Annotated in this window: 50 protein-coding genes and 1 pseudogene (1 of these 51 running past the window's edge); 8 read left to right on the top strand and 43 right to left on the bottom strand. The window is 63.7% G+C overall.

All coding sequences use genetic code 11. From position 1 onward, the window contains the following. The 5 genes from nosP to ACM6I6_RS01465 form a co-directional block, all read right to left on the bottom strand. Positions 1–842 carry the 5' portion of a nitric oxide-sensing protein NosP gene (nosP, locus tag ACM6I6_RS01485; RefSeq protein ID WP_408597549.1) on the bottom strand. 322 nt of this gene lie to the left of the window's left edge, so the window shows 842 of its 1,164 coding nt (coding positions 1–842); the start codon lies at positions 840–842; its stop codon lies beyond the left edge, outside the window. Between the two features lie 218 nt (positions 843–1,060). Then, entirely contained in the window at positions 1,061–2,245 is a 1,185-nt protein-coding gene (locus tag ACM6I6_RS01480) for a porin (RefSeq protein ID WP_323607352.1), read from the bottom strand. 237 nt (positions 2,246–2,482) lie between these two features. Further along, positions 2,483–4,963, bottom strand: coding sequence for a TonB-dependent siderophore receptor (locus ACM6I6_RS01475; RefSeq protein ID WP_323607351.1), 2,481 nt, complete (start codon positions 4,961–4,963; stop codon positions 2,483–2,485). A 96-nt stretch (positions 4,964–5,059) separates the two neighbouring features. Then, positions 5,060–6,019, bottom strand: coding sequence for a FecR domain-containing protein (locus ACM6I6_RS01470; RefSeq protein ID WP_414919265.1), 960 nt, complete (start codon positions 6,017–6,019; stop codon positions 5,060–5,062). Then, positions 6,016–6,537, bottom strand: coding sequence for a sigma-70 family RNA polymerase sigma factor (locus ACM6I6_RS01465; protein WP_046817094.1), 522 nt, complete (start codon positions 6,535–6,537; stop codon positions 6,016–6,018). Before ACM6I6_RS01465 ends, ACM6I6_RS01470 begins: the two co-directional genes overlap by 4 nt. A gap of 161 nt (positions 6,538–6,698) precedes the next feature. Between ACM6I6_RS01465 and ACM6I6_RS01460 the strand changes: the two genes are divergently transcribed. Further along, positions 6,699–6,860: a DUF2986 domain-containing protein gene (locus tag ACM6I6_RS01460; RefSeq protein ID WP_274074703.1), complete on the top strand. Its 162-nt coding sequence runs from the start codon at positions 6,699–6,701 to the stop codon at positions 6,858–6,860. Here ACM6I6_RS01460 and ACM6I6_RS01455 read toward each other — a convergent pair. The 21 genes and pseudogenes from ACM6I6_RS01455 to ACM6I6_RS01355 all read right to left on the bottom strand — a co-directional run bounded on the left by ACM6I6_RS01455 (position 6,847) and on the right by ACM6I6_RS01355 (position 26,113). Continuing rightward, positions 6,847–7,020: a hypothetical protein gene (locus tag ACM6I6_RS01455; RefSeq protein WP_274074702.1), complete on the bottom strand. Its 174-nt coding sequence runs from the start codon at positions 7,018–7,020 to the stop codon at positions 6,847–6,849. The genes ACM6I6_RS01460 and ACM6I6_RS01455 overlap by 14 nt on opposite strands. 93 nt (positions 7,021–7,113) lie before the next feature. Further along, positions 7,114–8,154 carry a Rieske 2Fe-2S domain-containing protein gene (locus tag ACM6I6_RS01450; protein ID WP_274074701.1) on the bottom strand — a complete coding sequence of 347 codons (1,041 nt, stop codon included), beginning with the start codon at positions 8,152–8,154 and terminating at the stop codon, positions 7,114–7,116. A 176-nt stretch (positions 8,155–8,330) separates the two neighbouring features. Then, positions 8,331–9,704: a DUF1329 domain-containing protein gene (locus ACM6I6_RS01445; RefSeq protein ID WP_274074700.1), complete on the bottom strand. Its 1,374-nt coding sequence runs from the start codon at positions 9,702–9,704 to the stop codon at positions 8,331–8,333. Positions 9,705–9,805: 101 nt separating this feature from the next. Further along, a complete protein-coding gene (locus ACM6I6_RS01440; protein WP_274074699.1) occupies positions 9,806–11,008 on the bottom strand; it encodes a helix-turn-helix transcriptional regulator in 1,203 nt (400 codons plus the stop codon). Between the two features lie 75 nt (positions 11,009–11,083). Then, on the bottom strand, positions 11,084–12,292 hold the full coding sequence (locus tag ACM6I6_RS01435; protein WP_323607349.1) for an acetyl-CoA C-acyltransferase: 1,209 nt from the start codon (positions 12,290–12,292) through the stop codon (positions 11,084–11,086). A 7-nt stretch (positions 12,293–12,299) separates the two neighbouring features. Next, entirely contained in the window at positions 12,300–12,770 is a 471-nt protein-coding gene (locus ACM6I6_RS01430) for a MaoC family dehydratase (RefSeq protein ID WP_274074697.1), read from the bottom strand. A 10-nt stretch (positions 12,771–12,780) separates the two neighbouring features. Next, entirely contained in the window at positions 12,781–13,566 is a 786-nt protein-coding gene (locus ACM6I6_RS01425; protein ID WP_274074799.1) for an SDR family oxidoreductase, read from the bottom strand. A gap of 258 nt (positions 13,567–13,824) precedes the next feature. Beyond that, positions 13,825–13,902, bottom strand: a pseudogene (locus ACM6I6_RS01420) (outer membrane lipoprotein carrier protein LolA); the annotation flags it as partial. Between the two features lie 117 nt (positions 13,903–14,019). Continuing rightward, a complete protein-coding gene (locus ACM6I6_RS01415; protein WP_274074696.1) occupies positions 14,020–14,898 on the bottom strand; it encodes an SDR family oxidoreductase in 879 nt (292 codons plus the stop codon). A gap of 61 nt (positions 14,899–14,959) precedes the next feature. After that, positions 14,960–16,111 (bottom strand): acetyl-CoA C-acetyltransferase, encoded by a 1,152-nt coding sequence (locus ACM6I6_RS01410; protein WP_274074695.1) that lies wholly within the window; start codon positions 16,109–16,111, stop codon positions 14,960–14,962. A gap of 3 nt (positions 16,112–16,114) precedes the next feature. After that, a complete protein-coding gene (locus ACM6I6_RS01405) occupies positions 16,115–17,173 on the bottom strand; it encodes an acyl-CoA dehydrogenase family protein (RefSeq protein WP_274074694.1) in 1,059 nt (352 codons plus the stop codon). A gap of 9 nt (positions 17,174–17,182) precedes the next feature. Beyond that, a complete protein-coding gene (locus ACM6I6_RS01400; RefSeq protein WP_274074693.1) occupies positions 17,183–18,346 on the bottom strand; it encodes an acyl-CoA dehydrogenase family protein in 1,164 nt (387 codons plus the stop codon). Between the two features lie 9 nt (positions 18,347–18,355). Next, entirely contained in the window at positions 18,356–19,108 is a 753-nt protein-coding gene (locus ACM6I6_RS01395) for an enoyl-CoA hydratase family protein (protein ID WP_274074692.1), read from the bottom strand. Continuing rightward, positions 19,105–20,217 (bottom strand): nitronate monooxygenase, encoded by a 1,113-nt coding sequence (locus ACM6I6_RS01390; protein WP_323607348.1) that lies wholly within the window; start codon positions 20,215–20,217, stop codon positions 19,105–19,107. The genes ACM6I6_RS01395 and ACM6I6_RS01390 overlap by 4 nt, the downstream gene beginning before the upstream one ends. Further along, entirely contained in the window at positions 20,214–21,122 is a 909-nt protein-coding gene (locus ACM6I6_RS01385; RefSeq protein WP_274074690.1) for an enoyl-CoA hydratase, read from the bottom strand. The genes ACM6I6_RS01390 and ACM6I6_RS01385 overlap by 4 nt, the downstream gene beginning before the upstream one ends. Before the next feature lie 16 nt (positions 21,123–21,138). Next, positions 21,139–21,936 carry a CoA-transferase subunit beta gene (locus tag ACM6I6_RS01380; RefSeq protein ID WP_274074689.1) on the bottom strand — a complete coding sequence of 266 codons (798 nt, stop codon included), beginning with the start codon at positions 21,934–21,936 and terminating at the stop codon, positions 21,139–21,141. A gap of 12 nt (positions 21,937–21,948) precedes the next feature. Beyond that, on the bottom strand, positions 21,949–22,824 hold the full coding sequence (locus tag ACM6I6_RS01375) for a CoA transferase subunit A (RefSeq protein WP_274074798.1): 876 nt from the start codon (positions 22,822–22,824) through the stop codon (positions 21,949–21,951). A gap of 12 nt (positions 22,825–22,836) precedes the next feature. Next, the gene (locus ACM6I6_RS01370; protein ID WP_274074688.1) at positions 22,837–23,727 is read right to left on the bottom strand and encodes a VOC family protein; all 891 of its coding nucleotides are present in this window, start codon (positions 23,725–23,727) and stop codon (positions 22,837–22,839) included. A gap of 228 nt (positions 23,728–23,955) precedes the next feature. Then, a complete protein-coding gene (locus ACM6I6_RS01365; protein WP_274074687.1) occupies positions 23,956–24,591 on the bottom strand; it encodes a nuclear transport factor 2 family protein in 636 nt (211 codons plus the stop codon). Then, the gene (locus ACM6I6_RS01360) at positions 24,591–25,364 is read right to left on the bottom strand and encodes an SDR family NAD(P)-dependent oxidoreductase (RefSeq protein WP_274074686.1); all 774 of its coding nucleotides are present in this window, start codon (positions 25,362–25,364) and stop codon (positions 24,591–24,593) included. The genes ACM6I6_RS01365 and ACM6I6_RS01360 overlap by 1 nt, the downstream gene beginning before the upstream one ends. Before the next feature lie 14 nt (positions 25,365–25,378). Next, positions 25,379–26,113, bottom strand: coding sequence for an SDR family NAD(P)-dependent oxidoreductase (locus ACM6I6_RS01355; RefSeq protein ID WP_274074685.1), 735 nt, complete (start codon positions 26,111–26,113; stop codon positions 25,379–25,381). 266 nt (positions 26,114–26,379) lie between these two features. On the opposite strand from ACM6I6_RS01355, the gene ACM6I6_RS01350 reads away from it, so the two are divergent. Further along, positions 26,380–27,213 (top strand): alpha/beta fold hydrolase, encoded by an 834-nt coding sequence (locus ACM6I6_RS01350; protein WP_274074684.1) that lies wholly within the window; start codon positions 26,380–26,382, stop codon positions 27,211–27,213. A 557-nt stretch (positions 27,214–27,770) separates the two neighbouring features. On the opposite strand, the gene ACM6I6_RS01345 is transcribed toward ACM6I6_RS01350, so the two are convergent. The 5 genes from ACM6I6_RS01345 to ACM6I6_RS01325 all read right to left on the bottom strand — a co-directional run bounded on the left by ACM6I6_RS01345 (position 27,771) and on the right by ACM6I6_RS01325 (position 34,709). Further along, positions 27,771–29,000 carry an NADH:flavin oxidoreductase gene (locus ACM6I6_RS01345; RefSeq protein WP_274074683.1) on the bottom strand — a complete coding sequence of 410 codons (1,230 nt, stop codon included), beginning with the start codon at positions 28,998–29,000 and terminating at the stop codon, positions 27,771–27,773. Between the two features lie 74 nt (positions 29,001–29,074). After that, the gene (locus ACM6I6_RS01340; protein WP_274074682.1) at positions 29,075–30,721 is read right to left on the bottom strand and encodes a DUF1302 domain-containing protein; all 1,647 of its coding nucleotides are present in this window, start codon (positions 30,719–30,721) and stop codon (positions 29,075–29,077) included. A 51-nt stretch (positions 30,722–30,772) separates the two neighbouring features. Then, positions 30,773–32,389, bottom strand: a complete 1,617-nt coding sequence (locus tag ACM6I6_RS01335; protein ID WP_274074681.1) for a FadD3 family acyl-CoA ligase — start codon at positions 32,387–32,389, stop codon at positions 30,773–30,775. 31 nt (positions 32,390–32,420) lie between these two features. Beyond that, positions 32,421–33,443 (bottom strand): ferredoxin--NADP reductase, encoded by a 1,023-nt coding sequence (locus ACM6I6_RS01330; protein ID WP_274074680.1) that lies wholly within the window; start codon positions 33,441–33,443, stop codon positions 32,421–32,423. A 78-nt stretch (positions 33,444–33,521) separates the two neighbouring features. Then, entirely contained in the window at positions 33,522–34,709 is a 1,188-nt protein-coding gene (locus tag ACM6I6_RS01325) for an acyl-CoA dehydrogenase family protein (protein ID WP_274074679.1), read from the bottom strand. 416 nt (positions 34,710–35,125) lie between these two features. Here ACM6I6_RS01325 and ACM6I6_RS01320 point away from each other — a divergent pair, with 416 nt between their 5' ends. The 4 genes from ACM6I6_RS01320 to dmpG all read left to right on the top strand — a co-directional run bounded on the left by ACM6I6_RS01320 (position 35,126) and on the right by dmpG (position 38,763). Next, the gene (locus tag ACM6I6_RS01320) at positions 35,126–35,899 is read left to right on the top strand and encodes a glucose 1-dehydrogenase (protein WP_274074678.1); all 774 of its coding nucleotides are present in this window, start codon (positions 35,126–35,128) and stop codon (positions 35,897–35,899) included. Between the two features lie 75 nt (positions 35,900–35,974). Further along, positions 35,975–36,766: a fumarylacetoacetate hydrolase family protein gene (locus ACM6I6_RS01315; protein ID WP_274074677.1), complete on the top strand. Its 792-nt coding sequence runs from the start codon at positions 35,975–35,977 to the stop codon at positions 36,764–36,766. Between the two features lie 31 nt (positions 36,767–36,797). Next, on the top strand, positions 36,798–37,724 hold the full coding sequence (locus ACM6I6_RS01310; RefSeq protein WP_274074676.1) for an acetaldehyde dehydrogenase (acetylating): 927 nt from the start codon (positions 36,798–36,800) through the stop codon (positions 37,722–37,724). A gap of 10 nt (positions 37,725–37,734) precedes the next feature. Beyond that, the gene (gene dmpG / locus ACM6I6_RS01305; RefSeq protein WP_274074675.1) at positions 37,735–38,763 is read left to right on the top strand and encodes a 4-hydroxy-2-oxovalerate aldolase; all 1,029 of its coding nucleotides are present in this window, start codon (positions 37,735–37,737) and stop codon (positions 38,761–38,763) included. Between the two features lie 148 nt (positions 38,764–38,911). Here dmpG and ACM6I6_RS01300 read toward each other — a convergent pair whose 3' ends face one another. The 11 genes from ACM6I6_RS01300 to ACM6I6_RS01250 form a co-directional block, all read right to left on the bottom strand. Continuing rightward, positions 38,912–39,745 (bottom strand): SDR family NAD(P)-dependent oxidoreductase, encoded by an 834-nt coding sequence (locus ACM6I6_RS01300; RefSeq protein WP_274074674.1) that lies wholly within the window; start codon positions 39,743–39,745, stop codon positions 38,912–38,914. A gap of 12 nt (positions 39,746–39,757) precedes the next feature. Next, a complete protein-coding gene (locus ACM6I6_RS01295) occupies positions 39,758–40,525 on the bottom strand; it encodes an SDR family oxidoreductase (protein ID WP_274074673.1) in 768 nt (255 codons plus the stop codon). A 133-nt stretch (positions 40,526–40,658) separates the two neighbouring features. Next, on the bottom strand, positions 40,659–41,894 hold the full coding sequence (locus ACM6I6_RS01290; protein WP_274074672.1) for a helix-turn-helix transcriptional regulator: 1,236 nt from the start codon (positions 41,892–41,894) through the stop codon (positions 40,659–40,661). Between the two features lie 148 nt (positions 41,895–42,042). Then, positions 42,043–44,475 (bottom strand): efflux RND transporter permease subunit, encoded by a 2,433-nt coding sequence (locus ACM6I6_RS01285; RefSeq protein ID WP_274074671.1) that lies wholly within the window; start codon positions 44,473–44,475, stop codon positions 42,043–42,045. Positions 44,476–44,490: 15 nt separating this feature from the next. After that, a complete protein-coding gene (locus ACM6I6_RS01280; RefSeq protein WP_274074670.1) occupies positions 44,491–45,477 on the bottom strand; it encodes a WD40/YVTN/BNR-like repeat-containing protein in 987 nt (328 codons plus the stop codon). 324 nt (positions 45,478–45,801) lie between these two features. Further along, entirely contained in the window at positions 45,802–46,752 is a 951-nt protein-coding gene (locus tag ACM6I6_RS01275; protein WP_274074669.1) for an OB-fold domain-containing protein, read from the bottom strand. Between the two features lie 4 nt (positions 46,753–46,756). Continuing rightward, positions 46,757–47,968, bottom strand: coding sequence for a thiolase family protein (locus ACM6I6_RS01270; protein WP_274074668.1), 1,212 nt, complete (start codon positions 47,966–47,968; stop codon positions 46,757–46,759). Positions 47,969–48,061: 93 nt separating this feature from the next. Further along, positions 48,062–49,729 carry a DUF1302 domain-containing protein gene (locus ACM6I6_RS01265; protein ID WP_274074667.1) on the bottom strand — a complete coding sequence of 556 codons (1,668 nt, stop codon included), beginning with the start codon at positions 49,727–49,729 and terminating at the stop codon, positions 48,062–48,064. A 67-nt stretch (positions 49,730–49,796) separates the two neighbouring features. Beyond that, a complete protein-coding gene (locus ACM6I6_RS01260) occupies positions 49,797–50,882 on the bottom strand; it encodes an MBL fold metallo-hydrolase (RefSeq protein ID WP_274074666.1) in 1,086 nt (361 codons plus the stop codon). Beyond that, the gene (locus ACM6I6_RS01255; protein ID WP_414919264.1) at positions 50,875–52,722 is read right to left on the bottom strand and encodes a long-chain-acyl-CoA synthetase; all 1,848 of its coding nucleotides are present in this window, start codon (positions 52,720–52,722) and stop codon (positions 50,875–50,877) included. The genes ACM6I6_RS01260 and ACM6I6_RS01255 overlap by 8 nt, the downstream gene beginning before the upstream one ends. Then, positions 52,719–53,804, bottom strand: coding sequence for an alkene reductase (locus ACM6I6_RS01250; RefSeq protein WP_274074664.1), 1,086 nt, complete (start codon positions 53,802–53,804; stop codon positions 52,719–52,721). The genes ACM6I6_RS01255 and ACM6I6_RS01250 overlap by 4 nt, the downstream gene beginning before the upstream one ends. A gap of 254 nt (positions 53,805–54,058) precedes the next feature. Here ACM6I6_RS01250 and ACM6I6_RS01245 point away from each other — a divergent pair, with 254 nt between their 5' ends. Beyond that, positions 54,059–55,387: a spinster family MFS transporter gene (locus ACM6I6_RS01245; RefSeq protein ID WP_274074663.1), complete on the top strand. Its 1,329-nt coding sequence runs from the start codon at positions 54,059–54,061 to the stop codon at positions 55,385–55,387. A 489-nt stretch (positions 55,388–55,876) separates the two neighbouring features. Continuing rightward, positions 55,877–56,311: a nuclear transport factor 2 family protein gene (locus tag ACM6I6_RS01240; RefSeq protein WP_274074662.1), complete on the top strand. Its 435-nt coding sequence runs from the start codon at positions 55,877–55,879 to the stop codon at positions 56,309–56,311. Positions 56,312–56,382: 71 nt separating this feature from the next. On the opposite strand, the gene cysQ is transcribed toward ACM6I6_RS01240, so the two are convergent. Further along, on the bottom strand, positions 56,383–57,147 hold the full coding sequence (gene cysQ, locus ACM6I6_RS01235; protein WP_323607345.1) for a 3'(2'),5'-bisphosphate nucleotidase CysQ: 765 nt from the start codon (positions 57,145–57,147) through the stop codon (positions 56,383–56,385). Positions 57,148–57,446 lie beyond the last annotated feature (299 nt).

Genomic DNA, 57,446 nt, shown 5'->3' with positions numbered 1-57,446 from the left:
AGGTCCGGATGCACCTGCTGGATGGCGCGAACGTAGTATTGATCGTTGATGCGCACCGCCAGAGGGTGTGCGGCGAAGATCCGGTGGTCGAGCTCGGCCACCGGCACGCCGATGTGCCGGGCGTACTCGGCGGCGGCCGGCTCGGCGTTGAGTTCGAAGACTCGCCGCGAGGTGCTGTCGGCGCCGGTGACCACCAGCTTCTCCGCGCGCGGCAGGATGTGATGGGTGGTGAACACTTCGAAGTCCAGCCAGGTATTGACCAGCACCACCACCGCCGCACCGCTGCGAAAGCCGCCGTCGAAGTAGACATGGGTGTGGGTCAGGTAGTTGTCGTCACCGGCCGAGCCGCCGAAATGCGGAATATCGCCCAACGCCGCACTCAAGGCGGCGAGGACCATTTCCTCGCGGCTGGACAGGCCATCGAGCAAGGTCAGGGCAAAGCTGTTGCCCTTGATCGGGGCCAGGGTATTGCTGCGACAGCCGTTGACCAGGCGCTCGACCATCTGCTGCGCGTCGATCAGGCTGAAGTGCTCCATTTCGTCGATCAGTTCCAGGGCGATGGAAAAGTAACGATGATCGAAGCCCACCGCCGTCACGCAATTGCGCCCATAACCCTGCGGGGTGATTTCCCCGGCGCTGGTGCACCCCGCCAGGCGTATCCCGCCGAACCCTTGTTGCAAGGCGCCGCCCAGGGCCTGCAAGTCGTATTCGGCGGAGCAGAAGAACAACACGAACCCCAGGTGCGGGTGCAGCAACTGCCGCGCCAGCTCCTGCGCCACCTGTTGGGGATCGGTGGCCTGGGACATCGCACTGACGATCCCTTCGTTCTGGACCTGCTGCATGGTCGCCCCTCGCAGGTGCGTGTGTATGAGGCACGAGTGTACGAAGCCTGCGAAGGGCCACGAATGCTACTTGGGTAGCAGGTAGCCGCTTCAATGGGATGAGAGCTGTGTCGCAGATCCCGCGAACACCACCCCCCTGTAGGAGCCCGGCTTGCCGGCGAAGGCGTCATAGAAATCGCCTTCGCCGGCAAGCCGGGCTCCTACAAGGGGTTCGTGGTTTACCAGGTCAATACCGCCCCCAGCGCAACGGTATCGGTGTCTTCGTTCTGCGCACTGTTGTCATGGCCGTTGATTTCGAACTGGTTGTACTCGGCCACCAGCTTGAGGTTGTCGTTCACGTCATGGAACAGCGCAACGCCGCGGGTCTCGTAGTCGGCGCCGCTGCCGACCACGCCGTTGCCATCGTCATTGGTCTTGCCGTAGGACAACGCCAGGCGGTTCTTGCCCAGCTTGTAGGAGCCCTGCAACAGGTAGCCGTCGCTGTCGACGTTGCGCAGGGTCGGCTCGCCGGCGTTGTTGGTGAAAAACGGATTGATGCCCTTGGCCTGGAAACCGGAGCCGGTCAGGGACAAGCCGCCCATCTTTGCCTGCACGCCGTAACCGACGCCTTTGGACGTGACGGTGTCGACGGTGGAATCGGTATTGTCCGAGGTCTGGTAGCTGCCGTTGACCCAGCTGTAGATCTTCGCCCCGGCGAGGTCGAACTGGTAGGTGATCTCGCTCTCGGTGCGCGGGTTTTCCTGGTAGGCCTTGCCGGTGGGGCTGCTGTCGTTGGTGTCCACCGGGTCCATGATGCCCACCGCCACGCGCAAGCCGTCCATCACCGGCGTGCGGTAGGTGATCTGCGAAGTGGGGAACGGATAGGGGTAACCGGTGCCGATGTTGCCGAACGACACCCCGCCACCGTCCACCAGGCCCAGGGTATCGCTGACCTGACCGTAACCGGCGAGCAACTCGTCGAGCAGGATGTTGGAGCGGGCGAACAGGCCGAAGTCCTTGCCGATCAGCACTTCGCCCCACTCAGGGTTGGCCACGGTGCCGTAGAACTGCCGCACATCGATGGCGGTGTCGGTGCCATTGGTTTCACTGTCGTTGATGGTGACCCAGAACGAGGCGCGAGCCCCGAGCTTGAGGTCATCGACCTGCTTGCCCATGTTGAAGCCCAGGTAGTTGGGCAGAAACCCCATCTTCACCCGCGATTGACGGCGGTCGTACTGTTCGCCGGCGCGGTCGACATCGCTGTTGACGTAGAAGGCATTGATGTAGCCGTCGGTGGAGAACGTGGTCTGGTCTTTGTCGTACAGCATGATCTCCGCCTCGGCCATGGCGATCAGGCCGAAGGTAGACAGGCTGGCAATCAAGGCAGGCAAAAAACGCTGGGTGAAGTTCTTGTTGTTGTGCATGGCGCGCTCCGCGACTGGGACGAGTTGTCGGGGGCGATTATCGAAAGCGCGAGGGCAGCGCCATACGCTGCCTTGGGGGTGGAATCGAGGTGCTTTGGCATGGCCGCATGCGCGCGATAACTGTGGCCTAAGACCGTCTGTCGGCAAGGCTCACCACTTAGGGTGTAGGCCTGTAGCACCATGAAAAATGCCCGGATCTCACGACCCGGGCATCATTCCTCGACTGTGCTGCCAGCGTCAGAAGCTCGCCTTGACCGACAACATGAAGTTGCGTGGATCGCCGTAGTAGTTACCGAAGGACTCGGTACCGATGGTGGTGTAGTAGCGCTTGTCGAACAGGTTGTTGCCATTGAGCGCCACCGACCAGGTGTCGTCGATGCGGTAGCCGATGCGGCCGTTCCAGATCGCATAACCCGACTGGGTGATTTTCTCGCCGCTAGAGGGCGAAACCCGGAAGTTATCGCTTTGCGCGTTGACGCCAGCACCAATAGTGAATCGCTCGAGTGACCCGCCCAGGGCGTAATCGCCCCACATGCGCAACAAATGCCGAGGCACATAACTGTTGAACGCCGCGCCATTGAGGCTGCTGTCGATGTCGTCGAGGGTCTTGGTCTGGGTGTAGGTATAACCGGCCAGCAGCTGCAGGCGTTCGATGACTTCACCGCTGATCTCGGCCTCGAAACCCTGGGCGCGTACCTTGCCGGCGTTGACGTAGCAGTAGCCATCGGAGGACGGGCAGGACGAGTTGAAGTCGGTCTGCGCCTGGTCTTTCTGGATCGTACGGAACAGATTGAAGGAACTGTTCAGTCGACCGTCGAACCAGGCGCCCTTGATCCCCAGCTCGTAGCTCTGGCCCACCAGCGGCTTGAGCGCCGACCCGTCTTCGGAGCGGTAGTTGCCTTGCGGGGTGAAGATTTCCGCGTAGCTGGCGTAGGCCGTCAGGTTCTCGTTCAGGTCCAGCAGTACGCCGGCAAACGGCGTCACCTGCCCGGTCTCGGTGGTGCTGGAGTGCTCCGAGGTGCCGGTGTTGATGAAGTCGGAATCGGTATCGGAGTTGTACCAGCTCACCCGACTGCCGACGACGAATGTCAGCGGGTCAGCCAGTTTCAAGCGCAGGGTCGAGTACACGCCCTTCTGTTTGGTCACCGAATTGACCGGCCCGCCGCGGGACGAGTTGTCGATGAAGTAGCTGTCATCCGGCTCGGGGATATGCTTGTCGGGATTGAACACATTCTGGCGTTGCGGCAGAAACGCCACCGAGTAGAAGTCGTCCTTTTTCGAACGGCTGGCGTTGACGCCCACCACCAGTTCATGGCGCTGACCGAAGGCGTCGAACTTGCCATCCACGTAGGCGTCCAGGCCGTAATCGACCTGATCGTAGTCGTACATGCTGCCCAGCATGCCGGTGGTATTGATACCCGGCGTCACGGCGCCGGAAGCGAAGGCGTACTTGATGTCCTGGGTGTTTTTTGTATAGACGCTGGCGACCTTCAAGGCCCAGTCGTCGTTGAGCTGGTGAGTCAGGTCGCTGAACACGGTGGTGCGCTGGCTGCGCCAGGTGTTCCACGAAGGATCGAGGCAGGTCGAGCGGCTGAGCTTCAGGTCGCTGCCGTCCCGGTAACGCGGCAGGCCGCCCCAGCAAGGGTTGGCATCCACGTCTTCATAGGCGACGCCCAGGCCAAGGGTGGTGTCGGGGCTCAGGTCAAGGTCGAGCGCGCCGTAATACACCTGGTCCTTGCGACTGGCATCGTCGACGAAGTAATGCCGGCTCTGTTCGGCGACCACGGCCCGCCCGCGCAAGGTGCCGGATTCGTTCAATGGGCCACCGGTGTCGACCTGGCCGCGATAGTTGTCCCAGCTGCCACCGGACAGGGTGATGTCGGTGTGCGCCGAGGTCTGGCCGCGCTTGCGCACGAAGTTCACCCCGCCTGCGGTACCGCCCGCGCCTTTCATCATGCCCGCGGCGCCGCGCAGGATTTCCACACGGTCGTAATACGCCATGTCCTGGCTGAAACTGTCGGCCTGGACATAGAGGTTGCCCATGTCCAGGGGCACACCGTCGTACTGGTACTGGCCCGACATGCGGAAGCCACGGGAATAGAAGTACTTGCCGCCCATGGTCGAGTCGTAGACGGTGATGCCCGGGGTCTTTTCCATGACCTGGTCGATGGTGTTGAGGTTCTGGTCATCGAGCATCTTGCGTGTCATCACCGTGACCGATTGCGGCGTCTCCCTGAGCGAGTGCTCGCCCTTGCCGAGGGTGACTGCACCTGTGGTGTAGGAGCCGCTGTATTCGGTGGTCGCGCCCAGCACTTGGCCATTGATGTTGGTCGCGCCCAGTTCCAGCGCCGAGCCGACAGTGGGAACCGGTCGCAGCACATAAGTCCCGTTGGCCTGGGGCTCGGCCTGCAGGCCGCTGCCACCCAGGATCCGCGCAAAGCCTTCGCTGACGCCAAACGCACCCTTGAGCCCGGGGGATTTCAGCCCGTCGGTTTGGCGCGCATCGAACGACAGCGCAGCCCCCGCCGCGCTGGCGAAATGACTGAGGACTTCGGTCAGGCTGCCGCCGGCAATGTCAAAGGACTTGATTGAGCTGTGCTGTTGCTCCAGCGGCTGTGCCGCCATGGTTACCGTTGACCAGACGCCCGCCGTCGTTGCCGCCAAGAACCCGACCTTTACTGCGGTCGTCAAACGACCCGGTTTGTACACCCGAAACATGCTTGCCCTCCCCCAAAAACAATCGGTAAACACTCATTGAGGGATGAGCCGAACGTTGCGTATGAAAAGTGCAAAGGCAGACAAACTTTTTTCAACTCAGTGTGAAAGCGCACTGGCAGGCGCCGACACATCGACCCAATATCGGCTGTAGCGGGTGATCCGTAGCGAGAAGCCACTCTCCAGCGCAGCCAGCGCCAGGTCGGTGTCATCAATGGGGAAAGCGCCGGACACCTTCAGCTGCGCGATACTTGGATCGCAGCGCAGCACGCCGGTGCGATATCGCGAAAGGTCGGCCAGCAACTCGCTCAAGGGACGATTGATGGCAATGACGCTGCCCTGTTGCCAGGCTCCCACCGACGCATCGTTGCGCCGTACCGCCCCCAATGAGTGGCCATCGAAGTCCAGGGACTGGCCGGCTTCCAGACGTACCATGGAGCCTGCGGAACGGACCTCCACGGCCTTCTCGAGTACCGCCACCCCACCGCCCTGCCCATTGGAGCGGACGAGAAAACGCGTGCCGAGCGCGAGCACCTCGGCATGATGGGTGAGCACCTTGAACGGCCGTTTCAAGGGATCGACCGCAGTCGTCACCTGGATCTCGCCGCGCAACAGTTCGAGCACACGTTGACGACCGTCGAAACGCAGGTTGACCGAGGTGTCGGTGTTGAGCAGCAACGTGCTGCCGTCGGCCAGGCGAAACTCACGGCGCTCACCCACGGCGGTGCGGAAATCGGCAAACAGGTTGCTGGAAGTTTCACTGCGCAAGCCCAACCAGCCCAGGGAACCGGCTGACGCGAGCACCAACACACTGCGCAACACCTGGCGCCGGGAGCGATCAGCGCCACGCAACGCTGGCGACGCCAGGGAACCCGGCACACTCGCCATCTGCTCGCTGACGTCGACCATGCGTTGCCAGGCCTGGCGATGGGCCGGATCGCCGGCCAGCCAGTCGTTCCAGGCGGCCAGGTCGGAATCGCTGGCGATACCCGAACGAAGTCGGGCATACCAGCGGGCAGCGGCGCCAATCGCCTGTAACTCGGCGGGCGATAGGCTCATGCCAGTTGCAACTGAATCTGCATCAGGCAGCAATGCTCCATGGCCTTGGCCATGTAGTTGTTGACCGTGCGGGTGCTGATATTCAAGCGCTCGGCAATCTGCGGGTAGGTCAGGCCGTCGAACTGGGAGAGGATAAACGCCTGCTTGACCTTGGTCCCCAATCCTTGCAGCAGGCGGTCGATTTCCACCAGGGCCTGCAGCAGGATCGCCTGTTCCTCCAGCGAAGGCTGCTGCCACTCAGGCATGGCGGCCAAGGCTTCCAGGTAGGACTGTTCCAGCGAGCGACGGCGAAACAGATCGATCAGCAAGCCCTTGGCGATCATCGACAGGTAAGGTCGCGGCTCGCGAATCTCCAGCGCGTTTCGCGCCTTGATCACCCGCACAAAGGTGTCCTGCGCCAGGTCCGCCGCATCGAACGCATTGCCCAGGCGCTGGCGCAGCCAGCCATTGAGCCAACCGTGGTGCTCGCAATACAGATCATTGACGGCGCTGCGCAGGGATAAATCGTTGGCGGACATGAGGTGGAATAGTTCGCGAGTGATAATGACTCGCATTGTCAGTCGTGCGCAGGGTAATTTGCAATAGCCACAACGGCCAACCCGCCTCGCCGCACTGGAAGGTGGGGCCAGGCAACGGCTACGCTGATATCATTCAAGTACTTACAAGCCGGGTAGAAAACATGAACCGTCAAAAAAAGCTGCAGCAGTTGTTCAAGGCCAAGGCCAAGAAGGCCAGCGCCAAACTGGCACCGAAAAAACCGAAATACATCAGCAAGGCTGACCGATTGAAACTGGCGGCTGAAGCCGGTGACGCCTCGATCAATTCCCCTAGCGAAAATTGATCCAGTTCGGCGCGCTCGAACTCATCGCCACACAGCTCGCGTAACGCTTGCAGGCCTTGACGCTGGCAGGCTCCGGCGGCACCGACACCAGCACGGTCAACACCAGGAAAAACAGGATCAAGAACGGTACGTAATAGGCGAGATGACTTTTTATTTTCATTGTCAGTGCGCTCGTGGCCCTTGAATCGAAACTGCGTGGGCAGTCCCCTTTGTAGAGGCGCCTTCGAGTGAGCGAAGGCGCCCTGTCACGCTGTCAGCGCTCGTCCACCGTGATGAACTCGCGACGTTCTGCCATGAATGCCGGCACGTCGTCCTCATTGGTGAAGAACTGCTCGTACCACTCGCGCAACTGATAGACCGGGCCATCGGTTTCGGCCAGTACCGGCTTGTCGATGCGGATCTTGTGCTTCCAGATCACCACGTCCTGGTAGAACGAGTCGCGGTTGCCCTGGACATAGGCCCTGGCCACTTCCTGGTTCTGTTCTTCGGTCCAGCCCGGCACCCGCTTGACCATGCAACCAAAGCGCAGGTCGAAGCTGTTCGGTGTCACCGGCACGTGGCTGTTGAGCAGGATGGCGTGGATGCGCACGTCGCCGAACATCGAGCTGATGTGGGTGAAGTGGGTCGCCGGCCCGTAGTAGGCCGACGGCGCGATCAAGTCGCCGCCCAGGCGCTCGGAGTCGCCATGGAAAATCTGATGGCCGATGTGGCCTTCGAAGACGTTGGCGAAATACTTGGTCGGCGTGCCGTGCACCGGCCCGAAGTGCTGGGCGTCCACCAGGTTATCGACCAGCTCCCGTGGGTTGGTCTCGATGTGCATGGTGTCGATGTTCCAGTCGTGCACCCAGTCCGGATCGTCCATCTCGGGCAGGTGCGGAATGACCACGCCCTCCTTCGGCGCGCGGCCTTCGGGGTTGTTCCAGACGAACAGCAGGTTGTTTTCCTCGCAGGTCAACCAGCTGCGGGTCTTGGCCTTGGGTGGGATGCGCTTGCAGTAGGGAATCTCCACGCATTTACCGCCGGTGTCGTACTTCCAGTGGTGGAACGGGCATACCAGCCGGTCATTCTCGATGGTGCCCTGGGACAGGTCGGCGCCCATGTGCGGGCAATAGGCATCGAGGATGCTGATGTTGCCCTGGCTGTCGGCGAAGGCCACCAGGCGGGTGCCAAAGACTTCCAGGGTGTGGGGCTTGCCATCACGGTAATCGCTGGCATTGCCCAGGCAGTGCCAGCCGCGGGCGTAACGGTGGGTACGCTGGGCGTTCTCGATGTTGATTTCAGCGAGTTTGGTCATTGTTGTTGTTCCTCGGTTGCAGACTTGGGCAGGCAATGCCCCCAAGAAATACAGGGTGATCCCATGGCCGACATCATTGGGTAGCCGCGCCGGCAGGTCATCCTTCAGTTGGACTAGATCAAACGCGATCCACTCTCAATGGGCGCCCCAGTCACCAGGGGCGCCGCACTGGACGGTTACTGGCCGAAGCGCCGGGCAGCCTCCGGGCCGAAGTCCCGGGGACTGAAGCCGGTTTTGTTCAGCAGGTAGCCATTGCGCTGTTCGTTGATCAGGTTGAACGCCAGGTAGCTGCCGGCGTTGAGGTCGTAGTACAGGCCGACGCCCGCTTGAGGCCGCTGGCTTTCGTAGGCGTAGAAGTAATTCAGCATCGAGGTCCGCCACAGCTCGCCACGGTTGTCATAGTTGTCGGCGAGCATCGGGAACCAGGTGTCCTCGTCGATATACAACTTGCGCTTGCCATACAGGTGGCGATAACCCGGCTTGAGGGTGCCTTCGAGCTCCCACACCCGATGGCGCTCATAACGCATCGCATCGGGATTGATGTGGCCCGGCGTCAGCAGATCGGCGTACTTGAGGTTGGCCGCGTGCAGGCGGTAGGTGTTGTAGGGGATGAACATCTCGCGCTTGCCGACGATCTTCCAGTCGTAACGCTGCCCGGAACCGTTGAACAGGCGCACCTCGTCGACGGTGATCGAGCCGCCGCTGCCAGGGAACGACATGTCGAAGCCATAGCCGGGCGACTGGCGCACCCGCCGCGTACCCGGATCGTAACGCCAGGCCTGGCGCGGTTCGGTCTTGTCATTCCAGAACTCGGTGCCGGTATTGATCTCGCCCTTGTCCCGTTGCGGCAGCAGGGTTTCGTTGAGATAGAACGACGAGTTGCCGGTGGTCTCGCCAATCCTGCCCGGCTCCAGCGCCGGTGCCAGGTTGCGCGAATGCACGCGTCCCCAGTTGATGTTGCCATCCTTGAGCACGTAGGCGTTGTCGGAGGTGTATTCCTCGGTCCAGGCACGCAGGGTAAAAGCCGAGGCGTTCTTCAACAGTTCCAGGCCGCTGCGCGGTACCGGAAAGGCTGTGCCGCCGGTTTTGCCCACTACCCCTTCACCCTCATCCACCAGGCGAGCAATGCTGGCGTTCTCGCGGGTGGCTTTGCAAACCGCGTCGTCGAAGCGGAAATCCCGGTGCGAGGGGTAGATCGGCATCTTGTAGGTGCCCGGGAACAGCTTGAACAGGGCTTTCTGGCCGTCGGACAGGTAGTCGTTGTACTGCGCGATGTTCTGCGCGGTAATCACGAACAGCGGTTTTTCGTCCGGGTACGGGTCTACCGGGTGGTTACCAGTGCCCTTGAAATCAACGTGGGGCGGTGCGCCCAGCCATTTGCCGCTGAACGCTGGAATGCTGCCGTCGGCGTTGCCGGCTTTTTCCGCGCCCACGCACGTCAGGTCTGTGCCCAGGCGGGAGGCATCTTCGGGTGCGGCATTCACCGTGCCGATGGCACAGCCCAATATCAACGCCAACGCCCAGCCAGGGGACTGATTACTGCCGGTCATTTTTATTCTCCTTAGGTTCGACAACGGTGGCCCAGTATCGACAGCCCGGTAACCCGGCAGCATCGTCCGCACGGACTAACGCATTTTGGTACGCCCCCTCGTCATAGCCGCGCCGCCGCCGGCTGCGGCGCGCCCAGGGCGACCACACTGTTGAGCATGATCCGCACCAGCTCCGTCTGGCGCCGCACGCCGGTCTTGGAAAAAATCGAGCGCAGGTGCGCACGCGCGGTATTGCGGCGGATATTCAGGAATTCCGAGGCCTCCTCCAGCGACAGGCCGTTGGCCAGTTCCAGGGCCAGCGTGGTTTCCGCCGGGGTCAGGTTGTACAGTTGCGACGTCAGCACCGTGCTCACCAGCGACTTGCTCACGGCATCGCGCACATACACCACGACCGTGGGTTTGCCATTGCCTTCGAGCAGGTCCCCCGAGGGAATCAACTCCACCACCACGCCCAGGCTGACCTGCCCGGATGGACGGGAAATCGAGGTCGCCTCGGCCACCTGCACCCCTCTGCTGGCGCCCTGCCTGGCGCGCTGGAAGGCATTGCGCACCAGCCGCGCCAACTCCCGATTGTCGCTGGGGTAAGTCGCTTCCAGCCGCCCACCGACAACCTTGAGGCCGTCCTGGCTGTCGAGGATTTCCCGGGCCACGGGATTGAGTTGCACCACAGTGCCGTGCTCATCGAGCACGATGGTCGCCACCGCCAGGCGGCTGATCGTCTGTGAATAAAGGCTGCCCAGCGACTCGCTGCGGTCGAGCAGCGAATACATGTGCAAGGCCCGGCGCAGGTGGGGCAACAACATGGCACACATGGCCCGCTCGGCGTCACTGAACCGTGGCTGGGCCCGTGGTCGATTGATTCGGAAACGCACCGTGCCGCCATCCGGCATGCGGATATCGGCTCCGAGCATGTGGTAGCAATCGTAGGGTTGACAGTACAACAGGTAAAACGCCGAGCTGGCCCATTCGCTGTCGCTGATCAGTTCGTCGACGGTGAACACCGTGTCGGTGGGCAAGCCGTCGAACAGGGTGGATTTGGCGTAGTAGGCGTAGTGGTTGATACCGCCCTTGCCCAGTTCGACATCTCCGGCGACCACCATCGGCGACAACAGCGGCTCGTCCTGGACCCGCAGGATCAAAGTGACGAAATTGGCCTTGAACAACGCTCGTACCTCGCGCAACGCGTCGCTCAAGCTGCGGGTATCCATCGCCGAATCGTAGATGTTGCCGATGATCCGTTCGTACTCGGCCAACTCCAGGCCCATGAGCGCCAGGACCTGTGCATTGGGCATACAACTTTGCATAACCATTCCCCAGCAGGGGGCCCGAGTCTCGGGCCCCATGGATTTAATCGAGCGGACGGCGCTGCCCCGCTCGCTTCATGGCAACTCGAACAGGCCGGCGGCGCCCATGCCGCCACCGATGCACATGGCAATCACCACATACCGCACGCCGCGACGTCGCCCTTCGAGCAAGGCATGGCCGACCATGCGCGCGCCGGACATGCCGAACGGGTGACCGATGGCAATCGCCCCGCCATTGACGTTCAGGCGATCTGTCGGGATCTGCAGCGCATCGCGGCAATGCAGCACCTGGCTGGCGAAGGCCTCGTTGATCTCCCACAGGCCGATGTCCTTGACGCCCAGGCCAAAGCGCTTGAGCAGCTTGGGAATGGCGATCACCGGGCCGATGCCCATTTCCTCAGGCGCGCAGCCACCCACGGCAATGCCGCGGTAGATGCCCAGTGGCGTCAGCCCGCGGCGCTTGGCCTCGGCGCGACTCATCAGCAGGCTGGCCGCGGCGCCGTCGGAGAATTGCGAAGCGTTGCCGGCGGTGACGTACTCGCCCTGCTCGATCCAGGCGCCGTCCTTCCACACCGTTTTCAAGCCCGCCAGGTCTTCCAGGCGCGTATTGGGCCGGTTGCACTCGTCTTTCACCACTTGCACGCGTTCATGGCCATTGGGCTGGCCATCGGCGGCGAACAGCAGTTTATCCACGGTCAGGCCGACGATTTCATCGTCGAACAGGCCGTCTCGCTGAGCGGCGGCGGTGCGCAGCTGGCTAAGCAGCGAATATTCATCCTGGGCGGCGCGGCTGATGCCATAACGACGCGAGACGATCTCGGCCGTCTCGATCATCGGGATATAGGCGCTGGGCATCACCTGCAGTACGGCTTCGGAACGGGCGCGATAGGCGTTCTTGTGTTTGGTCTGGGTCAGCGACAGCGACTCCACACCGCCGCCAATGGCGATGTTCATCTCGCCGGTCATGATGCCCTTGGCGGCCATGCCGATGCTCATCAGGCCCGAAGCGCACATGCGATCCACGGCCATGCCCGGCACGCTGTCCGGCAAACCGCCGGTGTAGGCGCAGAGCCGACCGATGTTGAAACCCTGGGTGCCCTGCTGCACCGACGCGCCCATGATCACATCCTCGACCTCGGCAGGCTCGATGCCGGCGCGCTCGACTACCGCGTGCACCACATGGCCGCCCAGCACCGGGGCCTCAGTATCGTTGAACGATCCGCGAAACGACTTGGCCAACGCGGTACGGGCGGTGGCGACGATGACGACTTCATTCTGGTCCATGGCTAACTCACTCGGAAATGGCATTGAAGGTGTAGCGGCTGATGGTGTCGATCACGCAGCCGGGGCGAGCCTGGCCTTCCACTTCCATGGTCATGCGCACCACCAGTTGCACGGCGTCGCCCAGTTGTTCGGCACGCAGGATCTGGCCGCTGCCGCGCACCCGCGAGTCGACCTTGACCGGCGCCGGGAAACGCACCCGGTCGCTGCCGTAATTCACGCCCATCGCCATGTTTTCAAGGATCAGCAACTGCGGCATGAACAGATTGGCCAGGGACTGGGTCAGGTAGCCGTGAGCGATACAGGAGCCGAACGGGCCGCTGGCGGCGCGCACCGGGTCGACATGAATCCACTGGTGATCGCTGGTGGCTTCGGCGAACAGGTCGATGCGTTGCTGGCTGATGGTCAGCCATTCGGTGTGGCCCAGGTCCAGGCCCTCGGCCGCAAGCAGCGCCTGGGCGCTGTTGAATACGTGACTCATGTGCCCATCCTCACGCTTGTTGTGAACTGACGGACAGCACTTCGCCGACCATGTAGGAGGCATAGTCGCTGGCCAGGAACATCATGACGTTGGCCACCTCCCAGACTTCGGCGGCGCGGCCAAACGCCTCGCGCCCGGCCAGGCTGGCGAGCAACTCTTCGCTGGAGGCTTTTTTGAGAAAATCGTGCAGGGCAATCGATGGCGACACCGCGTTGATGCGCACGCCGAACTCGGCGGCTTCCAGGGCGCTGCAGCGGGTCAGCGCCATCACCCCGGCCTTGGCGGCGGCGTAATGGGCCTGTTCCTTCTGCGCCCGCCAACCGAGCACCGAAGCGTTATTGACGATGGCCCCGACGCCACGGCGCTGCATGTGCGGCAACATCGCCCGGGTCATGCGGAAGGTGCCGGTCAGAGTCACATCGAGCACCCGCAACCACTCTTCGTCGCTCATTTCCATCACGCGTTTCTGGCCACCCAGGCCGGCGTTGTTGATCAGCACATCAACCCCGCCCAACGCCTCTTCGGCCGCGGCCACCAGGGCCTGGACTTCGTCTTCGACGGTGACATTGCACAGCTGGCCATAAATCGCCTGCAACCCGGTCTCGGCCTTGAGACGCTCCACAGCCTCCTCCAGCCGCCGTGCATGCACATCGGAAATCATCAGCGCCCGACATCCTTCCTCAGCACTGCGCCGTGCCGCCGAATAACCGATACCGGCACCTGCCGCCGCGGTAATCAACACCGACTTGCCGGCCAGCAATTGATGACCGGGAACATAAGGGGGGGCTTGTTTCACAGCGTCTACCTCCGAAGAAATCAATACGCTGCAGTTGTACGGAGGGAGCGATGCGGACGCATCGTCAAAATGGGGTATGAAGATCAAAAGATCGCAGCCTGCGGCAGCTCCAGGTGACCGGGTTCCCCCTGTAGGAGCGAGCTTACTGGCGAAAAACCTGAGAGCAGCGCGGGGTGTCAGGATCCTCGCGTCATCGTTGACCTCCATCGCCAGCAATCGAGCGTCGACCGGCTGCTCCTACAGGTGACCGGGTTCCCTTGTAGGAGCGAGCTTGCTCGCGAAAAACCTGAGAGCAGCGCGGGGTGTCAGGATCCTCGCGTCATCGTTGACCTCCATCGCGAGCAATCGAGCGTCGACCGGCTGCTCCTACAGTGGATCGGGTACGGCCGTGGGAGATGGGTCGGCTGTCAGGACGCCATCGCCGGCAGGCCGGCTCCCCCAGTGGTCGGGGTTTCAGCCTCCCCAGACTTTCTGTGGCTTCGGCGCTTCGGCAAGGATGGCGTCCACCGCCGCGCCGATCTCTTCGACTTTCCACAACGCGCCCTTGTCGCAGGTGACGCCCGTGCGCCAGCCCTCGCCCAGGGAGATACGTCCACCCTGGCTTTCGAAGACCTGCCCGCTGACGTGGGCCGAGGCCGAGCTGCCCAACCAGACCACCAACGGCGCGACGTTTTCCGCGGCCCAGGCGTCGAAGCTGCCGTCCTCGGGTTTTTTCACTACGTCGGGCATCGCACCCTCGGTCATCGAAGTGCGGGCGGCCGGTGCCAGCGCGTTGGCGGTGACGCCGTAGCGCGCCAGTTCCGCCGCTTGCACCAGGGTCAGCGAGGCAATGCCACCCTTGGCCGCCGAATAATTGGACTGCCCCACCGAGCCTTGCAACCCGGCGCCGGAGCTGGTGTTGATGATTCGCGCGTCCACCGGCGTGCCGGCCTTGGCCAGGTCGCGCCAGCGCCGACCAAGGATGTTGGCCAGGCAGTAATGACCCTTGAGGTGCACGCGCATGACCATGTCCCAGTCCTCTTCACTGAGGCTGATGAACATGCGGTCGCGCAACACGCCGGCGTTATTGATCAGCACATGCACTTCGCCGAACGCCGCCAGTGCCGCATCGACGATGCGCTGCGCCGTGGCCAGGGTGGTTATGTCGTCGTTGTTGGCGATGGCCTGGCCACCGTTGGCGCGAATCTCCCCCGCCACATCCTCCGCGGCCTCGGCGCGAATATCGTTGACCACGACATTGGCCCCTTGCGCGGCGAATGCCAGGGCGTAGGCGCGACCGAGTCCGCCGCCGGCCCCGGTGATGATCACGGTGCGGTCTGCACAGATAGCCATGTTTGACTCCTCAAAATAGTGGGTAGCTGCTCGCCCGAAGTGGCGGCCCCCGCATGGAAAATTACAAGCGTTCGATGATGGTCACGTTGGCCTGGCCGCCGCCCTCACACATGGTTTGCAAGCCGTAGCGACCACCACTGCATTCCAGTTCGTTGAGCAGCGTGGTCATCAATCGTGCGCCAGTGGCGCCCAACGGATGGCCCAGGGCAATCGCGCCGCCATTGACGTTGGTTTGCGCCGGGTCGTAGTCGAGCTCCTTGGCCCAGGCCATGACCACCGAGGCGAAAGCTTCGTTGATCTCGACCCGGTCGATGTCAGCCATGCTCAGGCCGCTCTTGGCCAGGGCCCGGCGGGTGGCGGCAATCGGTGCGGTGAGGTGCCAGATCGGATCGTCGCCGAGCACCGTCAGGTGATGAATCCGCGCCCGTGGCGTCAGGTCGTAGCGTGTGAGTGCCGCCTCGGACACCACCAGCAATGCTGCCGAAGCGTCGCAGGTCTGGCTGGACACGGCGGCGGTGATCGACGGGAACTGCGGGTCCACCGGTTGCAATTCGGCCATCTTCGCCAGGCTGCTGTGGCGCGGCGTTTCATCCACCGCCAACCCTTGGCAACTGACGATTTCCCGGGCGAACCGGCCGCTGGCGATGGCCGCCAAGGCACGTTCGTGGCTCTGCAGGGCAAAGGCTTCCATCTGCTCGCGGCTGATCTGCCAGTGATCGGCAATCCGCTGCGCGGCATAGAACTGGTTGACCGGCTGCAGGCCAAACCGCGCCCGCCAGCCGACGCTGCCCGAGAACGGGTCGGCAAAGCCCAGGGGCTGGCCGGCGAGCATCGCCGAGGAAATCGGGATCTGGGTCATGGTCTGCACCCCGCCCACCGCGACCACGTCCTGGGTGCCGCTCATCACCGCCTGCGCGGCGAAATGCAGCGCCTGTTGCGACGAACCGCACTGGCGATCCACGGTGGTTCCGGGCACCGTCAGCGGCAGGCCGGCGGCCAGCCAACTGGTACGGGCGATGTCGCCGGCCTGAGAACCGATGGTGTCGACGCAACCGAATATCACGTCGTCGTAGTCCTCCGCGGGGATCACGTTGCGCGCGACCAGGGCCTTGAGCACATGGGCGCCCAGGTCTATCGCGTGGATCTCGCTCAAAGAGCCCTTGCGCCTGCCGGTGGGGCTGCGCAGTGCATCAACAATGTAGGCCTGGGCCATGACTCATTCCTCGAAAGTATGCCCTGGCTCCAGGCCAGTGGCGTCGGCGAACAGGTAGTCGCTGACACGGGTTTTGTGAAAGCCGCGGTCGCCCCAGGACGCATCGAGGGCCCAGGCGCGCTTCATGAACATCTGCAGGTCCACTTCCCATGTGTACCCCATCGCCCCGTGCACCTGGATGCCCTTGCGCGCGGCGATCCAGCTCGCCTCGTTCGCCGCCAGGCGTGCTTGAGAAACCCGGACACCGGCGTTGACGTCGCCCCGGGCCAGGGCATGGGCGGCGCGATAAAGCACCGGCTTGGCCTGCTCGATATAACGGGCGACATCGGCCAGGTGATGCTTGACCGCCTGGAAACTGCCGATCGGCTTGCCGAACTGTTTGCGCTGGGCCACGTAGTCCACCGACAGGTCGAGCATGCGCTGCGCCAGCCCCAGCAATTGCCCGGCCACCGACAGCGCACCACGGTCCAGCATGCGCTCCAGCAAGGCACGGCCCTGCTCGCCACTGGCAATGCAGGTCTGCGCCGACGGAGTCCAGGTCACTTGGCCCAGGCGGCGTGAGGCATCGATACTTAGGTGGTTGTCCACGTTGACTTCGCAGCGCGGCACCACATGGATCTCGTCGCCGTGGGTGAGGATCAGCACTTCGGCCAGTTGTGCATCGCTGACCAAGGCATTGACCGGATGACTGATCGCCATCCGCAAGCTGCCGTCGGCAATCCGTGGCAGCAGGTCGGCACGCGCCGGATGCACCGCAGGCAGACCGGCGAGCAAGCCGGTGGCGACATAGGCGGTGTCGGCCAATGAGTCGGGAATGGCGTAGTAGCCCAGCTCCTGTGTCATCAATGCCCAGGTCACATCGTCCATGCCCAGGCCGCCTTCGGCCTCGGGCACCGACAAGGCGGTGAGGCCCTGGCCGGCAATCTTGTTGCGCAGGTCCCGGGAGCGCCCGGCATCGGTCTCCCAGATTTCCCGGAGCATCTCCGGCGCGGCTTCGGTCATCAGGAAACGACTGATGGCTTCGCGGAACGCCAACTGGTCATCGTTGAAAGTGAAGTCCATGGCGGTTCCTTATTTCGGCAAACCGAGCATGCGCTCGGCGATGATGTTGCGCTGGATTTCGTTGGTGCCGGCGTAGATCGGCCCGGACTGGGCAAACAGAAAACCTTCCAGCCAGCCCGCCGCATCGCCCGCTGACGCGCCCTTTGTGACCAGCTCGCCACGGGTGCCGAGAATGCGCATGGCGGTCTCGTGCATCTTCAGGTCGAGCTCCGACCAGATGATCTTGTTGATGCTCGACTCGGCGCCGATCTGCTCGCCCCGGCTCAGGCGTCCTACGGTGTAGTAAGCCGACATCGCATAGGCCTCGGCGCACATCCAGGTCTCCAGCACGGCATCGCGCAGACCAGGGTCGCGGTCGGCACTGACGCGATGGGCCTTGTACAGTTCGACCAGCTTGCGTGCCGTGGACTGGAAGCGCGCCGGTGAACGCAGCAGCAAACCACGCTCGAAGCCGGCGGTGGCCATCGCCACGTGCCAGCCCTGCCCCTGGGTACCGATGAGGTTGTTCACGGGGACCCGAACGTCATCGAAAAACACCTCGGCGAAGGCTTCCTTGCCGTTGAGTGCCTTGATCGGGCGAATGCTCACCCCCGGCGTATTGAGCGGCACCATGATGAACGACAGGCCGTGATGACGGGTTGATCCCGGCTCGCTGCGGAACAGGCCGAACAGCCAGTCGGCGAAGTTCGCCCGGCTCGACCAGGTCTTCTGCCCGTTGATCACGTAATGGTCGCCGTCGAGTACCGCCTTGCTGGTGATCGCCGCCATGTCGGAACCGGCGTTGGGCTCCGACCAGCCTTGCGCCCACATGTCCAGGCTTTCGGCCATGCGTGGCAAGAAACGCTGCTTTTGCTCCTGGGTGCCAAACTCCATCAGGGTCGGGCCGAGTAACAGCTGGCCGTTCTGGTTGATGCGCATCGGTGCGCCTGCACCGTAATACTCTTCCTCGAAGATCAGCCACTCGATCAAGTCGCTACCGCGACCGCCCAGTTCGGCCGGCCACATCACCATCGACCAACGGCTCTCGAACAGCTTGGCCTCCCAGGCGCGGTGCTGTTCAAAACCTTCGCGACTGTCGTAACTGGCGAAGGGCTCACTTGGCAGATTGTCCGCCAGCCAGGCCCGTACTTCGGCGCGGAAGGCGTTTTGCTTGGGGGTGTAAGTCAGGTCCATGGCGATCTCTCAGAACTTGGCGTCGCGTTTTTCGACGAAGGCCCGCCGCGTTTCCGCAGAATCCGGGCTGCTGTAGGCCTGCATGGTGAAGCCCTGCTCCCAGCGGTATTTGTCTTCCAGGTTGCCGTCTTCGATGCCGTTCAAGGCTTCCTTGGCGATGCGGATCATCGCCGGGCTCTTCTCGGCGATTTTCGCCGCGATGCCCAGGGCGGTTTCGCGCAACTGGTCCTTGCTGACGACGCGCTCGATAAAGCCGTATTGCAGCGCCTCTGGAGCGCCGATACTGTCGCCGGTGAAGAACAGGTAGCGGACTTTCTGCACCGGGAACAGGCGCTGCAGATGCGCACCGCCGCCCATGGCGCCGCGGTCGACTTCCGGCAGGGCGAAGGTCGCGCAGTCAGAGGCGACGACGATGTCCGCCGCACCGGTGATGCCGATGCCGCCGCCGAGGACGAAACCATGGACCGCGACAATCACCGGCACCGGGTTGCGGTGCACGGCCTTGAAGGTGGCGTAGTTACCGGCGTTGACCTCGACGATCCGCTCCGGGTACTGGTCCAGCTCCTTGATGTCGACACCGGCGCAAAAGCCCCGGCCTTCGGCGCGGATCACGATCACCCGCACTTCGGGGTTGGCCCCAAGGGCGTCGATCTCCCGCGCCAGGGCGTGCCATTGCTGGCTGTCGAGGGCATTGACCGGTGGCTTGGCGATCACGAGTTCAGCGATCCCCTGATTGAGTTGTGTGGTAAATGCCTGGTTCACAGGGGTTCTCCAATACTGGCGGGACGGTTCGATGGGAGGGTCTGGCTGCGGGCCAGGAGCGCGTCCAGGCACTGCTGGGCCTCGCTGGCGATGCCTTCGATGACTTCGCGGCAACTGAGTAACTCGCCGATGGCCGCCGCGACCTGGCCGCTGGGCAGGATGCCCTCGTCCGGGGCGCCGTCGATCATCGAGCGCTGCAACAGCACCGGCTGGTTGGCGGCCATCACCACTTGCGACAGCTGTGACGGGTCTTCACGCAACGCGCGGATGAAGACAGAAGCCATGTGCCCAAGGCTCATACCGGTCTGCTGCTTCCACTGCCAGGCGCTGCCCAGGGCAATGCGCAGGCGACCGAAGGGGCCCGCCTGCTCCAGGTGATTGATGAAGCGGTTTTCGATCATGCGGTGGCGCATGCCATCCACCGCCGTGGTCACGCGCACCCGTTGCGGATCGTTGACCTTCAGGTAGCGTTCCAAGGTCGCGGCCGGGGTCGGCGATTCGCGGGTCATGAGAAACCGCGTGCCCATGGCGATGCCGGCGCCACCGGCGGCCAGCACCGAGGCCAGGCCACGGCCGGTGGCGAATCCGCCGGCAGCGATCACCGGTACCTTCACGGCCGCCAACACCTGGGGCAGCAGGATCGAGCTGGGCACGCCGCCGGTATGGCCGCCGCCCTCGCCGCCCTGGATGGTGATCAGGTCGGCACCCAGCTCCACCGCCTTGAGCGCATGCTTCAAGGCACCGACGGTGGGAATGCACAGCACCTTGGCCGCCTTGAAGCGCGCGATGGTCTGCTTGTCCGGACCGCGCCCGTAACTCACGGCGCGCAGCCGATACTTGATCGCCAGGTCGACGCACTGCGTGGCGTTGTCCTGGAACATATGGAAGTTGAGACCGAAATTGCTGCCACCGGTGGCGTCGATCACCTTGCGGATTTCGCCTTCCAGTTCAGCAGCCGCAATGGTCGCCCCGGCCAGGAAACCGAAGCCCCCGGCCTGGGTCGAGGCGATCACCAGGTTGGCGTCGGCAACCCAGCCCATGGCGGTCTGCACGATCGGATAACGGCAACCGAGGGCCTCGGTCAGCGGCGTTTCGAGCCAGCGGTTCATTGGCTTTTATCCTCGGCCTGCTTGTTGGCCCGGGCCATGCCCTTGGCGTCGAAACCGCCCAGTTTGTCGCCGGACAACAGCTCGTTATGGGCATGGGCAAAGTGGTGCCAGGCGAACACCGCATCCATCGCCGTGCGCTTGCCTTGCAGGTCCTCGACGTGGTTGATCGCCTGCTTGGTCAGGGCCAGGCCCATGCGCGGCTGACGGGCAATGCCGGCAGCCAGGGCATAGGTGGCCTGCTCCAGTTCATCACGAGGCACCAGGCGGTTGACCATGCCCACCTGCCAGGCCCGGTTGGCGCTCATGCGATCACCGGTGAAGAGGAATTCCTTGGCAATGCGCGGGTTCATTTCATAGGGATGGGCGAAATACTCCACGCCCGGAATGCCCATGCGCACCACTGGGTCCTGGAAGAACGCGTCGTCACTGGCGACGATCAGGTCGCAGACCCAGGCCAGCATCAGGCCACCTGCGATACACGCGCCATGGACCATGGCGATGGTCGGCTTGGGCAGTTCGCGCCAGCGTCGGCACATGCCCAGGTACACCTCCTGCTCGCGGGCATACAGCTGCTCGCCACCGGGTTTGTTGGTGTGGTCCCACCACAGGTGTGCGCGCTCGAACGGCTTGTCGATATCGCGCCCCGGCGTGCCGATATCGTGGCCCGCCGAGAAGTGCTTGCCGTTGCCACGCAGGACGATGACCTTGACGCTGTCGTCGTTCACCGCCTGGCGAAAAAAGTCGTCCAGGGCGTAGGTCATCTGCGAGTTTTGCGCGTTGTTGAAGGTCGGCCGGTTCAGCGTCAGCGTGGCAATACCCTCGCCCACGCTGTACAGCACCGGGGTGTCCGTCTCGTAGACGGCGTTGTCCTGGCGGACGATGAATTCACTGTCGCTGCTGTGCATGGTCGCTGTCCTTGCCTCAGGCCGTACGGATGCCGGGCGGGTTGCCCTTGATCGCCGTGGCGCGGTAATCGTGGGGGTCGAGTCGGCGGATCAGCGCCAACTGCTCTTGAGTGGGGTGCGCGGTCTCGCGCAATTGCGCCGACTTGAGCAACGGGAAGCCGGTGTTGTCCTGGACCTGTTCGAAAGTCACGCCGGGGTGCAACGAGCGCACCTGCACCGCACGGTCCGGGCCATCGAAATCGAGGACGCAGAGGTCGCTGACCACGCAACGGATGTCCATCAGGTCGCGACGCGCGCCTTCGGGCCAGCGCTCGGCCTTGAAGCCGACACCGGAGATCATGTCCACTTCGCCGCTGACGAACACCCGGCTGTTATGGCTGGGCACGAAGAACGAGTTGAGGTGGTTGATGCTGTTGCCTGGCAGGCCGCGCACGCCGAGGATCGCCGTCTTGGGCTTTTGATAGTCGCCGACGCAGGACAGGTTGGTCTGGCCCCAGCGGTCGATCTGGGTCGGCCCGATCATTGCGTGACGGCGCCCGCCCCAAACGCATTCGAATACTCGTTCGAACGACATGTAACCCGAATAACGCGCAACGTAGTCGCCACGCGGGCCCAGCGGGATCGGTTCTTCGACCAGGAACGCCTCGCTGTCGGTCATCAACAGTTCCGGGCTGTGGGTCAGTTTGGCCAGGCTGGCGCCCAGGCGCGGGATCACGCCCAGGCCCGAGGCAATCACCTCGCCATTGCCACGCCAGGCCTCGGAGGCGGCGACGATCATCAGTTCAGCCAGGGTGAAATCACAGGTTGCAGACATGGTCGATAATCCTCAGAACACGGGAAGGGGCAAGGCGCCCATGGAGTCGGCACCGCCGTTCTGTGCCTGATAGGCCTGCTCGCCACCGGCGATCCAGGTCTGCACATAGTCCTGCCAGCCGTTTTCCGCCTGGCTGCTGGCGACATAGCCCTTCAGGTGCTTCATGTCCCAGCCGTAGTCAGGGGCGCAGAGCGTCGGATGCGCACCCAGAGGTGCATGCACCACGCCGCTGACCAGATAGCGCTCGAAGGTGTTGAAACGGGCCTGCTCGGCGTTCAGCGCAAGGCGGTCTTCCAGGCGTTCGCACGAGACAAAGCACTGCTGGGCGGCGCGGGCGAACAGATGATCGAAATACGGGTCCGGCCCGGTCACAAGGCAGTTGCCCAGGCGGTCGGCGACATTGACGTGCAGGAACGCCACATCGAGGTTGAGCGCCGGCATCGCCAGCAGCACCTCGCCATCGGCGTAGGGCGACTGGATGGTCTTGAGTGCCGGGTTCAGGCGCGTCACGTCGGTGGCCAGGCCGCAACGGGTGGGCAGGAACGGCAAACGCATGCCGGCGGCGCGCAGGCCCCACTGGAACATGCCTTCGTCGAGCTCCATCAACTCCAGCTCGCCGGCTTCGCGGGCCTTGCGGTAGTAGGGTTCCAGCGGAATGGCATCGAGGGTGGCGAAGCCGAACACCAGTTTTTTGACCTTGCCGGCGGCGCACAGCATGCCCACTTCCGGACCGCCGTAGGCGACCACGGTCAGGTCCTTCACCGGTGAGCGCAGGATCTCGCGCACGATCGCCATCGGCTTGCGCCGCGGGCCCCAGCCGCCGAAACCGATGGTCATGCCATCGCGCAATTGAGCAACCGCATCGGCCGCTGTCAGTTGTTTGTTCATCATGACAATTCCTTAGTGTTGGCCGACCGAAAAGTCGTGCCCCCAAATGCTCACGCGGGTGAACTCGAAAGCCGAATGCTCGGCCCAGTCGACTAGCAACCCGCCAAAGCCGTACTCCAGATCGAAGCCGGACGGTGTCTTCATGTAAAAACTGGTCATGCGGTCGTTGAGGTGCTGGCCGAGGGTGGCCGACAGGTTCACCGCATGGGCGTGCAGACGGTCGTGGGCGCGGCCGACTTCGGTCATCGAGTCGACCTCGACCATCACGTGCACGCAACCGGACGGCACCGGGTACTCGGCCAGTGCCAGGCTGTGGTGGCGAGCGTTCTGGCAATGCAGGAAGTGAATGCGGATCGGTGCTACCGAAGGGTCGGGACGGAAGTTGAAAATGTCCGACAACTCGAAGCCGAGCACATCCTTGGCGAACGCCAGGGTGGCGTCGAAGTTCGGCGCCGGCAGCACGGTGTGGCCCAGGCCCATGTCGCCGGTGATGAAACGCGGCACGCCCTGGGGCGACACGAACGGCAGGCAGTCGGAGCGATGGCCCCAGCTCAGCTCATGGCAGTTGCCCGACGGGTCGGTCACCTTGACCAGCGCCTGGACGCCGCGCTGCTCGATCTCGGTGGCGGAGCCTGGCTGCCATTCGATGCCGGCAGCGCTCAGGTGCTCGAGGGCGGCCGTGAAGGCTGTCTCGTTGGCCAACTCCCAGCCAGAGGCCAGGTAACGCGCCTCGCTGCCTTCGACGATCAGCATGCGAAACGGACGCTCGTCCATTTTCACGTACAAGCCACCGCCCGGCGCCGGGTTCACTTGCATGCCGAGCACGTCTTCGGCGTAACGCTGCCAATGACTGAGGTTTTCGATCTGCGAGACGAAATAGCTCAAACCGCGAATGTCGATCATGCCTGGGTCCTCGTTGGCTGAATGACTTTTGTGGGGAGCATTGTGCGAAGCACTGGCCGAGGCTTCATCGTCCGTTGAGACTAAGCAGGCGAAGGCGTGGGCAGATGCCACATTGGCGGGCAGGATGGACGCCCACTGTAGGAGCTGGCTTGTCGGGTCGCCGCATCGCAGCGAAAGCGCCGGGTCAGGCAACACATGAGTTGCCAGGACGGACGCCTTCGCTGCCGTTCAGCGCACGCGAATCTTCGGGTCATCCGCCCCGCGGCGCAGGGTCTTGAGGAAGCCCTCCAGCGGTGCGGGTTCGGCGATTTGCGGCAGGGCGTCCTTGTCCGGGCGTTGCGCCCAGAAGGCATCCCAGGACGGAAACAGCTCGTGGAAGCTGCCGGCGTACGGCTCGCGCCCTGGCCAGCGCATTTTCAGGCCGCCGATCGGTGGTTTGTTGAGGTCGGTCGCGTACCAGTAGCACGGTAAGCGGCGACGGAAACACCAGCGCCCGTCGATCCGTTCGTAGTCGTCCCAGTACAGCATCTGCATGATCACCCACTCGGGACCGGTCTCATGTTCGTTCTTCGAATAGACCACGCCGGTGGCGTGATCGGCATCGCTGAACTCGATGATGTGCTGCCCCAGGTGATGGGAGGTGCCATGGAACTGCTTGCGCATGGTTTCGTCCAGCCATGCCTTGAGGTGCACACGACCGCTCTTGTCGCGACCCACGCGCACATCCGGGGCGAAGCAGTTGGCCATGGCATCCATGTCGCGCATGTCCAGGGCCAGGGCGTACTTGCCGGCCAGTTGGCGGATCGCGTCCAGCGACTCCAGGCGATCGATGCGCTCAAGTAAAGCGTTGGCGTCCTGGCTCATCAGTCGAGCACCGTGTACAGGTCCGAACCGCGTCCGCCGTCCACCGCCAGGCTGGCACCGGTGACATACGAAGCCTCGTCGCTGGCCAGGAACACGATGGCGTTGGCCAGCTCCACCGGCAGGCCGACCCGTTTCATCGGGATGACTTTTTCGGTGTTGCTGCGGGTCTTGGCGTCGGCCAGCATGCCGGCCGTGGCCGGGGTGTCGACCACCCCGGGAATGATCACGTTGCAGCGGATGTTGTGCGGTGCGCCTTCGCTGGCCGCCGCCCGGCTGAAGTTGATCACCGCCGCCTTGGCCGCCGAGTAACCGGCCATCCAGGCCGTGCCGAACAGGCCGCAGATCGACGCGATGTTGACGATCGAACCGCCGCCCTGGGCTTTCATCAACTGCATCGCGGTGCGGGTGCCCCAGAAGGTGCCGTCGACGGTGGTGCCAAAGTTGGCGTGCCAGTCGGCGGTGGTCATGCTGTCGATACCGCCCCAGGTGTAGGCCATCGCGTTGTTGACCAGGATGTCCAGGCGACCGTGACGTTGCGCGGTGGCTTGCAGCGCACCGACGTAGGCCTGTTCATCGCTGACGTCGGCCACGGCAATCTCGGCCTGCCCGCCTTGGGCACGGATTTTCTCCTGCACGCCTTGCAGCGGCTCAATGCGCCGCCCGCACAGCACCACCGTGGCGCCCTCTTCGGCGAACCGCAGCGCAGTGGCTTCGCCGATGCCGGAACCGGCGCCGGTGACGAAGGCGATTTTTCCTTGTAGACGCTTGCTCATGAGTGACTCCCTGATCAGATAAAGGCCATGCCGCCGTTGACGGCGATGTTCTGCCCGGTCATGAAACTGGCGTCTTCGCTAGCCAGGAACACCGCGACCCTGGCGATCTCGTCGGTCTCGCACATACGGCCCAGGGGCACGTTTTTCAGCAGCGCCTGCATGTAGTCATCGGGAATGCCGGCCATCATCGGGGTGTTGGTCGGCCCTGGTACCAGGGTGTTGACGCGGATGCCGCAGGCGGCCAGTTCACGGGCGATCGAACGGGTCAGGCCCATGACCCCGGCTTTCGAGGCGCAGTAGTGGCTCGGGCCTTCGCCGGTCAGCGCGGCGGTGCTGGAGAGGTTGATGATCGCGCCCTTGCGGCCACCCTTGACCATCAATTTGGCGCCTTCACGGCAGCACAGGAAGGTGCCGCCCAGGTTCACACCGATCACCCGCGCCCAGCTCTCGTCCGTGGTTTCGAGAAAGCTGTCCAGCCCGCCCACGCCGGCGTTGTTGACCAGGATGTCGAGGCCACCGAAGTGCTCCTCGGCCTGCCCCATGGCATCGGCCACGGAGGCGCCGTCACCGACGTTGCAGGCCAGGGCGAGCACCTTGTCGCCCAAGTCTGCCAGGCTCTCGGCCAGGGCCGCCTGGTGCAGGTCAACAGCCACCACCTTCGCGCCTTCGGCGACAAAACCACGCACGATGGCCTGGCCCATGCCTTGGGCGGCACCGGTCACGAAGGCCACTTTATCGAGTAACTTCATAGCAATCTCCAAGTGTGCGAATACGCTGCGGCCCGCTGTAATGGAGCCGTCACTTGCATGATTAGCGGCCAGGGCCTCGGCCCACATCGTCCGATGGGACTAGCGCCGCGTGGTCTGAACGGACGATGTAAATGACGGCGTCAGCGCCCAGCATTCGCTAGCGCGCACCACGCCAGGCGCTGTATTCCCCTTCAATTCACTGCAGCAATCTGCCGCAGCGCCTGGTGCGGTTGTGCCTCATGAATCCGCAGACAATGGAGAACCCCATGAACCAACCCGTAGACCTGCCCCTGCCCGTCGGCCATTACGCGACCCTGCCCAACGGCCTGCGCCTGCACTATCTGGATGAGGGCGCCGGCCCCGTGGTGCTGTGGCTGCACGGCAGCGGGCCGGGCGCCAGTGGCTTCAGCAACTTCAAGGGCAACTACCCGCAATTGGTCGCTGCCGGCTATCGCAATATCGTGCTCGACCTGCCGGGTTTCGGCCGTTCGGACAAACCCGAGGACGTGCAGTACAACCTGGACTTCTTCGTCGACTGCGTGGCGGCGTTTTTGGAGTCCGTCGGTGTGCGGCGTTGCACGCTGCTGGGCAATTCGCTGGGCGGCGCAATCGCCTTGGGCCTGGCCCTGCGCCTTCCACAACTTGCCCAGAGCCTGATCCTGCTGGCACCGGGTGGTGTCGAGGAGCGCGAGACCTACTTCAAGATGGAGGGCATCGTGCGCATGGTCAGCCTGTTCAGCGCCGGCCCCATCGGCATGGAGGAGATGCGCAGCATGATGAGCTTGCAGTTGTTCGATGCGTCGATCCTGCCGGAAAGCCTGCTGCAGGAACGCGTGGCGGTGGCGGTGACACAGCCGAAGAACCTGTTCAGCACGATGATGGTGCCGAACATGGAAGCGCGCCTGGGCGAGATCCAGTGCCCGATCCTTGGCTTCTGGGGCAGCAACGACCACTTCAACCCAATCAGTGGCGCCCAGCGCATCATCGACGGCGCACCGAATGCGCGGTTCATCGTGCTCAACCGGTGTGGGCATTGGGTTCAGGTGGAGCATCGGGAATTGTTCAACCGTAGCTGCATTGAGTTTCTGCAGCACGGTTGAACCGGCGACGCGTTGTGCGAGGCTTGCCAGCGATGGTGGCATAAGCGTCACCACCGCCATCGCCGGCAAGCGGGCTCCTACAGATGTGTGTCACACCACAAACCCAACATACCCCCACAAAACCTGTAGGAGCTGGCTTGCCAGCGATGACGGCATAACGGCCACCACCGCATCGCCAGCAAGCCGGCTCCTACAGATGTGTGTCACACCACGAACCCAACATACCCCCGCAAAACCTGTAGGAGCTGGCTTGCCAGCGATGACGGCGTAACGGCCACCACCGCATCGCCAGCAAGCCGGCTCCTACAGATTTTCGTACCGCCAACAATCCGCGTACACCCGCAATCCTGTAGGAGCTGGCTTGCCAGCGATGACGGCATAACGGCCACCACCGCATCGCCAGCAAGCCGGTTCCTACAGATGTGAGTCACACCACGAACCCAACATACCCCCGCAAAACCTGTGGGAGCTGGCTTGCCAGCGATGACGGCGTAACGGCCACCATCGCATCGCCAGCAAGCCGGCTCCCACAGGCAAACCAAACCCTGGTGTATCTGTTACCCTGCCGCCTTCTGGCTGTTCAACACTGCGTCGCCGGGCTTACCCAGTACGCAGGAGGTGCCGCCGGGGGTATACATCATGGCCACGCAGCGGTTGCAGGCGGTGCAGATCGAGTCGCGGCTGGCGCCAGTGGCGAGTTTGTTGACGTAGTCGTTTTCGGCCAGCAATACCCGACCCATGGCGACCAGGTCAAATCCCTCGGCCATGATTTTCTCGATGCTCGCCAGGCTCTTGGCACCGCCCAGATAGGCCAACGGCATTTTCACCGCCGCACGTACCTTGCGTGCATGTTCCAGCAGATACAGCTCGCGGAATTCCACGGTCGGCTCCTTGCGACGCTGGATAGCCATGGCCAGGGCGATGATCTTGTTCTTCTGCTGCACGCGGTTTTCCTTGGGGAAGGAGGAACCGAACATGGTGGTGATCGACTCGGCATTCATCCCCGCGCTGAGCACCAGCAGGTGCGCGCCCTCCTCTTCCAGCATGCGTGCGATCTGCGCGCCGTCTTCGGCGCTGTTACCGGCGCGCACGCCTTCGGTCACGCTGTATTTGCAGATGACCGCCATCTCCTTGCCGACTGCATCCAGCACCGCTCGCAACACCCGACGCGGAAAGCGCAGGCGGTTTTCCAGGTTGCCGCCGTATTGGTCGCGACGCTTGTTATACATCGGCGAAATGAACTGACTGAGCAGGTAGCCGTGGCCCATGTGGATCTCCACGGCATCGAAACCCGCCTGACGCGCCAGGCGTGCGCCTTGGGCGAAGTCGCGCACCACTTGTCGCATGTCGTCTTCGTTCATCGCCTGCTTGAGGAACATGCCGCTCATCAAGCCGATCTTGTTGAAGCCGCCGCTGGCTGACAGTGGGCGCTTGGTCGAGCGTTCGCGGATGAAGGTGAAGCAACCACCATGGGTGATCTGTGCGCTGGCCAGGCCACCGGCCTGATGCACCCCGTCGGTCAGGGCCTTGAAGTGCGGCAGGCTGGATTGGCTGAGGGTCAACTGGTTGGGCAAGGTGCGACCATCGCTGCTCACCGCGCAATAGGCCACAGTGGTCAGGGCGGTGCCGCCTGCGACCAGGGCCGAGTGCAGCTTGACCAGTTGTTTGGACGGCACGCCCTGGGCACTCATGCCCTCGTTGGTGGCGGCCTTGATGAAACGGTTTTTCAGGGTCAACGGACCAATTGCGATCGGGCTGAACGGTGATGGCGTCGGACGAGGATTCATGACAGGCCTCTCTTTATTGTTATCAGGCTAAAAGCGAACGACTGCGGCACCGGATCGCGACGCAGCCATGATCATCAGAAGGTGTACTTGGCGTTGAACGACAGGTAGTCGCGGTCGGCCAGCAAGCGGCCCTGGGCGACGTCCGGCGAGCTCAGGTAGGCGACATAGGTCATGCCGACCTGGAAGTTGCCCAGGTACTTGAAGTCGCCACCCACGGTCAGGCGCTTCTCGTCGCGCCCCAGGCCCTGGTAGGCGCTGCCGTCGACGTTCTGCGTCCACACTACCTTGGTGTTCAGGTCCAGGCCCGTGGCGATGGACGGGTAGTCCATGTAGGCGCCGACGCCCAGCAGGGTCGAGCCACGGGTCTGGGTCTTCGATTCGAACTGGTCGAAGGTGCCATCCACGCCGACTCCGCCGCCGGTGATCGTCAGGCTGTCCACTCCGTCGATGTGTTGATGCACCACTTCACCCATGAAGGTGGTCTGCTGGGCGAGCAGGCTGGGGCCGAGGATGTACGAGGCGTTGAGGTTGCCCTGCCAGATCTGCCCAGTGGTCGGCGCGCCATTGTTGAGGTAGACCGAGGCGCCATCGCGATAGCTCAGGTCACCGGCGTACTGCACCGAATCGCCGACCTTGGAGCTGAAGCTGACACCCGTCAGCTTGACGTCTTCGAAGTAGCCCAGGCGATAGGACGGCGCAGTGCCGTCATGCCCGATGCCCTTGAGCGAGGAGTATTGGGTGGTGCCGGTGAAGTCGAAGAACAGCGAGCCGACGCGCTCGTTATAGCGGTAATGAAACAGCCCGACTTCGGTGTTCTCGGTGATCCGGTAGCGCACACCCAGGCCCCATTGGCCGCTGTCCTTGGCGTCTTTCTCACCGGCGTAGCCGACTGCCAGGCCGTTGGGCAGACGGTCGACCTGGCCGGCACCCAGACGGAAAAACTCGGCGCCGGGACCGAAGGTGTCGCTGCCGAAATAATCGCCCACTGGATTGAGCTGGGTCTTTTCCCACTCGTACTGGTAGTAGCCCACCAGCGCCAGGTCTTCATTCAGCGACCATGATCCGGACACCTGCCCCACGGGCAGGTACGAGTCCTTGGCCTCGGTGCCCGGCACGTTGAACTTGGTCGCATCCACCGGGGCCTGGCCCTGGCTGATGTTGGCCCAGAACAGGCTCTCGCCCCAGGCCACCAGGTGCCGCCCGGCCTTGAGCGACAGGTACTGGGTCTCGCCGAGCTCGAAGTTGCCGTACACATACGCATCGAGCAGTCGCGCCGCGCTGCCGCTCATGCGCCGGGTCTCGTCGCTGAAGCCGTCGTTGTGGCCGGTCTTGTTCACCGTTTCCGGCGAGTCGTTGGCATTCTTCTGGTTGTAGACATCGTCGTAGAACTGACTGCCGCGCAGCACCGCCCCCAGGTTGTCGTGCCGAAGTTGCAACTCGCCGAACAGGCTCAGGCGGTTGTTGATCAGCGAGCCGCGCTTGAAGTTGCGTGTGCCGTCGTCGTTGTTCGGGTCGTTGAGGTATTGACTGGCCTGCTTGGCAGTGCGCATGGAGGCGGTGTAGTTGACCGTCAGCGACGAATCCAGGGTGGTGTTCTCCCCCAGTTCGATACTCGGTGCGGCGCTGGCCGTGGCGCTGGCGATGGTGATGGCCGTTGCCAACAGGCAGCGGCCACCGCTCAGGTTCCGCGAATGGCGCGCGACAGTATTTCCCGTGAACATGCTCCTCTCCTTTTGTTGTTGTTTTTTTCGTGTTGGCGAGATGGCTGCGCCTTACGCCGGAACGCTGTTGGCCAGCGCCGCGCGCAGTTCGTTCTTCGCCACCTTGCTCGACGGATTAAGTGGCAAGGCGTCGAAGAAACGCACCTGGCGCGGCACCTTGTAATTGGCCATTTGCTCCCGGCTCCAGGCGATCAGTTGCGCCTCGTCGAGTTGCCGCCCTTCACGCAGCACCACACAGGCACAGCCGACCTCGCCCATGCGCTCATCGGCGATGCCGATCACCGCCACCTGGGCAATGGCCGGGTGTCTGATCAGCGCGGCTTCGATTTCCGCCGGGTAGCAGTTGAAGCCGCCGACGATGTACATGTCCTTGAGGCGGTCGGTGATGATCAGATTGCCCGCCTCGTCCAGTCGCCCGACGTCGCCGGTATGCAGCCAGCCTTCGGCGTCGATGGCTTCGCGGGTCGCTTCGGGGTTCTGGAAATAACCCTGCATGATGTGGAACCCGCGCAGGCAGATCTCGCCGGTCTGCCCGGCCTCCAGCACCTGGTTGTGCGGGTCGCGGATGCTCACTTCGGTGCCGGCGATCGGCCGTCCGCTGGTGCCGGCAATAACCTTCGCCGAGTCTTGGGGATCGCATATCGTCGCCAGCCCGCCGCATTCGGTCAGGCCGTAGGCGGTGGTCACCACGGCGAACCCCAGCTCGTTGCGCATGCGCTCGATCAGGCTCGGCGGGATGCTCGCCGAACCGGTCACCGCGATGCGCAGGCTCGACAGGTCGGTCTGCTGCAGCTGCGGATGGGCCAGCAGCGAGAGATACAGGGTCGGAGCACCGGGCAGCACGCTGATGCGTTCTCGGGCGATGCGCTGGAACACCTGCTCGGCGTCGAACACCGCATGGGGCAGGATGGCCGCTCCGCCGATCAGGCAGGTCAGCCAGCCGGCCTTGTAGCCGAACGCATGGAAGAACGGGTTGACGATCAGGTAGCGATCTTCCGGCAGCAGGCCGATGACCTTGACGTATTCGGTGAAGGCCCGCAGGTTCTGGCCATGGCCGCTCATCACGCCCTTGGGTTTGCCGGTGGTGCCGGAGGTGAACAACAGGTCGCACATGGCCTCGGGCTTGATCTCCATGGCCCGGCGCCTGGCGCTGTCTGCATCGATGGTCGCCGCGCCGAGCAGGAACTGGGCAAGGCTCAGGTCCGAAGGCAACCCGGGGGTGTCGCCATCGAGCAGCACCAGGTGTTCGAGGCTGGCCGGCCGATGGGGCGCGAGCAACGCCGGGTAGTCCACGTCGAGAAAACGCTGCTGGACAAACAATACTCGGCAGCCGCTGCGCTCCAGCACATCGGCGGCCTCAAGGCCCTTCATGCGCGTGTTGATCGGTACCAGCACCGCCCCGGCGCACTGGATGCCCAGCGCCGCGAGGATCCAGTCGCCGCTGTTCGGCGCCCAGATGCCAATCCGGTCGCCGGCCTGGATGCCCAGGGCCAGCAAACCCCGGGCAAAGCCCATGACGCGCTCGGGCAGCTCGGCGTAGTCGATGCATTGGCCGTTGTCCTCGATGGCCGTGCGCCCGGCAAAACGTTCGGCACTGCTGAAGACCAATTGGGCAAGGGTGGCAGGGGCGGCGCTCAGGGGCGCGGCAAGGTTCAGGCTCTGATTCATCGTGGGCTCGCGCTGGGCATAATTGAAGGCATCAATCGGGAAAGCGGATACGCAGTTGCGCGCTGGTGGGCACCGCCTGGCAGGCCAGGATCCAGCCTTCGGCCAGGTCGCCCGCGTCCAGTGCATCGTTGTGCAGCAGCTCGACCTCGCCGCTTACCAGGGTGCACATGCACGAGGCGCAGCCACCGACTCGGCAGGCGCTGGGCGGGTTTAGGCCGGCACGCTCCATGGCGGCCAGCACGGTCTCGCCGCTGTCGCAGGCCAGTTGGTGGTCTTCTCCGTCCAGGCGCACCGCCAATTGCGCGGCCACGGCCGCTTCGCTGCTGGTCGCCAGCGGCAGCTCGCCTTCACCGGGCAGCGAGACAAAGCGCTCGACGTGCACCCGGCGATCCGGCATGCCCAGGCCCTTGAGCGCGCTGACCGCCGCGTCCATGAACGGGCCAGGGCCACAGATGAATGCCTGAGCATCGATGAACGGCCGCGCCAGCTCCGCCAGTTGCCCGACGCTCGGGATGCCCTGCACCGAATCGAGCCAATGGACGATCTGCAGGCGTTGCGGATGAGCGCTGGCCAGCTGGCGGAGTTCGTCCTTGAAAATCACCGAGGACTCATCGCGGTTGGCATAGATCAGCAGCACCCGACCAGTTCCCGCGAGCAACGCCGAACGCAGGATCGACAGCACCGGGGTCACGCCACTGCCGCCGCCAAACAGCAGCAAGTCGCCGTCGAGACTGCGCGGCACGAACACCCCGGCCGGTGGCAGCACCTCCAGGGTCTGGCCGGCCTGCAACTCGCCGCACAGCCAGTTCGAGGCGCGGCCCTCGTGCACGCGCTTGACCGTTACCCGCAACGGCTCATCCAGCAACGGCGTGCTGGACAATGAATAACAACGGGGCAGCCAGCCGTCCTCGAAAGGCACGCGCAAGGTCAGGAACTGGCCTGGTTGATAGCGAAAACGTTCGCCCAGGTGCTCCGGCACGTCGAACACCAGGGAACGCGCATCGGCGGTTTCCTCGATCACGCGGGCCACGCGCAGGGCAAGATAATTGTTCATAGGTCAGCTACTCATGACCACCTGGCCGTGCAGCACGGACAGGTGTAAACCAGGGGTGTCGAAACGCTCGCCATGGCCTCAGACGTAAGGGTCCGGGTTGGGTAGGCCGAGCAGCACCGCGCCGTAGCTGCGCCCGTAGGCCATGTAGTTGTTGGCGATGTGCCCGCGGGCCTGGTGCAGGTCGCGGAACAGCCGCGCCACCGGGTTTGTGTTGTACAGGCCGGAGGCGGCCATGCTGCGCAGCAGGTCGTTGGCCCGTTCGGCGCAGATGTTGGTCACATAGGCCGACTGGTAGCGATACAGCAGGCGGGTCTCGGTGTCCGGGTACTCGCCGGCACGTGCCAGACTCATCAGGTGGTCATAGTTTCGCTCGAGCACCAGGCGCAGGCTGTCGACGGTGATCATCGCTTCGGCCACGGCGGTTTGCGCCACCGGATCGTCAGCGGTCCGGGCGCCGTGCTTGCCGATGTGTTTGGCGGCGTTGTCTCGGAACTCGTTGATCGCGCCCTGCAGGGCACCGAGGGCCGAGGTCGAGACGGCGCGGGAGAACACCTGGGCGAACGGGATCGCGTAGATCGGATTGGTGTTGACCAGACGCCCGGGAGTCGCTTCGAGGGTGCAGTTGTTGGTGCGTTGCACGCGATGGGCCGGGACGAATACATCCTCGACCACGATGTCATGGCTGCCGGTGCCGCGCAGGCCCAGCACGTCCCAGTTGCGTTCGATCTGATAGTCGCTGAGCGGCAGCAGGAAGGTGCCGTGCTCGGCGGGCATGTCGCCATCGGGCGGCAGGATGCCCCCCAGGAACACCCATTGGCAGTGTTCGCTGCCGCTGGAGAAACCCCAGCGCCCGCTGATGCGGTAACCACCTTCAACCACCGTGACCTTGGCCGCCGGCATGTAGGTCGAGCAGATCAGCGCATTGTGGTCATCGGCCCAGACTTCGCGCTGCGCTTCGATCGGGTAACGCGCCAGTTGCCAGGGGTGAACCCCCATCACGCCGTAGATCCACGCCGTGGACATGCAACCCTCGGCGAGGATGGTCTGGATTTCGAAGAAGGTCCGCGGATCCACTTCATAACCGCCGAACGCCCTTGGCTGCAAGGCCCGCAACAAGCCGGCGGACTGCAACTCGAGGACGCTCTCCACCGGCACCTTCAAGTCCTTGTCGGCCTGCGCCGTGCGCGCCTTGAGTGCCGGCACCAGGCTGCGTGCACGTTCCAGCAGATCATGTTCGTCCTGGGTCTTTTCTCGCATGCTGTGCATCACTCAATTCTCCCGATCTCACTGCGCCACTGCGCGAGTTGAGACGGATCATCGGATCGAGCGGGTAATCCTTCATCGTCAAAGCGGACTAGGGGTGGGGTTGGGTATCGGGGTTTGGCGGGTATATCCGTTTCTTCGGTAACGACGGCTCATGGTTGCGCCCTGACGGCGGGTCACTTGTAGGAGCGAGCTTGCTCGCGAAAAACCTGAGAACACCGCGGGGTGTCAGGCTGCCCGCGTCATCGTTAACCTCCATCGCGAGCAAGCTCGCTCCTACAAAGGGCGAAACCCTGGGTGGCCGTTACCGCAGGAATGGATATGCACACACCGCCCGCTAGTCCATTGAGACGATGCTGGCCACGGCCGTTGCGGCGATATTCAATCCATCGACAATCGACCCCACGGAGCAAGGGCCCATGAGTATTTTGCAGCGTTTCCAGATGCACGGCAGCGTCGCCATCGTCACCGGCAGCGGCCGGGGTATCGGGCGGGCGATTGCCCTGGCGTATGCCGAAGCCGGCGCCGATGTGGTGTGCTCGGCGCGTTCGCTGGACGAGGTAGAGGCCGTGGCCGAGGAGGTTCGCGGCCTGGGCCGGCGCGCGCTGGCCATCGCCTGTGACGTCAACGATGCCGGGCAACGCCAGGCACTGGTGCGCCACAGCGTCGAGCAAATGGGCCGCATCACGCATCTGGTCAACAACGCAGGCGGCGGCGGTCCCAACGATCCGCTGGCAATGACCCCTGAGCAGTTCGCCCAGGTGCTGAATTTCAACGTGACCACCAGCTACGACTTCTGCCAGTTGTGCGTGCCGCTGATGCGCGAGGCCGGTGGCGGCAACATCATCAATATCAGCTCGGTGGCGGCGCGTTATGCCCAACGCCATTTCAGCGCCTACGGTACAGCCAAGGCGGCCCTCAGCCACTTGACCCGCTTGCTGGCCCAGGACTTCGCGCCGCAGATCCGCGTCAACGCCGTCGCCCCCGGCCCGACCCTCACCGAAGCACTGAACGGCGTGATGCCCACCGCCATGCGCGAGGCCATGGAAGCCAACACCCCGCTCAAATGCCTGGGCACCCCGCAGGACATCGCCGCCGCCGCGCTGTACCTGGCCAGCCCCGCTTCGGCCTGGGTGACCGGCAAGATCATCGATGTCGATGGCGGTGCCGACTCGTCGGCGTGGCCCGGCTGAACCACTCCTTTGGGCTCGCCCCTGATGATGTCGGGGCGGGCCTTTTTTTTCTCCCACCCCACTGGAGCCCTCGCCATGGACGCCCATTTGATCACCGCGCTCGGTGACGAACTGTTCAACGCCCTGCGCAGCCGGCAGACGCTGGCCCCCCTGACCCGCCGTTATCCGCAGATCACCCTGGAGCAGGCCTACCGGATTTCCCTGCACTTCCTGCAACGCCGCGAAGCCCTCGGCGAGCAAGTGATCGGCAAGAAAATCGGGGTCACCAGCCGCGCCGTGCAGGAAATGCTCGATGTCCACCAACCGGATTTCGGCTTCCTCACCAACGCCATGCAGGTCGAGGACGGCTGCGATGTCAGCCTGGCCCTCTACAACCTGATCCAGCCGCGGGCCGAAGGCGAAATCGCCTTCATCCTCGGTGAAGACCTGCAAGGCCCGGGCATCAGCGCCGAAGACGTGCTGGCCGCCAGCCAATGGGTCGTGCCGTGCTTCGAGATTGTCGATTCGCGGATCGACGACTGGCAGATCCGCATTCAGGACACCGTCGCCGACAACGCCTCCTGCGGCGTGTTCGCCCTCGGCAGCCAGCACATCGACCCGCGCTCGCTGGACCTCGCTGCCGTGCACATGCAAATGAGCAAGAACGGCCAACCGGCGGGTTCCGGCCTGGGCTCGGCGGTGCAGGGTCATCCCTGCGCGGCAGTGGCCTGGCTGGCCAATACCCTGGGCGAGCTGGGCATCCCGTTCCGCCGTGGCGAAATCATTCTGTCCGGTGCCCTGGCGCCGCTGGTGCCTGTGGTCGCCGGCGACCATATCAGCCTGTCCATGACCGGGCTCGGCGAAGCCAGCCTGCGCTTTGTCCCGTGATCGCCCTTCCCTTTCCAGGAGCCAGAAAAACATGAGCAAGAAGATCAAATGCGCGCTGATCGGGCCGGGCAACATCGGCACCGACCTGTTGTACAAACTGATGCGCAGCGAGGTGCTGGAGCCGGTGTGGATGGTCGGCATCGACGCCACCTCCGAAGGCCTGGCACGGGCCCGCGAGCTGGGCCTGAAAACCACCGCCGACGGGGTCGACGGCCTGCTGCCCCATGTCCTCGAAGACCAGATCCAGATCGCCTTCGATGCCACCTCGGCCTACGTGCACGCGCAGAACTCGCGCAAGCTCAATGCCCTGGGCGTGTTGATGATTGACCTGACCCCGGCAGCCATCGGCCCGTACTGCGTGCCACCGGTCAACCTCAAGGCGCAACTGGGCCTGGGCGTGATGAACGTCAACATGGTCACTTGCGGTGGCCAGGCCACCATTCCTTTGGTGGCCGCGGTGTCCAGCGTGCAGCCGGTGGAGTACGCCGAGATCATCGCCACCGCCGCGTCGAAATCGGTCGGCCCCGGCACCCGGAAAAACATCGACGAATTCACCCGCACCACCTCAAGCGCCGTGGAGAAAGTCGGCGGCGCGAAGAAAGGCAAGGCGATCATCATCATCAACCCCGCCGAGCCGCCGCTGATAATGCGCGACACCGTGCATTGCCTGACCGAGAGCGAACCCGACCAGCCGGCGATCACCGCCGCCATCGAGGCCATGATCGTGCAAGTGCAGCGCTACGTGCCCGGCTACAAGTTGGTCAACGGCCCGGTGTTTGAAGGCAACCGGGTGTCGATCTTCATGGAGGTCGAAGGCCTGGGTGACTACCTGCCCAAGTACGCCGGCAACCTCGACATCATGACCGCCGCCGCGGCGCGCACCGCCGAGATGTTCGCCGAGGAAATCCTCAAGGGCGAGCTGGTGTTGCAAGCCACCGTCCAACCCGCCCACGCATAAGGAGCCGACCATGGATCTTCGCGGCAAAAGCATCACCGTTCACGACATGTGCCTGCGCGACGGCATGCACCCCAAGCGCCACCAGATCAGCCTGCAACAGATGAAAGAGATCGCCTGCGGCCTCGACGATGCCGGCGTTCCGCTGATCGAAGTCACCCACGGCGACGGCCTGGGCGGCAGTTCGGTGAACTACGGTTTCCCGGCCCACACTGACGAGGAGTATCTGTCGGCGGTGATCCCGCTGATGAAAAAGGCCAAGGTCTCTGCCCTGCTGCTGCCGGGGATCGGCACCGTCGATCACCTGAAAATGGCCCATGAATTGGGGGTCAACACCATTCGCGTGGCCACCCATTGCACCGAGGCTGACGTCAGCGAGCAGCACATTTCCCACGCCCGCGGCCTGGGCATGGACACTGTCGGCTTCCTGATGATGGCCCACATGAACAACCCTGAAGGCCTGGTCAAGCAGGGCTTGCTGATGGAAAGCTACGGCGCCAACTGCATCTACCTGACCGACTCGGCGGGTTACCTGCTGCCCCACGACGTCAGCGCCCGTGTGGCGGCGATGCGCGCGGCCCTCAAGCCGGAAACCGAGATCGGTTTCCATGGCCACCACAATCTGTCGATGGGCGTGTCCAACTCCATCGCCGCGATCGCCGCCGGGGCCAACCGCATCGACGCCGCCTGCGCGGGCCTCGGTGCCGGTGCCGGCAACACGCCGATGGAAGTGCTGGTGGCGGTATGTGACCGCATGGGCATCGACACCGGCGTCAGTGTGTTCGGTATCCAGGACGTGGCCGAAGACCTGGTGGTGCCGATCATGGACTTCCCGATCCGCAGCGACCGCGATGCCCTGACCATGGGTTACGCCGGGGTCTACGGTTCGTTCCTGCTGTTCGCCAAGCGCGCCGAGAAGAAGTACGGCGTGTCGGCCCGGGAGATCCTCGTTGAAATGGGTCGCCGCGGCATGGTCGGCGGTCAGGAGGACATGATCGAGGACACCGCCATGACCCTGGCCCGGCAGCGGCGGCAGGCATAAGACCCTGCTGGCAGATCCACCGCTTTCGCGAGCAAGCCCGCTCCCACATTTGATTCGCGGCGCACGACACAAACCTCCTGTGGGAGCGGGCTTGCTCGCGAAGAGGCCATGCCAGTCACCCTCCAGGGCGACTGGCACACCGCTTTCGTCAACGCCAATCGGCGACGATGCCGTGCTCCAACGCAAACGGCTGCGCCGCAATGGTCCGCCGCTGAAACCCCGGTGCCTGTTCGTCTGTAGCCAGCCACAACATCACCGCCGCCGGTACATGGGGCGGCGCACTGCCGGCGCGTAAGGCAATCAGCCCCTTGTCGCCGATGGTGGCCTTGAGCGATTCGGTGGTCACCACGCCCGGATTGAGGGTATAGGCGCGCACGCCAGCCTCGCCCAGTTCCGTGCTCAATACCCCGGACAACCGCGACACCGCCGCCTTGCCCGCGCCATAGGCGTAACCCCAGCCACCCTTGCCCGCCGCCACCGGTGGGTCGCTTTCGCCGGCGCCGGAGGTGACGTTGATCACCACCCCGCCACCGCGGGTCACCATGTGTTCGGCCACCGCCCGGGTCAGCAGGAACGGGGTGAGGATGTAGCCCTTGAACATCCGCTCCAGGGTCTGGGCCTGCAGGTCCATGAACTCGGCGTTGAGGTCGCTGCCCTGGTAGATCGCATTGTTGATCAGCACGTCGATGCGCCCGTACTCGGCCAGCACCGCCTGGCAGGCATGCAGCGCCGAATCGCTGTCGAGCAGGTCCATCGGCACTACGAGCACCCGGCAACCGAGCTCGCGCAAGGTCTGGGCAGTGCCGTTGAGGCTACCGGCCAGCGGTGCTCCCGCGGCATCGCGCAGGGCATGCTCATGTTGTTCGCCCTCGTTGAGGGTACGGGCGCTGATCGCCAGGTCGAAACCGGCGCGGGCGAACGCCAGCGCCGCCTCGCGACCGATGCCACGGCTGGCGCCGGTGATGAATGCCACCTTGTTCATGCAAGTTCCTTTTTAGAAGCGTGGGGCGCGGACCATGGCGTCCATGCCGCCGTCGACGAACACGACGCTGCCATGGACAAAAGATGCCTGGGGCGATTGCAGGAAGGCTACCACTGCGGCAATTTCTTCAGGGTGCCCAGCGCGGCCCAGGGGCGCGACGAAATCGCGGGTCGCCTGGCCAAATCGGGCATCGTCCAGCGAGGCCTGGTGCAACGGGGTTTCTACCGCGCCCGGCGCCACCACGTTCAATCGCAGGCCCAGCTTTCCCCAGCTCACCGCCAGGCTGCGCACATGCTGGCTGATGGCATATTTGGAGGCGGCATAAGCGACGTGAGGCTGGCCGAGGGTGTTGGCCAAAACCAGCGCCTGGGCCTCATCGCCAGCGATCATCGCTTCGATCTGCGGTTGGCCGTCGGGGCCCGAATGGGTCGCCGCAACGGAACCGATCACCAGCGCCGCCGGTTGTTGGCCCTTGGCCAACGCCCCTTGCAGGCCGTCGAGCAACTGGCTGACGCCGAAGTAATTGACCGCCAGAATCAGGCCGCAGTTTGGCGCGGTGACACCGACGCCGGCGCAGCAGACCAACCCGTCGAGGACCCCGCCGCTGAGTTCAAGCACTTGCCCGATGGCGGCGTCGCGCCCTTGGGCGGTGGACAGGTCGGCGATGACTTCGGCGTTGCTGCGATCGATCCCGATGACCTGGTGGCCGGCGGCGCGCAGGGCGGCGGATACGGCGGCGCCGATTCCCGAGGCACTGCCGGTGATGGCTGTAATTGGCATGGTGGTTCTCCGTGATGGGTCCGCCCAGTATCGACAGGGCGATCACGGGACGGCATCGTCCGTGCGGACTAAAATCAAGCGGCGTCAACGACCGCGCCGCAGGGCAGGATGGCCCGGCGGCGGGTCTGCAGGCTCAGGCCTGGCGATAGATCGGCACGGCCAGTTGCAGCGGGGGCACCTTGATTTTCTCGGTCATTTTCAACGCCAGTTGCGGCTTGCCCAAGGCCACCACGCTGTTGAGCATGATGCGCACCAGTTCGGTCTGGCGCCGCACGCCGGTCTTGGAGAAGATCGAGCGCAAGTGCGCCCGCGCAGTGTTACGGCGGATATTCAGGACCTCGGCCGCTTCCTCAAGGGACAAACCGTTGGCCAGCTCCATGGCCAGGGCGGTTTCGGCCTTGGTCAGGTTGAACAGCTGCTTGGTCACCACTTCGCTGGCCAGGGATTTGCTCGAGGCATCGCGGATGTACACCAGCGCCGCCGGCTGGCCCTTCTCCTCGGCCCAGTCCAGGGACGGAATCGATTCGACCACCACGCCAAGGTTGACCAGCCCCGACGGCCGCGTTACCGACATGGCCTCGGCGCTTTTCGGCGCGTCCGGGCAGAATGCGCCGCGAATCAGGCGCTGCAATTCACGGTTGTCGCTGGGATACGTCGCTTCCAGGCGCCCGCCCACCAGTTTCAAGCCGTCGGAGCGGGCCAGGATTTCCTGGGCCACCGGGTTGATCTGCAACACGCTGCCGCTCTCGTCGAGCACCAGGGTCGCCACCGATAAGCGGCTGATGGCCTGGGAGTACAACTCACTCAGCGATTCGCTGCGATCCAGCAGGTTATGCAACTGCGAGGCACGCCTCAGGTGTGGCAGGAAACTGGCGCACACTGCCCGGTCATGGGCCGAGAAGTTGGGAGCCCGTTTCGGGCGGGTTATGCGAAAGCGCAGCTTGCCCCCGTCCGGGGTTGAAATGTCGGCCAGCATCAGGTGGTACACGTCATGGGGCTCGCAGAATGTCTTGAAGTAGCCGTTCTGCTCCCACTGTGAGGAACTCATGATGTCGTCCACGGTGAATACGTGGTCCAGCGGCTGATTGGAGAAAGGCGAATTGGTTTGCGGGTAGGTCATGTAGCAGACATCGCCGGCACCTTCGATGTCGCCGACGATGATCATCACACCGACATCGGGTTGATCCGGCACCCGCAGGATCAGGGTGACGAAGTTGGCATCGTAGAGTTTGAGAAAGCTCCTGAGGGCCGTGGCCATCAGTTTCGGATCGAGGGCGCCTTCGTAGATTTCGCCCACCAACTGGTTGTAGCGCACGAGGTCGAGGCCAAGACTGGCCAGGGCTTCATGGGTCAAGTCAGCGTTCTGCATAGTCTTATCTCGCTCGGGTAAGGACTGCGCCCTTCCCTTGTTATTTTTATAATTTCGGCCGGGGGAACCCTGGGTTCCCCCCTCTCGACTGCTACTTGCCTGCCAGTTTTCACTAGCGCCTGCGGACTCCACAATAGGTCCGGCAGGTTTATTTTTCGTGCGCGGTATCACGCGCCGCCGGGCTGTTTTTCAGGCGGAACTGCCCTTGTGCCGGCGCAGGCGCGTGTACCCGTTCAGTCACCAGTGGGCGCCCGCGATTGAACCAGGCGGCCAATGCCGGCAGGAGGAAAATCGCTCCCAGCACGTTGACCAGGAACATGAACGACAACAGCACACCCATGTCGGCCTGAAACTTCAGCGGTGCGAACGCCCAGGTGCAGACGCCGATCGACATGGTCACGGCCGTGAACACCGCCGCAGTACCGCGTTGGCACATGGCCTCGTAGAACGCCTCCCGCAGGTTGGCGCCGCGCAGCATCTCGTGCTGGATACGTTCGTACAGGTAAATGCCGTAGTCGACGCCCACGCCCACCCCCAACGCCATCACCGGCAAGGTTGCGACTTTCAGGCCGATCCCGAGCATTGTCATCAGCGCGTTGCACAGGATCGCGACAATCGCCAGCGGCACCAGAATGCACAGCACCGCGCGGATCGACAAGAAGGTCAGCCAGCAAAACAATGCCACCGATCCGAATAATGCGCCGAGCATGATCACTTCGGCGCGCTTGACCGCCTCGTTGGAGGCCGCCATCACCCCGACGTTGCCGCCGGCCAGGAGGAATTCGACTTGCGGCGAGCTGACTTCGGCAATGATCCGCTTGGCTTCGGCGATCGCATGGCTGACGGTGCTGCCTTCGTGATCGGCCAGGAACACCAGGATCTGCATCTGCTGGCAACCGTCGGTAACCAGTCCGTCATCCGGCATATAGGCCCGCGCGCCCTGGCTCAGGCCCCTGGGCGATCCCGGAATCGCCGCCCAGCGCGGGTTGCCTTCGTTATTGCCGGCGATCACCCGCTTGCCCATGTCCGCCACACTCTGGATCGACTGCACGCCGGTGACCGTGCGCATGCGGAAATCGAAAGCTTCCACCGCACGCATCACATCCGGCGACAGGCAACCTTCTTCGACGCCATTGACCTGGACGAACACCGACATCACATCAAGCCCGATGGAGTAGCTGCTGATGATCCTGGCGTTGTCCTGGTTGTAGCGCGAATCGGCCCGCAGCTCCGGCGCACCGGCGCCAATGTCGCCCACCGCCAGGTCGCGGGCCTTGTAGGCCCCGGCCGCCAGCAGCAACAGGCTGACCACAAACACCCCCAGGGCCGGCCCCGGTTCGGCCAGCGCCGACAGGCGCCACCACAGGCGGTGCCTGCCCGCCGGACGCGATTGCGCCCGACGCAACAGCGCAGGTTCCAGGCGCAAGTACGAAATGATCACCGGCAGCATCAGTTTGTTGGTGATGATCATCAACATCACGCCGATGCAGGCCGTCACCCCCAGTTCGTGAACGATGGGAATGTCGATCAACATGATCACCGCGAAGCCCAGGGCGTTCATCAGCAAGGCCAGGGAACCGGGGATGAAGATCTTGCAGAACGCCGATCGCGCCGCGTCCTTCGATGTACTGCCGGCCAGCACGTCCTGCTTCCAGGCGTTGGTCATCTGCACCGCATGGGACACGCCGATGGAGAAGATCAGGAACGGCACCAGGATCGACATCGGATCGATACCCAGGCCCAGCAGCGGCAACAGGCCGAGCAACCAGACCACCGGCAGCAACGCCACCACCAGCGCCACCACCGTCAGGCGCAGGGAGCGCGAATACAGCCACAGCAGCAACCCGGTAATGACGAAGGCCACCACAAAGAAGCCGATCACCGTGTTCAGCCCTTCGACCACATCCCCCACCAGCTTGGCGAAGCCGACGATGTTGATCTCGATATCCGCGCTGTTGTATTTGGCTCGGATGTCTTCCAGGCGCTTGGCGATCTCGACATAGGACACCGGCTGGCCGGTCTTGGGGTCGATGTCCTGCAGGTCGGCGCGGACCATGGCCGACTTGAGGTCGTTGGCCACCAGGCGACCGACCTGTCCGGAGGCAGCGGTGTTGCTGCGCACCTGCGCCAGGTCCTCCGGGGTGCCGGCGAAGCGCGGTGGCACCACCACGTCGCCGAAGAAACCTTCCTCGGTGATTTCGATGTAGCGCACGTTGGCGGTGAACAGCGACGTCACACTGGGGCGGCTGACCCCGGAGATGAAAAACACGTCGTCGGTGACTTTGCGCAGGGTCTCGAGGTACTCGGTGTTGTAAATGTCACCCTCGCCCTTCCAGCGTACGCTCACCAGGAAGCGGTTGGCGCCGGTGAAGTAATGGCTGAACTTGAGGAAGTTGATCATGAAGTCATGACGTACCGGGATCTGTTTGTTGAAGCCCGGATCCAGTTGCGTGTGGGTGGCGCTGTAGCCCAGGCCCAGCGTTACCAGAACGAATAGCAACAGCAGTCCCTTGCGCCAGGCCATCAGGTAGTCCGCGCACGTTTCGACGCAGCGCGTCACCCAGTGTTTACCTTGATTCATTGCCCCGCCTCTCATTTACTGGGTGGCCTGTGTGGCCACTAGGGCAGCGACGCTGCCACTTGAACCCTGCAATACGCCGCGCTCGCCACCGACCAGCAGCCGCGAGCCGACCATCGTCGCCGAGGTCAACGTACCGAGGCCGGCCAGGCGTCCGACGCCGACCAGCGCACCCTGTGCATCCAGGCGCACCACCGAGCTGCCGGCACCGACGATCACCAGGCCCGATTGGTCGGGCAGCAATGCATGGCCATACAACGGCAGTTGATTGCCGACCTTGACCTGGGTCCAGCTATCGCCGAAGTCGTGGCTGACGAACACGTGCCCGCGCATGCCATAGGTCACCCAGTCCTTCGCGCTCAAGCGCACGATGCCGAACAGCGAGCCGCTGTAGAACGCCGGCAAGCTCTGCCAGTGCTGGCCGGCGTCGGTAGTGCGCAGGACCAGGCCCTGCTCGCCCACCAGCATGCGCCGGCCATCGTCGCCACCGGCCATGCTGTTGAGGTGGGCGTTGTCGATGTCCAGGGATTGCGGCGTCCAGGTCTTCCCGGCGTCAGCCGATTGATAGAACTTGCCGAAGCTGCCGAACGCCATGACGCTGTCGCCACCGCCGGTCCAGATACCCAGCAGCGGTTCGCCCAGGTCGCTGTCGTAGCGCATTTCCTGCCAGTTGCTGCCGGCATCCTCGGAACGCAGGATCCAGCCGTCATGCCCGACGGCCAGCAAGCGCTTGTCGTCCAGTGCCACCACGGCGGTCAGGGTGGCGTTGCGCTGGGTGGCGACGCTCGCAGGCTGCCAGCTGACGCCCTGGTCATCGCTGAGCAGGACGCTGCCCCGCTCGCCCACGGCGACCACGCGCGCGCCAAGATTGAGCAGGCCGTTGATCTGCACACGGTCCGGGCGCGTGGCCAGCAGTTCCGCTTGCGGTGGGGATTTGGGGGAGAAGGTGTAGCCAATGGTCAAGGCGACCACCAGGCAAACCGCGTAGCCGATCACCGAGCGCATGGGCAGCGCTCCTGCTCGGGGTTGGCGTGGATAAGGCAAGTCATAGGGCCGATCCTCTTGTTTTTGTCACGCGCCAGGGCATGCGAGGCAATCGAGATGGGCGTTGCCTCTGGGGCAATAGTCGGCGCAAGGGAGGGGGGGCACATCGTCCAAATGGCTTATGCAATGGCGGGAATGGCGTGGGGTGGGATGTTGTGTTCGGCGCAGGACAACTGTGGGAGCGAGCTTGCTCGCGATGGGGCCATACCTGCCTGCATCATTGCCGACTGGTCTACGGATGCCATCGCCGGCAAGCCGGCTCCTACAGGGGATCTTCGGCGGGAATCAGGCCATGTACAGGATCACCAAATCGTTGATCACCGACGGCCGGTCCTGGCCCACCACATGGATGTTGAGCTCCAGGGTCAGTTGGGTACCACGGGCGAGGATTTCGACTTTTTTCACCCGCGCCCGCGAATGGATGCGCGAGCCGGCCGGTACCGGCGCCGGGAAGCGCAGGCGGTCGGAGCCGTAGTTGATCTGGGTGCTGAAACCGCTGATCTCGAAGCCCAGCGCCAGTTTCATCCGCGACTGCAGCACCTGTACCAGCGCGCCATGGGCGATGGTGCCGCCGAACGGGCTTTGCAGGCGCGCCCGCTCCGGATCGGTATGGATCCAGTAATCGTCGCCCGACAATTGGGCGAAGGCGTCGATCAGTGCCTGGTCGACCACCACCACGTTGCTCCAGTCACTGAACTGCTCGCTGACCAACTCTTGCAGGGCCGGGCCATCGTTGAGGTCAATCTGCCGGGCGACAGGCTGTTGCGAGGTCGCAGGTTCCGGTTCACTGTCCTGCGCAGGCAGCGGCTCAAATGCTGCTGCCTCCTTGTCCACGCCAGTAAAGCGCAGCAGGCGATTGCCCTTGGCGTCGACTTCGGCAAACACCGGCCGCAAGGGCATGCCGATGCGGATCTCGGTTTCGTCGAGGCCGACCAGGTTGGTGTTGATGCGCACCCCTTCGGCCAGTTCGACCACCGCCAGTTTCTGCGGCATCTCATCGATGAAGTCGGGCAAGGTGGCGATGCGCGTCACGGTGTAGCTGTACAGCGTTGCGGCGCCGTCGACTTCGCGCCAGGCCAGGTCATGCTCCAGGCATACCGGGCAATGCCGACGCGGGTAGAAGTTCCAGTGCGCACAGGCGTTGCATTGCTGGATCAGCAGGCGGCGAGCCTTCAGGCCCTCCCAGAAGGGCGCGGAAATCGGCGTCGCAACCGGCATCGGTTTGTTGTTGGACATGTGCTTATGCTCCCTGAAGTATCAATGCGCCCTGCTCGCTCATCACGCCACCGGTGCCGGAGACGTAGACGCTGTCGCAGCGGCCCAGTTGGCGTTCACCGGCGGTGCCGGCGATCTGCGTCACCGCCTCGATCACCTGGCTCATGCCACCGGCGGAGGCCGACTGGCCGAAACTGAGCTGCCCGCCATGGGTGTTCATCGGGAAATCGCCACGCCAGGTCAGGTCGTGTTCGCGCACGAACGCCATACCCTCGCCCTTGCCGCAGAAACCGGCATCTTCCAGGGTGAGCAACGTGGTGATGGTGTAGCAGTCGTAGATCTGCGCGGCATCGACGTCCTTGGGCTTGAGCCCGGCCATGGCAAAGGCCCGCTGCGAAGCCGGGCCGATGGGCGTGTGCAGCATGTCCTCGGCATAGGACGGCGACTTGAATGCCAGGTGTTCGCCAAACCCGGTAATGAACGCCGGACGCTTGCGCGCCCTCGCCGCCACTTCCTTGCTGGTGATAATCAGCGCGGCACCACCGGCCACCGGCATGACGATTTCCAGGACGTGCAACGGGTCGGCGACCATTTTGCTGGCCAGCACCTGCTCAATGGTCAACGGCTGGCCATAGAACATCGCTTGCGGGTTGGCCAGGGCGTTGGTGCGCTGGTCGACGGCGATCTTGGCCATCGCCCGCTGGTCATAGTCGTACTGCGCGGCATAACGCTGGGCGATCATGGCGTAGCCGGTGTTCTGGCCCATGTGCCCGTATGGCAGGTCGAATTCGGCTTCGGGCGCACCGAATGCCGTGCTGTGCCCACCAAAGCGCATGGAGCGGGCCATCCAGCCAGGATCCTCGTCGGGGCCAAATGGCGCCATGCGCGCGGGGATGACGCACAGCACGGCCTGGCACAACCCCAGTTCGATGGCGGCGGCGGCGCGCCAGACCATGCCCACCGAGGTACAGCCACCCAGGTCCACCACTTCGGCGAAGTTCAGGCGCAGGCCCAGGTACTCGGCAGCCATAGCCGGTACGAACACCGAGGCTTCATGAAAATGCGGGCCGTTGATCACCAGCCCGTCGAGGTCCGAGGCCTTGAGCCCGGCATCGCGCAGCGCCTGGGCCGCGAGGTCGGCGACTTGTTCAAGGTGAAACATCTTGGGTGCGGTGGAGTACTTCTCCGGTTTGTACTGTGCGCTGCCAACAATGGCCGCATGCCCCTTGAGCCCCATAGTGCCTCCATGCCGAAGCGTTACGCTGCGGCTTTTTCCAGGTTGTATTTGAGGTCCGGGCGCCATCGAGCGCCGCGGAGCTTGAGTGGTCGGTCAGAAGGTGTATTTCATCGAGAACGTGGCGTAGTCGCGGTCGGCGAACGGACGGTCGATCGCATCGGCTTCACCCAGGTAGGCGATGTATCTCAAGCCGAGTTCCAGGTTGCCCAGGTACTTGAAGGTCGTGCCCGCGCTCAGGCGTCGGTCGCCGGCGACGCCGGAGATGCTTCCGGCCATTGGCGTGGAGCCGCTGAAGACGTTGGAGAAGCTGAGGGGGACTTCCAGATCCCAGCCTTGGAAAACTCCCGGATAACTGAACGATGCGCCCACGGTGTAGGCACTTGAAGACTTGGTGCGGTAACCCGCGGCTGTGCTGTAGGTATAGTCATCGGAAGGAGCCACCAGGGGTGCCAGGGAAGGTAACAGGTTGACGCCTTGCAGGTTGGGCGCCGCCGAAGTGGACTCGACGCTGTCGACCTGCACGCGGATGATTTCGGCAGTCAGGCTGGTCTGGCTGGCCCACGGGCGATCGCCGAGGATTCGGATCGCCGACAACTGCATCTGCTGGCCCTTGCCCTTGGCCGGCACCGCGCCGAGGCCGGTATTGACCATCACCGGCGCCCCGTCGCGGTACGACCATTCGGCGCCGACCTGGGTGTCGCCAATCTTGGTCGAGGCGCTGATACCGGTCAGCTTGATGTCTTCGAAATACTTGATCTCGTAACCATTGCTGACGAAGGCGTTGCGGCCACCGCCCACTGGCAGCGGGTCGTAGCCGACCAGGGCGGTGGCCGGGTTCTTGTCGTGGTAGTTGACGTGAAACAGCGACAGCTCGAGGGCCGGTACCGGGCGGTAGCGCATCTGCACGCCCCACTGACCACCATCACTCGGCTTGTCGGTGCCACGGTAGGCGATCTTCTGGCCGTTGGCGTAGATAAACTCGCGACCTGGCCCAACCACGTCGCTTCCCGACAGGTAGCTGCCCACCGGCGGCAGTTCCGTGCCCTTCCATTCGTATTGCACGTAGGCACCGAAGGTCAGTTGGGGGTTCAGTCGGAACGAGCCGGAGAACTGGCCCACCGGCAACAGGACTTCCTTGACCTCGACACCCGGCTGCGACGCTTTTACCGCGTCGGAAGGGTTTTGTACGCCGTTCACACCCGGGTAGAACAGACTCTCGCCCCAGGATTCGATGTGCCGCCCGGCCTTGACGTCGAGCATGGTGTCGTTGTCAAAGCGCCAGCCGCTGAACACATAGACGTCCAGCAGTTTGCTGCGGCCGCCACTGTAGTAGCGGGTGTCACTGGTGAACTCGTCGTTGTCGCCGTTCTTGTTCACAGTGGCAGGCGAGTCGTTATCGTTCTTGCGGTGGTAGACGTCGTCGTAGAAGGTACTGCCGCGCACCACGGCGCCGTAGTTGTCCTTGCGCAGGATCATTTCCGCCAGCGCACCCACGCGGTTGGTGGTCAGGCTGCCACTGTCGAAGTTGCGGTTGGCATCGTCGGCGTTGACCGTCAGCAAGCGATCGCTCTGACTGCCAGTGCGCACACCGATGCCGTAGCTGGTGGTCACCGACCAGTCGATGGTCGCGCCATTGTCGAACTCGATCGTATCGCCCGCCCACACCGGTGTTGACACCAGCGCAATGGCCGCCGCCAGGCTGGTGAGCTCAAACGCACGCGAACCGATGACCGTGGAGTTATTGTTGTTCTTGTTGATCACACTGACTCTCCTCAATGACAACCGGCTGGCTGCCTGGAATGTTCAACACTGCTGCCGTGCTGCCCGCTCAAAAAACCTTGAGCGGGGTAACAGCGCACGCTCCCCTTACAGCACGCCGAAAGCGATATCGCCCCCGGTCCTCTTCCCGTTCCAGCGACCCTTCGGCCACCAGGTAGTTGGCATGGGCCAACGTTTCGCCCAGCGCCATCAGTTCGTCGAAACGACCCGACAGCTTGGGAAACAACACGGCCATCAGTTCGAGCACGGTGCGCGGCTCGTCACAGTTGGCCAGCACCTGCGCCAGATGCCCTTGGTGGTGGGCATGCAGTTGATCCAGGCGCTCATGCAAATTGAAAAACGGCCGCTCGTGCGCCGGCAGCACCAGCACGCTGTCGGGCAAACTGCGCAGGTGCTCGATGGAATCGAGCCAGTCACGCAGCGGGTTGGCCAACGGCTCCGTGGCATGCACGCCGACGGTGGAGGTAATGCGCGGCAGCACCTGGTCGCCGGAGATCAGCAAGCCGTCATCGGCGGCGTACAGGCAGGCATGTTCCGGCGAGTGGCCGCGACCGATGACCACCTGCCAGGTGCGGCCCCCGATAGCCAGGACGCTGCCCTCGCACAAACGGCGGTAATGGTTGAGTGGCGCCGGCAGGAAATGCGCATTGCTCATCACCGCGAACATCTCGCTGCTGTGCTCGTCGGTCACGCCGGCCTTGCGGTAGAAATCGAGGAAATCCCAGCCCGGTGGCTGTTCGGCGGGAAACTTGAGATGCAGTGAGTGGAACTCGCTGGCGGTCATGTACACCGGGCAATGAAAACGTTCGCTGAGCCAGGCGGCGACCCCGGCATGGTCGGAGTGAAAGTGGGTGCAGACCACCGCCAGCACGGGCAGCCCGCCGCACACTTCACTGAGCACCCGGTCCCAGACCTCCCGGGTTTGCGCGGTGTTCATGCCGGTGTCGACCACCACCCAGCCATCGGTATGGCGCAGCAGATAGAGGTTGATGTGGTCCAGGCGAAACGGCAGCGGCATGCGCAGCCACCACACGCCCGGCGCCACTTCACGCACCTGCCCGGAGTCCGGCGCCTGCGGCCAGGGGTACCGCAGGCCGCTGCGCAGTTCGTGACCGTTGGCGTCGAGATCAGCCATGGTCGGCCACCGCGAAGGGGGTCAGGCCGGCACGAGCCAGGGCTTCTGGCGAATAGGGCACATAGCTGCGGGCCTGTTCGTCGCGGATGAACAGCGGATCGCTGCATCGAGTCGGGCAGTAACCCTGGCGCTGCAGATCGACCTTGCGCAGCTTGTAGCTGGCCGTCAGGTCTGCCGCCTGGGTGACCCGTACGAACACCGGTGCCGCATAACGCGGCAGGCGCGCTTCACTGAGGGCGTACAGGGCGGCGGGATCGAAAACCTGGCCTGCCTGCATCAGCACGGCGGCCATGCCGGCGCGTCCTTCATGGCCCGGCACCTGGACGCCATAGATGTTGATCAGCTCCAGGCCCGCCAGATCGCCCAGGGCGTCGGCCACTTCCAGGGTCGAAACGTTTTCGCTTTTCCAGCGATAGGTATCGCCGATGCGGTCGACGAAGTAGCAGTAACCGTCGGCGTCCTCACGCACCAGGTCGCCGGAACTCCAGTAGGCATCGCCTTCGCGAAACACATTGCGGCGGATCTTGCTCTCGGTCGCCTCGGCCGAGGTGTAACCCTCGAAACGCCCGCCGCCGATCTCTGGGTGATCGACGATAAAGCCCATGGCCTCGCCAACCTCACCCACTTTGCAGACTTGATAGAAGCCGTTTTCATCCCGTGGATGGCAGTCGTTTTCAATGTCGTAACGCACCAGCCGCAGGTTGGTCTTGTTCCAGTCCGGCACCCGTCCGCAGGAACCAAAATAGTTGTCGACGTTGATCAGTGCCGAATTGGCTTCGGTGGCACCCCAACCCTCGTACACCTGGATCGGGCCGAAGCGTTCCAGCCAGCGCTGCCAGGAGTCCGGCGACAGCCCGGCGCCGAGCATGCAGCTGTGTTCGCGCTCGCCCGCCTGAACCGGCTGATTGAGCAGATAGCGGCAGATCTCGCCGATGTACTGGAAGATGCTGATCTGGTGTCGCGCCACATCCTTCCAGAACTCGCGCACGCTGAACTTGCGGCGCACCACGATGGCGGCACCTGCGCGCAGCGCGGTAGAGGTCACCGAGGTGGCCGCGGCGCCGTGGTACAGCGGCAGGCAGCAATAGAACACGTCCTTGCAGGTGGCTTGCAGGGTGACTTCCATCACATCGCCCGAGGACATCCAGCGCATGTGGCTGTAGCGCGCAGCCTTGGGCAAGCCGGTAGTGCCCGAGGTAAAGATCAGCAGCATCGCGGCCTGGGCTTCGATGCGCGCGCGGATATCCCGGGGAAACGGCGTGCGCGGGGCTTTCTCCAGGCGTGCAGCGAAATGCCCGTCGATGCCCTTGGGCAGCGGGCCGCTCCAGGGATTTTCCGCGTCGCGAATCAGCCAGCACGGCAGGTCCGGAAAACCTTCGGTGGCCTGCACATTCGCCAGGCATTCCTCGCCGATCACCAACGCCCTGGCGTCGGTGGTTTGCAACGCATGCAACAGCGCACGGCCGTTGACCTGGGTATTGATGAAGGCCACCACCACCCCGAGCTTGACCAGGCCGAACCAGGTGCAGAAGAACGCCGGGCGGTTTTCCATGGCCAGGGCGCAGACATCGCCGGCGCGCAGGCCATTGGCATAAAAGGTGTGGGCCATCTGGTTGGCCCGGGCATCGACCTCGGCGTAGCTCAGGGTCTGCTCGCCGTAGATCAGAAACGTGCGCTCACCCTGCTCGCTCGCCCGTTGTTCCAGGCGGTCGGCCACGGTGTAGTGATCACCCGGCTTGATCAGCCCGGCGGCGGCCGAGCGCTGGTCGAGCAGTGCCTGGGTCTGTTCCCGTGGGACCGCGCGTGTCGGCAGGCCGTGGCTCAAGTCATTCAGGTTCATTGCGCCACCTCCTGGGCATTGGCTTGATAGGTGCTGTAATCCGAGTAGCCCGCCGGGCCCGGCGTGTACAGGGTCTTGCGGTTGAAACCCGACAGCGGCAGGCCACGCCGCAAGCGCTCCACCAGATCGGGGTTGGCAATAAAGTGACGACCAAACGACACGGCAGCCCCCTCGCCCGACGCGAGAGCGGCACTGGCCGAAGGGCCGTCGAAACCATCGTTGAGGATCAAGGCATGGGGACTGTGCTGGCGCGCCAGGGCGAAGGCATCGAGCTCGGCCAGGGGCGAGCGCATGATGTGCAGGTACGCCAGGCCCAACGGTGCCACGGCTTCGCACAGGGCGGCCGCCGTCTCGGCCGGATCGCGGTCGTCGATGTCGTTGTAGGGGTTGCCGGGGCACAGGCGAAAACCGACACGGCCGGCGCCGATGGCGCTGGCCATGGCCTCGATCACGTCCTTGGCGAAACGCACCCGCCCCGTCACATCGCCGCCGTAGACATCGCTGCGCTGGTTGCTGCCGGAGGACATGAACTGCATCGGGAGGTAACCGCTGGTGCAGTGCAGTTCAACGCCGTCGAAGCCGGCCAGGCGCGCATTCAATGCAGCCTGGCGGTAATCTTCGATGACCTCACCGATGCCTTGCAGGGTCAGCGCCTGTGGCTCGTCAGTGTCCACCAGCCCGGCAGCGTCGCTGAACACCTGGGTGCGTGCACGCAATGCCGAAGGTGCTACCGTGGCCGCCCCGGCCGGCTTGTTGTGGCGGCTGGCGGCGCGGCCGACGTGCATCAGCTGCAAAACGATGCGCCCACCCTCGGCATGCACCGCCTCGGTGACCCGTCGCCAGCCGACGATCTGCTCGTCGCTGTAGATGGCCGGGGTGCGACAATAGCCCAGGCCGCTGGCGGACGGCGCAGTGCCTTCAGCCACGATCAAGCCGGCACCGGCCCGCTGGCGGTAGTATTCGACCATATCGCCGCCGGGTATCGCATCGGCAAGGGCACGGCTGCGGGTCATGGGGGCCATGACGATGCGGTTGGCCAATTGCAGTTCGCCCAGGGCGATCGGCTCGAACAAGACGCTCATTTCAATTCCTCAGCTTCTTATTGTTTTCAGGCTGTCCCAGGGCTTGCCACAACGTGGGCAAACGCTGGCAAGGCAGCGGATACGGGCTGAATGATTGACGTTGGGCGCGAGCGAAACATCGTCCGACAAGACTAGGTTTGCCAACGTGCGCGGCGGCTTGCCTGCAAAGCCGAAAATGGTCTGAATGGACGATGAAAAAAACCCGGTGCACGTAGAGCATCGCGCCAACTAGAACAAAACCGGGAGCACCCGCAGTGAACCAGTCCACCCCCGTCACATGGCGAACGCACTACGCGCTGTTCGTGCTCGCCAGCATCTATGTGTTCAACTACATCGACCGTCAGTTGATGGCGATCCTGATCGAGCCGGTCAAACTCGAGTTCGGCATTTCCGATACCGGCATCGGCTTGCTGTCGGGGGTGACTTTCGCGGTGTTCTACACCGTGTTCGGCTTCCCGCTGGGACGCCTGTCGGACCGCATCGGGCGCAAGCCGGTGATCGCCTTCAGTTGCATCGCCTGGAGCCTGATGACCATGCTTTGCGGCATGGCCGGCAACTTTCTGACCCTGGTGCTGGCGCGGATCGGCGTGGCTGTGGGTGAGGCCGGCGGCACGGCGCCATCGGTGGCGATGGTCTCGGATTTGTATCCGGCCAATCGCCGCTCCACAGCCCTGGCATTCCTGATGCTCGGTTCCAGCCTGGGGGCGGTTGTCGGCCTGGGGCTGGGCGGCTGGATCGCCCAACACCATGGCTGGCGCTACGCCTTCCTGTTGATCGGCGCTCCCGGCATTTTCCTCGGCCTGCTACTGCTGTTGACTGTGCGTACGCCCAAGCGAGTCGTACCGCTGAGCAGCGCCACATTGCCACATGACGGCTGGCTCAAGACCCTCACTGAGCTGTTTCGCATGCCCTCGTTCCTGTGGCTGGTGCTCACCGGCGGCGCGGCGGCGATTGCCGGCTACGCCATCGGTACCTGGAGCCCGAGCTTCCTGATCCGTTCCCACGGTCTGAACATGCAACAGGCCGGATTCCTGGTCGGCGTGGTAGGCGGCGGTGGAGCGGCCATCGGTACGCTGGTCTGCGGCATGCTCACCGACCGCATGGCACGGCGCGATGTCGGCTGGCAAATCGGCGTGCCGCTGCTGGGCACGTTGATCAGCATCCCGTTCGCCCTGGCGTACTTCCTCTGGCCGCAAGGCACGGCGTTCCATATCGGCAGCATCGCCGTGCCGCAGGCGTTCCTGTTCTACAGCGCGTTCGCCTTCTTTGGCGTGTGGTGGGCAACACCCTGCCTGAGCGCCATTACCCATCTTTTCCCGGCGACACGCCTGGCCCAGGCCACGGCGATTTTCGTCATGTCCATGACCCTCCTGGGCGTGGGTATCGGGCCGCTTTTCGTTGGCATGCTCAGCGATTTCTTCGTGCCCACCCTGGGCAGTGAATCGTTGCGCTACGCCCTGGCCTCATCGGTGTCGATGCTGGCGCTGGCCAGCGTATTCCTGGCCCTGGCGTTGCCGCGTTATCGTCAACAGATGAAGAGCCCCGCTGCGTCCCTCGCGGTGATCCGGCCCGTGACTGCCTGACCGCCTTCGCGCATCACCACGCCGCTGCAACCCTTGCCCGGTTGCAGCGGCTTTTTAATGGTTCCTCACGTATTGGCGGGAAACTTGGATGACGCCATTTCTGTAGGAGCGAGCCTGCTCGCGAAAAACCTGAGAGCACCGCGGGGTGCCAGGCTCCCCGCGTCATCGTTGACCTCCATCGCGAGCAAGCTTGCTCCTACACGGTCTTCGTTCCTGTTCAGCACAGTGGGTTTCTGTAGGAGCGAGCTTGCTCGCGAAAAACCTGAGAGCACCGTGGGGTGTCAGGTTCCCCGCGTCATCGTTGACGACCATCGCTGGCAAGCCAGCTCCTACAGTGGATCGAGTGAGGCCGTGGGAGATGGGTTGGCTGTCAGGCCGCCATCGCCGGCAGGCCAGCTCCCACAATGGATTGGGTATAGCCGCGAGAGATTGGTTGGCTGCCAGGCCGCCTTCGCTGGCAAGCCGGCTCCTACAAAAAAGAGGATCACCATGAGCACCAGCGCCATACAGATCAGCAACCTGCTCTACCGTTACGCTGAATACCTGGACAGCGGCCAACTGGTCGAGGCGGCCGAGCTGTTTCGTCATGCCCGGATCAAGCTGCAAAGCCAGGACGCCTTCCTCGATCACAGCGCTTTGCTGGGCGTCTGGCAACAACGAATCAAGCGCTACCCCTGCGGCACACCCCGCACCCGACACATCATCAGCAACCCGATCATCGACCTCGACGAAGTCGCAGGCACCGCGAAGGTGCGCTCCTGCTACACCGTGCTGCAAGCCACCGACACCCTTCCCCTGCAACCCATCGCCAGCGGGCGCTACTTTGATGAGTTTGAACGCATGGACGGCGTCTGGCGCTTCAGCTTTCGTGATTATTCGCATCTGGACATGATGGGGGACTTGAGCGCGCATCTGTCGATGTAGATCGCGCAATCGCCAACACAAAGGGCCTGCTTCCATCCCCGGAAACAGGCCCATGCACAAGCAAATTGCGGCTATAACCCGTGAGCATAGAAATGCGGGTTGTCCAGGCCGGGCTTGCCATAACTCAACGCATCGCCGCCAAGGGTGCGGATCTGTCCACCGGCAGCCACCAGCACCGCATGCCCCGCGGCGATATCCCATTCCATGGTGCGCCCCAGGCGTGGATAAAGGTCGGCCTCACCGCAAGCGACCAGGCAAATTTTAAGCGACGAGCCTGCGCTTTTCAGTGATCGCACCTGGCGCCCGTCGAGGAATTTATCCAGCGCCTGGGCATCGCCATGGGAGCGGCTGGCGACCACGTCCAGGCCCTCTTGCGTCACTGCACGGCAGTTGATTGGCTGGCGCTGCCCGGCCTGTTCGATGAAGGCTCCACAACCACGGGCACCGGCGAACAGTCGCGCAAGCGCAGGTGCGAGAACCACCCCAAGCACCGGCTCACCGTTGTCGATCAGGGCGATATTGACGGTGAACTCACCGTTGCGCTTGATGAACTCCCGGGTGCCGTCCAGCGGGTCCACCAGCCAGAAACGCCTGCCGACCTCGGGCACCTTGCCTGCGGCGGCAGCCTCTTCCGAAATCACCGGAATCTGCGGCGTGAGCGCCGCCAAGGCCTGCAGAATCAAAGCCTCGGCACGCTCATCAGCCTCGGTCACTGGCGACGCATCGTCCTTGCCGCGCACCTCGAAATCCGAACGGTACACCTCCAACACCAGTTCGCCCGCCTGGCGGGCAATCCCGATGACGTCTTCAAGCAGAACAGTCATTGACTCGTTCATGGCAATTCTCCTGTTTTTTGTTCTTCCCATGGTCCATTCGGCCTATGCGCGATTTTCCGGATCCGGGAACAGTACAGACATCCACTCCAACGCCACTGCGCAAATGGATGTTTAACAGGAGCTCCCGTGTCCCACGGCAATCAGCTGTCCGTTCCACAGATCAACAAGCTTCGCCTGCGTGCCGTGCAATTGCGCATCGCCGGTAGCACGCTCAAAGCGATCAGCCAGGACACCGGACTCTCCTCGCCGACCATCATCGCTGCCTACAAGGCGTGGCAAGCCGGTGGATGGAAGGCGGT

This window comes from Pseudomonas sp. IT-P218 (assembly GCF_949767605.1).
Lineage (GTDB): Bacteria > Pseudomonadota > Gammaproteobacteria > Pseudomonadales > Pseudomonadaceae > Aquipseudomonas > Aquipseudomonas putida_AE.
This window is presented reverse-complemented; position numbering and strand designations above follow the sequence as displayed.

Bases quoted from the DNA above. Each gene is read 5' to 3' on its own strand.
- ACM6I6_RS01345 (WP_274074683.1), bottom strand. From the start codon at position 29,000: ATGAATCCTCGTCCGACGCCATCACCGTTCAGCCCGATCGCAATTGGT.
- ACM6I6_RS01365 (WP_274074687.1), bottom strand. From the start codon at position 24,591: ATGAGCCAGGACGCCAACGCTTTACTTGAGCGCATCGATCGCCTGGAG.
- ACM6I6_RS01440 (WP_274074699.1), bottom strand. From the start codon at position 11,008: ATGCAAAGTTGTATGCCCAATGCACAGGTCCTGGCGCTCATGGGCCTG.
- ACM6I6_RS01405 (WP_274074694.1), bottom strand. From the start codon at position 17,173: ATGGACTTCACTTTCAACGATGACCAGTTGGCGTTCCGCGAAGCCATC.
- cysQ (WP_323607345.1), bottom strand. From the start codon at position 57,147: ATGAACGAGTCAATGACTGTTCTGCTTGAAGACGTCATCGGGATTGCC.
- ACM6I6_RS01370 (WP_274074688.1), bottom strand. From the start codon at position 23,727: ATGATCGACATTCGCGGTTTGAGCTATTTCGTCTCGCAGATCGAAAAC.
- ACM6I6_RS01295 (WP_274074673.1), bottom strand. From the start codon at position 40,525: ATGCCAATTACAGCCATCACCGGCAGTGCCTCGGGAATCGGCGCCGCC.
- ACM6I6_RS01400 (WP_274074693.1), bottom strand. From the start codon at position 18,346: ATGGACCTGACTTACACCCCCAAGCAAAACGCCTTCCGCGCCGAAGTA.
- ACM6I6_RS01415 (WP_274074696.1), bottom strand. From the start codon at position 14,898: ATGGCTATCTGTGCAGACCGCACCGTGATCATCACCGGGGCCGGCGGC.
- ACM6I6_RS01330 (WP_274074680.1), bottom strand. From the start codon at position 33,443: ATGAACAATTATCTTGCCCTGCGCGTGGCCCGCGTGATCGAGGAAACC.
- ACM6I6_RS01355 (WP_274074685.1), bottom strand. From the start codon at position 26,113: ATGAAGTTACTCGATAAAGTGGCCTTCGTGACCGGTGCCGCCCAAGGC.
- ACM6I6_RS01465 (WP_046817094.1), bottom strand. From the start codon at position 6,537: ATGTCCGCCAACGATTTATCCCTGCGCAGCGCCGTCAATGATCTGTAT.
- ACM6I6_RS01470 (WP_414919265.1), bottom strand. From the start codon at position 6,019: ATGAGCCTATCGCCCGCCGAGTTACAGGCGATTGGCGCCGCTGCCCGC.
- ACM6I6_RS01445 (WP_274074700.1), bottom strand. From the start codon at position 9,704: ATGACCGGCAGTAATCAGTCCCCTGGCTGGGCGTTGGCGTTGATATTG.
- ACM6I6_RS01300 (WP_274074674.1), bottom strand. From the start codon at position 39,745: ATGAACAAGGTGGCATTCATCACCGGCGCCAGCCGTGGCATCGGTCGC.
- ACM6I6_RS01385 (WP_274074690.1), bottom strand. From the start codon at position 21,122: ATGCACAGCAGCGACAGTGAATTCATCGTCCGCCAGGACAACGCCGTC.
- ACM6I6_RS01240 (WP_274074662.1), top strand. From the start codon at position 55,877: ATGAGCACCAGCGCCATACAGATCAGCAACCTGCTCTACCGTTACGCT.
- ACM6I6_RS01315 (WP_274074677.1), top strand. From the start codon at position 35,975: ATGGACGCCCATTTGATCACCGCGCTCGGTGACGAACTGTTCAACGCC.
- ACM6I6_RS01480 (WP_323607352.1), bottom strand. From the start codon at position 2,245: ATGCACAACAACAAGAACTTCACCCAGCGTTTTTTGCCTGCCTTGATT.
- ACM6I6_RS01375 (WP_274074798.1), bottom strand. From the start codon at position 22,824: ATGAACAAACAACTGACAGCGGCCGATGCGGTTGCTCAATTGCGCGAT.
- ACM6I6_RS01475 (WP_323607351.1), bottom strand. From the start codon at position 4,963: ATGTTTCGGGTGTACAAACCGGGTCGTTTGACGACCGCAGTAAAGGTC.
- ACM6I6_RS01325 (WP_274074679.1), bottom strand. From the start codon at position 34,709: ATGCACAGCATGCGAGAAAAGACCCAGGACGAACATGATCTGCTGGAA.
- ACM6I6_RS01280 (WP_274074670.1), bottom strand. From the start codon at position 45,477: ATGCGCTCGGTGATCGGCTACGCGGTTTGCCTGGTGGTCGCCTTGACC.
- ACM6I6_RS01450 (WP_274074701.1), bottom strand. From the start codon at position 8,154: ATGACCAAACTCGCTGAAATCAACATCGAGAACGCCCAGCGTACCCAC.
- ACM6I6_RS01460 (WP_274074703.1), top strand. From the start codon at position 6,699: ATGAACCGTCAAAAAAAGCTGCAGCAGTTGTTCAAGGCCAAGGCCAAG.
- ACM6I6_RS01250 (WP_274074664.1), bottom strand. From the start codon at position 53,804: ATGAGCGTCTTGTTCGAGCCGATCGCCCTGGGCGAACTGCAATTGGCC.
- ACM6I6_RS01320 (WP_274074678.1), top strand. From the start codon at position 35,126: ATGAGTATTTTGCAGCGTTTCCAGATGCACGGCAGCGTCGCCATCGTC.
- ACM6I6_RS01390 (WP_323607348.1), bottom strand. From the start codon at position 20,217: ATGAACCGCTGGCTCGAAACGCCGCTGACCGAGGCCCTCGGTTGCCGT.
- ACM6I6_RS01410 (WP_274074695.1), bottom strand. From the start codon at position 16,111: ATGGCCCAGGCCTACATTGTTGATGCACTGCGCAGCCCCACCGGCAGG.
- ACM6I6_RS01270 (WP_274074668.1), bottom strand. From the start codon at position 47,968: ATGGGGCTCAAGGGGCATGCGGCCATTGTTGGCAGCGCACAGTACAAA.
- ACM6I6_RS01380 (WP_274074689.1), bottom strand. From the start codon at position 21,936: ATGTCTGCAACCTGTGATTTCACCCTGGCTGAACTGATGATCGTCGCC.
- ACM6I6_RS01290 (WP_274074672.1), bottom strand. From the start codon at position 41,894: ATGCAGAACGCTGACTTGACCCATGAAGCCCTGGCCAGTCTTGGCCTC.
- ACM6I6_RS01360 (WP_274074686.1), bottom strand. From the start codon at position 25,364: ATGAGCAAGCGTCTACAAGGAAAAATCGCCTTCGTCACCGGCGCCGGT.
- dmpG (WP_274074675.1), top strand. From the start codon at position 37,735: ATGGATCTTCGCGGCAAAAGCATCACCGTTCACGACATGTGCCTGCGC.
- ACM6I6_RS01255 (WP_414919264.1), bottom strand. From the start codon at position 52,722: ATGAACCTGAATGACTTGAGCCACGGCCTGCCGACACGCGCGGTCCCA.
- ACM6I6_RS01435 (WP_323607349.1), bottom strand. From the start codon at position 12,292: ATGGACCAGAATGAAGTCGTCATCGTCGCCACCGCCCGTACCGCGTTG.
- ACM6I6_RS01340 (WP_274074682.1), bottom strand. From the start codon at position 30,721: ATGTTCACGGGAAATACTGTCGCGCGCCATTCGCGGAACCTGAGCGGT.
- ACM6I6_RS01285 (WP_274074671.1), bottom strand. From the start codon at position 44,475: ATGAATCAAGGTAAACACTGGGTGACGCGCTGCGTCGAAACGTGCGCG.
- ACM6I6_RS01455 (WP_274074702.1), bottom strand. From the start codon at position 7,020: ATGAAAATAAAAAGTCATCTCGCCTATTACGTACCGTTCTTGATCCTG.
- ACM6I6_RS01335 (WP_274074681.1), bottom strand. From the start codon at position 32,389: ATGAATCAGAGCCTGAACCTTGCCGCGCCCCTGAGCGCCGCCCCTGCC.
- ACM6I6_RS01430 (WP_274074697.1), bottom strand. From the start codon at position 12,770: ATGAGTCACGTATTCAACAGCGCCCAGGCGCTGCTTGCGGCCGAGGGC.
- ACM6I6_RS01310 (WP_274074676.1), top strand. From the start codon at position 36,798: ATGAGCAAGAAGATCAAATGCGCGCTGATCGGGCCGGGCAACATCGGC.
- ACM6I6_RS01260 (WP_274074666.1), bottom strand. From the start codon at position 50,882: ATGGCTGATCTCGACGCCAACGGTCACGAACTGCGCAGCGGCCTGCGG.
- ACM6I6_RS01350 (WP_274074684.1), top strand. From the start codon at position 26,380: ATGAACCAACCCGTAGACCTGCCCCTGCCCGTCGGCCATTACGCGACC.
- ACM6I6_RS01275 (WP_274074669.1), bottom strand. From the start codon at position 46,752: ATGTCCAACAACAAACCGATGCCGGTTGCGACGCCGATTTCCGCGCCC.